General features: G+C 71.2%; 50 protein-coding genes and 3 pseudogenes (1 of these 53 running past the window's edge). 27 read left to right on the top strand and 26 right to left on the bottom strand.

The window, feature by feature from the left end:
* The 5 genes from JYK17_RS31715 to JYK17_RS31695 all read right to left on the bottom strand — a co-directional run.
* Positions 1–1017 carry the 5' portion of an alpha-amylase gene (locus JYK17_RS31715; protein ID WP_181362365.1) on the bottom strand. The gene continues 366 nt to the left of window position 1, outside the view, so only the first 1017 of its 1383 coding nucleotides appear in the window; its start codon is at positions 1015–1017; its stop codon lies off the left edge, out of view.
* A gap of 123 nt (positions 1018–1140) precedes the next feature.
* The gene (locus JYK17_RS31710; RefSeq protein WP_222811711.1) at positions 1141–2820 is read right to left on the bottom strand and encodes a glycoside hydrolase family 13 protein; all 1680 of its coding nucleotides are present in this window, start codon (positions 2818–2820) and stop codon (positions 1141–1143) included.
* 192 nt (positions 2821–3012) lie between these two features.
* Positions 3013–3921: a sugar ABC transporter permease gene (locus JYK17_RS31705; RefSeq protein ID WP_108008041.1), complete on the bottom strand. Its 909-nt coding sequence runs from the start codon at positions 3919–3921 to the stop codon at positions 3013–3015.
* Between the two features lie 13 nt (positions 3922–3934).
* On the bottom strand, positions 3935–4942 hold the full coding sequence (locus JYK17_RS31700; protein ID WP_108008040.1) for a carbohydrate ABC transporter permease: 1008 nt from the start codon (positions 4940–4942) through the stop codon (positions 3935–3937).
* A 104-nt stretch (positions 4943–5046) separates the two neighbouring features.
* Positions 5047–6321, bottom strand: coding sequence for an extracellular solute-binding protein (locus tag JYK17_RS31695; RefSeq protein ID WP_222811710.1), 1275 nt, complete (start codon positions 6319–6321; stop codon positions 5047–5049).
* A 361-nt stretch (positions 6322–6682) separates the two neighbouring features.
* Here JYK17_RS31695 and JYK17_RS31690 point away from each other — a divergent pair, with 361 nt between their 5' ends.
* A complete protein-coding gene (locus JYK17_RS31690; RefSeq protein WP_108008107.1) occupies positions 6683–7717 on the top strand; it encodes a LacI family DNA-binding transcriptional regulator in 1035 nt (344 codons plus the stop codon).
* 131 nt (positions 7718–7848) lie between these two features.
* The gene (locus JYK17_RS31685; protein ID WP_128803260.1) at positions 7849–8712 is read left to right on the top strand and encodes a phosphatase PAP2 family protein; all 864 of its coding nucleotides are present in this window, start codon (positions 7849–7851) and stop codon (positions 8710–8712) included.
* 512 nt (positions 8713–9224) lie between these two features.
* Here the strand turns inward: JYK17_RS31685 and JYK17_RS31680 are convergent.
* Positions 9225–12227: a bifunctional [glutamine synthetase] adenylyltransferase/[glutamine synthetase]-adenylyl-L-tyrosine phosphorylase gene (locus JYK17_RS31680; protein ID WP_108008037.1), complete on the bottom strand. Its 3003-nt coding sequence runs from the start codon at positions 12225–12227 to the stop codon at positions 9225–9227.
* A gap of 194 nt (positions 12228–12421) precedes the next feature.
* Here JYK17_RS31680 and JYK17_RS31675 point away from each other — a divergent pair, with 194 nt between their 5' ends.
* The 4 genes from JYK17_RS31675 (at position 12422) to JYK17_RS31660 (ending at position 14241) form a co-directional block, all read left to right on the top strand.
* Complete coding sequence (locus JYK17_RS31675) at positions 12422–12934, top strand: pyridoxamine 5'-phosphate oxidase family protein (protein WP_108008036.1); 513 nt, start codon at positions 12422–12424, stop codon at positions 12932–12934.
* A 94-nt stretch (positions 12935–13028) separates the two neighbouring features.
* Entirely contained in the window at positions 13029–13469 is a 441-nt protein-coding gene (locus JYK17_RS31670) for a VOC family protein (protein WP_222811709.1), read from the top strand.
* 39 nt (positions 13470–13508) lie between these two features.
* A complete protein-coding gene (locus JYK17_RS31665) occupies positions 13509–13910 on the top strand; it encodes a VOC family protein (protein ID WP_261996353.1) in 402 nt (133 codons plus the stop codon).
* Positions 13911–13980: 70 nt separating this feature from the next.
* Positions 13981–14241, top strand: a complete 261-nt coding sequence (locus JYK17_RS31660) for a hypothetical protein (protein WP_308011721.1) — start codon at positions 13981–13983, stop codon at positions 14239–14241.
* Between the two features lie 50 nt (positions 14242–14291).
* On the opposite strand, the gene glnA2 is transcribed toward JYK17_RS31660, so the two are convergent.
* Entirely contained in the window at positions 14292–15653 is a 1362-nt protein-coding gene (gene glnA2 / locus JYK17_RS31655; protein WP_108008033.1) for a gamma-glutamylpolyamine synthetase GlnA2, read from the bottom strand.
* Positions 15654–15983: 330 nt separating this feature from the next.
* On the opposite strand from glnA2, the gene JYK17_RS31650 reads away from it, so the two are divergent.
* Complete coding sequence (locus tag JYK17_RS31650; RefSeq protein ID WP_222811708.1) at positions 15984–17171, top strand: globin domain-containing protein; 1188 nt, start codon at positions 15984–15986, stop codon at positions 17169–17171.
* Positions 17172–17728: 557 nt separating this feature from the next.
* Here JYK17_RS31650 and JYK17_RS31645 read toward each other — a convergent pair.
* Positions 17729–18166: an RrF2 family transcriptional regulator gene (locus JYK17_RS31645; RefSeq protein ID WP_128803255.1), complete on the bottom strand. Its 438-nt coding sequence runs from the start codon at positions 18164–18166 to the stop codon at positions 17729–17731.
* Between the two features lie 171 nt (positions 18167–18337).
* Here JYK17_RS31645 and JYK17_RS31640 point away from each other — a divergent pair, with 171 nt between their 5' ends.
* The 4 genes from JYK17_RS31640 to JYK17_RS31625 all read left to right on the top strand — a co-directional run bounded on the left by JYK17_RS31640 (position 18338) and on the right by JYK17_RS31625 (position 23975).
* Positions 18338–19003: a thioredoxin-like domain-containing protein gene (locus tag JYK17_RS31640; protein ID WP_222811706.1), complete on the top strand. Its 666-nt coding sequence runs from the start codon at positions 18338–18340 to the stop codon at positions 19001–19003.
* Position 19004: 1 nt separating this feature from the next.
* Positions 19005–19634 (top strand): DUF305 domain-containing protein, encoded by a 630-nt coding sequence (locus JYK17_RS31635; protein ID WP_128803254.1) that lies wholly within the window; start codon positions 19005–19007, stop codon positions 19632–19634.
* A gap of 245 nt (positions 19635–19879) precedes the next feature.
* On the top strand, positions 19880–21787 hold the full coding sequence (locus tag JYK17_RS31630; RefSeq protein WP_234547677.1) for a S53 family peptidase: 1908 nt from the start codon (positions 19880–19882) through the stop codon (positions 21785–21787).
* 139 nt (positions 21788–21926) lie between these two features.
* Positions 21927–23975: an NAD(+) synthase gene (locus JYK17_RS31625; protein ID WP_222811705.1), complete on the top strand. Its 2049-nt coding sequence runs from the start codon at positions 21927–21929 to the stop codon at positions 23973–23975.
* On the opposite strand, the gene JYK17_RS31620 is transcribed toward JYK17_RS31625, so the two are convergent.
* Entirely contained in the window at positions 23965–24600 is a 636-nt protein-coding gene (locus JYK17_RS31620; RefSeq protein WP_108008026.1) for a TetR/AcrR family transcriptional regulator, read from the bottom strand. The genes JYK17_RS31625 and JYK17_RS31620 overlap by 11 nt on opposite strands.
* Before the next feature lie 82 nt (positions 24601–24682).
* Here JYK17_RS31620 and JYK17_RS31615 point away from each other — a divergent pair, with 82 nt between their 5' ends.
* Positions 24683–25816, top strand: coding sequence for an FAD-dependent oxidoreductase (locus JYK17_RS31615; protein WP_222811704.1), 1134 nt, complete (start codon positions 24683–24685; stop codon positions 25814–25816).
* Between the two features lie 34 nt (positions 25817–25850).
* Here the strand turns inward: JYK17_RS31615 and JYK17_RS31610 are convergent, their stop codons facing one another.
* From JYK17_RS31610 to JYK17_RS31600, 3 genes are all read right to left on the bottom strand, one after another.
* The gene (locus JYK17_RS31610) at positions 25851–26819 is read right to left on the bottom strand and encodes an endonuclease/exonuclease/phosphatase family protein (RefSeq protein WP_372465343.1); all 969 of its coding nucleotides are present in this window, start codon (positions 26817–26819) and stop codon (positions 25851–25853) included.
* Positions 26820–27097: 278 nt separating this feature from the next.
* Positions 27098–27718 carry a TetR/AcrR family transcriptional regulator gene (locus tag JYK17_RS31605; RefSeq protein WP_108008024.1) on the bottom strand — a complete coding sequence of 207 codons (621 nt, stop codon included), beginning with the start codon at positions 27716–27718 and terminating at the stop codon, positions 27098–27100.
* A 44-nt stretch (positions 27719–27762) separates the two neighbouring features.
* A complete protein-coding gene (locus JYK17_RS31600; protein ID WP_206660199.1) occupies positions 27763–29352 on the bottom strand; it encodes an MFS transporter in 1590 nt (529 codons plus the stop codon).
* A gap of 181 nt (positions 29353–29533) precedes the next feature.
* Between JYK17_RS31600 and panB the strand changes: the two genes are divergently transcribed.
* The 4 genes and pseudogenes from panB to JYK17_RS40825 all read left to right on the top strand — a co-directional run.
* A complete protein-coding gene (gene panB / locus JYK17_RS31595) occupies positions 29534–30400 on the top strand; it encodes a 3-methyl-2-oxobutanoate hydroxymethyltransferase (RefSeq protein WP_128803252.1) in 867 nt (288 codons plus the stop codon).
* 165 nt (positions 30401–30565) lie between these two features.
* Positions 30566–31591, top strand: a complete 1026-nt coding sequence (locus tag JYK17_RS31590; RefSeq protein WP_108008021.1) for an ATP-binding cassette domain-containing protein — start codon at positions 30566–30568, stop codon at positions 31589–31591.
* Positions 31588–32460 (top strand): ABC transporter permease, encoded by an 873-nt coding sequence (locus tag JYK17_RS31585; protein WP_234547679.1) that lies wholly within the window; start codon positions 31588–31590, stop codon positions 32458–32460. Before JYK17_RS31590 ends, JYK17_RS31585 begins: the two co-directional genes overlap by 4 nt.
* Before the next feature lie 116 nt (positions 32461–32576).
* Positions 32577–32681: pseudogene (locus JYK17_RS40825) on the top strand (ABC transporter permease); the annotation flags it as partial.
* A gap of 19 nt (positions 32682–32700) precedes the next feature.
* Here the strand turns inward: JYK17_RS40825 and JYK17_RS41310 are convergent.
* Positions 32701–32877 (bottom strand): hypothetical protein, encoded by a 177-nt coding sequence (locus JYK17_RS41310; protein WP_181362363.1) that lies wholly within the window; start codon positions 32875–32877, stop codon positions 32701–32703.
* Between the two features lie 141 nt (positions 32878–33018).
* On the opposite strand from JYK17_RS41310, the pseudogene JYK17_RS41395 reads away from it, so the two are divergent.
* Positions 33019–33123, top strand: a pseudogene (locus JYK17_RS41395) (ABC transporter permease); the annotation flags it as partial.
* Positions 33124–33142: 19 nt separating this feature from the next.
* Here JYK17_RS41395 and JYK17_RS41300 read toward each other — a convergent pair.
* Positions 33143–33319: a hypothetical protein gene (locus JYK17_RS41300; protein WP_181362363.1), complete on the bottom strand. Its 177-nt coding sequence runs from the start codon at positions 33317–33319 to the stop codon at positions 33143–33145.
* 44 nt (positions 33320–33363) lie between these two features.
* Complete coding sequence (locus JYK17_RS31560) at positions 33364–36648, bottom strand: AfsR/SARP family transcriptional regulator (RefSeq protein WP_234547681.1); 3285 nt, start codon at positions 36646–36648, stop codon at positions 33364–33366.
* Between the two features lie 145 nt (positions 36649–36793).
* Between JYK17_RS31560 and JYK17_RS31555 the strand changes: the two genes are divergently transcribed.
* On the top strand, positions 36794–37561 hold the full coding sequence (locus JYK17_RS31555) for a site-2 protease family protein (RefSeq protein ID WP_108008019.1): 768 nt from the start codon (positions 36794–36796) through the stop codon (positions 37559–37561).
* Here the strand turns inward: JYK17_RS31555 and JYK17_RS31550 are convergent.
* The 3 genes from JYK17_RS31550 to JYK17_RS31540 all read right to left on the bottom strand — a co-directional run bounded on the left by JYK17_RS31550 (position 37546) and on the right by JYK17_RS31540 (position 39647).
* Positions 37546–37740: a hypothetical protein gene (locus tag JYK17_RS31550; protein ID WP_108008018.1), complete on the bottom strand. Its 195-nt coding sequence runs from the start codon at positions 37738–37740 to the stop codon at positions 37546–37548. The genes JYK17_RS31555 and JYK17_RS31550 overlap by 16 nt on opposite strands.
* A 79-nt stretch (positions 37741–37819) precedes the next feature.
* Positions 37820–38536: an NADPH-dependent F420 reductase gene (gene npdG, locus JYK17_RS31545; RefSeq protein ID WP_108008017.1), complete on the bottom strand. Its 717-nt coding sequence runs from the start codon at positions 38534–38536 to the stop codon at positions 37820–37822.
* Positions 38537–38573: 37 nt separating this feature from the next.
* Complete coding sequence (locus JYK17_RS31540; protein ID WP_222811702.1) at positions 38574–39647, bottom strand: sialidase family protein; 1074 nt, start codon at positions 39645–39647, stop codon at positions 38574–38576.
* 79 nt (positions 39648–39726) lie between these two features.
* On the opposite strand from JYK17_RS31540, the gene JYK17_RS31535 reads away from it, so the two are divergent.
* Entirely contained in the window at positions 39727–40329 is a 603-nt protein-coding gene (locus JYK17_RS31535) for a hypothetical protein (protein ID WP_108008015.1), read from the top strand.
* A gap of 140 nt (positions 40330–40469) precedes the next feature.
* Positions 40470–41742 (top strand): annotated as a pseudogene (locus JYK17_RS31530) (MFS transporter).
* On the opposite strand, the gene JYK17_RS31525 reads toward JYK17_RS31530, so the two are convergent.
* Positions 41743–41973, bottom strand: a complete 231-nt coding sequence (locus JYK17_RS31525) for a hypothetical protein (protein ID WP_108008013.1) — start codon at positions 41971–41973, stop codon at positions 41743–41745. It lies immediately after the preceding pseudogene.
* Between the two features lie 58 nt (positions 41974–42031).
* Here JYK17_RS31525 and map point away from each other — a divergent pair, with 58 nt between their 5' ends.
* Positions 42032–42889: a type I methionyl aminopeptidase gene (gene map, locus JYK17_RS31520; RefSeq protein ID WP_108008012.1), complete on the top strand. Its 858-nt coding sequence runs from the start codon at positions 42032–42034 to the stop codon at positions 42887–42889.
* A gap of 7 nt (positions 42890–42896) precedes the next feature.
* Here the strand turns inward: map and JYK17_RS31515 are convergent, their stop codons facing one another.
* Both JYK17_RS31515 and JYK17_RS31510 read right to left on the bottom strand, forming a co-directional pair.
* Positions 42897–43727: a hypothetical protein gene (locus JYK17_RS31515; RefSeq protein WP_222811701.1), complete on the bottom strand. Its 831-nt coding sequence runs from the start codon at positions 43725–43727 to the stop codon at positions 42897–42899.
* A gap of 70 nt (positions 43728–43797) precedes the next feature.
* Positions 43798–44454 (bottom strand): PhzF family phenazine biosynthesis protein, encoded by a 657-nt coding sequence (locus tag JYK17_RS31510; RefSeq protein WP_108008099.1) that lies wholly within the window; start codon positions 44452–44454, stop codon positions 43798–43800.
* A gap of 284 nt (positions 44455–44738) precedes the next feature.
* Here JYK17_RS31510 and efeO point away from each other — a divergent pair, with 284 nt between their 5' ends.
* Genes efeO through JYK17_RS31490 form a run of 4 tightly spaced genes read left to right on the top strand, consistent with a single transcriptional unit; the run spans position 44739 to position 49021 of the window.
* Complete coding sequence (gene efeO, locus JYK17_RS31505) at positions 44739–45878, top strand: iron uptake system protein EfeO (protein WP_108008010.1); 1140 nt, start codon at positions 44739–44741, stop codon at positions 45876–45878.
* A 19-nt stretch (positions 45879–45897) separates the two neighbouring features.
* Positions 45898–47184 (top strand): iron uptake transporter deferrochelatase/peroxidase subunit, encoded by a 1287-nt coding sequence (efeB, locus tag JYK17_RS31500; RefSeq protein WP_108008009.1) that lies wholly within the window; start codon positions 45898–45900, stop codon positions 47182–47184.
* 3 nt (positions 47185–47187) lie between these two features.
* Entirely contained in the window at positions 47188–48060 is an 873-nt protein-coding gene (gene efeU / locus JYK17_RS31495) for an iron uptake transporter permease EfeU (RefSeq protein ID WP_108008008.1), read from the top strand.
* On the top strand, positions 48020–49021 hold the full coding sequence (locus tag JYK17_RS31490) for an SCO2278 family lipoprotein (protein ID WP_108008007.1): 1002 nt from the start codon (positions 48020–48022) through the stop codon (positions 49019–49021). The genes efeU and JYK17_RS31490 overlap by 41 nt, the downstream gene beginning before the upstream one ends.
* A gap of 27 nt (positions 49022–49048) precedes the next feature.
* On the opposite strand, the gene JYK17_RS31485 is transcribed toward JYK17_RS31490, so the two are convergent.
* The 5 genes from JYK17_RS31485 to JYK17_RS31465 are packed head-to-tail and all read right to left on the bottom strand — an operon-like array spanning position 49049 to position 53963.
* Complete coding sequence (locus JYK17_RS31485) at positions 49049–49789, bottom strand: bifunctional DNA primase/polymerase (RefSeq protein WP_108008006.1); 741 nt, start codon at positions 49787–49789, stop codon at positions 49049–49051.
* Positions 49790–49827: 38 nt separating this feature from the next.
* Positions 49828–50490 carry a TetR/AcrR family transcriptional regulator gene (locus JYK17_RS31480; protein WP_222811700.1) on the bottom strand — a complete coding sequence of 221 codons (663 nt, stop codon included), beginning with the start codon at positions 50488–50490 and terminating at the stop codon, positions 49828–49830.
* 25 nt (positions 50491–50515) lie between these two features.
* Complete coding sequence (locus tag JYK17_RS31475; RefSeq protein ID WP_222811699.1) at positions 50516–51511, bottom strand: small ribosomal subunit Rsm22 family protein; 996 nt, start codon at positions 51509–51511, stop codon at positions 50516–50518.
* A 23-nt stretch (positions 51512–51534) separates the two neighbouring features.
* Complete coding sequence (locus JYK17_RS31470; protein ID WP_108008003.1) at positions 51535–52716, bottom strand: serine hydrolase domain-containing protein; 1182 nt, start codon at positions 52714–52716, stop codon at positions 51535–51537.
* Entirely contained in the window at positions 52668–53963 is a 1296-nt protein-coding gene (locus JYK17_RS31465) for a multidrug effflux MFS transporter (RefSeq protein WP_222811698.1), read from the bottom strand. Before JYK17_RS31465 ends, JYK17_RS31470 begins: the two co-directional genes overlap by 49 nt.
* A gap of 99 nt (positions 53964–54062) precedes the next feature.
* Here JYK17_RS31465 and JYK17_RS31460 point away from each other — a divergent pair, with 99 nt between their 5' ends.
* Both JYK17_RS31460 and JYK17_RS31455 read left to right on the top strand, forming a co-directional pair.
* The gene (locus tag JYK17_RS31460) at positions 54063–55085 is read left to right on the top strand and encodes a Gfo/Idh/MocA family protein (RefSeq protein WP_222811697.1); all 1023 of its coding nucleotides are present in this window, start codon (positions 54063–54065) and stop codon (positions 55083–55085) included.
* Between the two features lie 85 nt (positions 55086–55170).
* A complete protein-coding gene (locus tag JYK17_RS31455; RefSeq protein ID WP_222811696.1) occupies positions 55171–55941 on the top strand; it encodes an SDR family oxidoreductase in 771 nt (256 codons plus the stop codon).
* The last annotated feature ends 350 nt before the right edge of the window (positions 55942–56291 follow it).

Here is a 56291-nt window from a genome sequence, read left to right as displayed (position 1 = left end):
CGCGTCGGACCATTCGTAGCCGGAGTTGATGTCCGGGGCGCCGTAGGGGTAGGCGAGCATGAAGACGTTGGCCAGCGTGTAGTTGGCGCCGTCCTTGTAGTTCAGCGTGGAGCCGTTGCGCTCGGTGTCGTGGTTGTCGACGAAGACGCCTGCCACCGAGTTGCTCATGTAGCCCCAGCCCTCGCCGAAGTTCTTCAGGTAGGCGAGGTTCTCGTCGTTGAAGACGCGCTTGAGGTCGTAGGCGTAGCGGAACTCCTGGACGTCGCCGTTGCCCGTGTACTCGGTGGGCTGGACGGCCTCGCCCGCGCCGTAGATGACCTCCTGCTTCCAGTACGCGTTCGGGTTGGTCAGCCGGGACTTGATGTTCGCCAGGTCGGCGGCGTCGATGTGCTTGGCCGCGTCGATGCGGAAGCCGTCGACGCCGAGGGAGAGCAGGTCGTTCATGTACCCGGCGATGGTCTTGCGGACGTACTCCTCGCCCGTGTCCAGGTCGGCGAGGCCCACCAGTTCGCAGTGCTGGACGTTCCAGCGGTCCTGGTAGTTGCTGACCTGGGCGGTGCAGTCGTCGAAGTCGTAGACCGAGTACAGCCCGGGGTAGTCGTACTTCGTGTACGACGATCCGCCGGTGCCGGTGCCGCTGCCCGCGGACATGTGGTTGATGACGGTGTCGACGACGACCTTCACACCGGCCGCGTGGCAGGTGCTGACCATGTTCTGGAAGGCCGCGCGGTCGCCGAGGCGGCCCGCGATCTTGTAGCTCACGGGTTGGTACGAGGTCCACCACTGCGAGCCCTGTATGTGCTCGGCGGGCGGGGAGACCTGGACGTATCCATAGCCGGCGGGGCCGAGGGTGTTCGTGCACTCCTTGGCGACCGAGGCGAAGTTCCACTCGAAGAGGACGGCGGTGACGTCCTTGGTGCCGGGCGGGGAAGCCTGTGCGGCCGTCGGGGTCATGACAAGGGCGGCGGCCGTGAGGGCGACCGTCGCGGAGAGTGCGGAGAGCGTTCTGCGCGCCATGTGGGGGCTCCTTCACCGTTGAAGGCTCTTGCTGCAAGTTTTCAACCAACTTGCGGTGACGGAGATGTTAAAGGCCCGCCGCCTGAAAAGGCAGCGGGCCGTGTGAAGTTGATGCAAGAAATTTCAGCGACGCGTGGTGAACCAGACCGTCGTGTCCGCCGGCACCTTCGTCCCGCCGTCCGCCTCGGTCACGTCGCCGCTGGTGAGCAGGACGCGGCCGTACGACGGTGTCGTCACCGACTCACCGCCGGTGTTGGCGACGCACACGAACTCCCCGCGCCGGAAGGCGAGTACGCCCTCGGGGGCGCGCAGCCACTCGACCGCGTCGCCCGCGCCCAGGTCGGGCTGCTCGCGGCGGACCGCGAGGGCGCTGCGGTACAGCTCCAGCGTCGAGCCCGGTACGCCCTGCTGCGCCTCCACGCTCAACTCGCCCCAGCCCGCCGGCTGCGGCAGCCAGCTGCCGCCGCTGCCGAAGCCGTACGACGATCCCTCGCGCGTCCACGGGATGGGCACCCGGCAGCCGTCGCGGAAGCCGTCCTGTCCGGCGCCGCGGAAGTACGCCGGATCCTGGCGCACCTCGTCGGGAAGGTCGACGACGTCCGGCAGGCCGAGCTCCTCGCCCTGGTAGACGTAGGCCGAGCCGGGCAGGGCCAGCATGAGCAGGCTCGCGGCGCGGGCGCGCCTGAGCCCCAGCTCGCGGTCGCCGGCCAGCCGGATCTGGGTGCCGAGGCCGGGCGGGTTGGCGAAGCGGGTGGCGTGCCGGGTGACGTCGTGGTTGGAGAGCACCCAGGTCGCGGGGGCGCCGACCGGGCGCATCGACTCCAGGGTGCGGTCGATGACCTCGCGCAGTTCGTGCGCGTCCCAAGCCGTCGACAGGTACTGGAAGTTGAAGGCCTGATGCAGTTCGTCGGGGCGGACGTAGTTGGCGGTGCGCTCGACGGTCGGGGTCCACGCCTCGGCCACGAAGATGCGCTCGCCGGCGTACTCGTCGAGGACCAGCCTCCACTGGCGGTAGATCTCGTGCACGCCGTCCTGGTCGAAGAACGGCATGACATCGTTGCCCAGCAGCTTCAGCTGCTCGTGGGAGCCGAGGTCGGGCAGGCCCGCCGCCTTCACCAGGCCGTGCGCGACGTCGATGCGGAAGCCGTCGACGCCCATGTCCAGCCAGAAGCGCAGGATGGAGCGGAACTCGTCGCCGACCGCAGGGTGTTCCCAGTTGAAGTCGGGCTGCTCGGGGGCGAAGAGGTGCAGGTACCACTCGCCGGGGGTGCCGTCCGGCTCGGTCACCCGCGTCCAGGCCGGGCCGCCGAAGATGGACTCCCAGTCGTTGGGCGGGAGTTCGCCGCGTACGCCCTGGCCGGGCCGGAAGTGGTAGCGCTCGCGCGACGGTGAGCCCGGGCCCTCCCGCAGCGCGCGCTTGAACCACTCGTGCTGGTCGGAGGAGTGGTTGGGCACCAGGTCGACGATGATGCGCAGGCCCAGCTCGCGGGCGTCGCGGATCAGCGCGTCGGCGTCCAGGAGGTTGCCGAACATGGGGTCGACCGCCCGGTAGTCGGCGACGTCGTAGCCGGCGTCGGCCTGCGGGGAGGCGTAGAAGGGGCTGAGCCATACGGCGTCCACGCCCAGGTCCCGCAGGTACGGCAGGCGGGAGCGCACCCCTTCCAGATCCCCCATGCCGTCGCCGTCGCTGTCGGCGAAGCTGCGCGGATAGACCTGGTAGATCACTGCGTCCCGCCACCAGTCGCCGCGCTCGGCTTCGGCGGGGTGCCCTGCCGGGGCAATGGCGGAGTGTTGCTGGCTCATGGCGTCCTTGTGCGTAACAGGGTCATGGGGTCAGGTGTTGGAGCGAGGCGGTCGCGATGACTGCGGGGTCGGATGGACATCGCGACCGCCTCGGGTTTGGTGCGGCGCCGTTGTGGCTGGTCGCGCGCACGCGGCGGAGCCGCATATCGACACAGCCCCGCGCCCCTTTGGGGCGCGCTGCAGGACCGGCGTCTAGCCCTTTGTGCCGCCTGCGGTCAGGCCCGTCACCAGGTTCTTCTGCACCAGGTAGAAGAACGCGGAGACTGGTATCGCGATCAGTACGGCCGTGGCCGCCATCAGGTTGCGCTGGGCGTCGTGTTCGCTGACGAAGGTCTGCAGGCCGACGGCGAGCGTGTACTTCTGGTCGTCCAGCATGAAGGTGGTGGCGAAGGCGACCTCGCCGAACGCGGTGATGAAGCTGTAGAACGCGGCGACCGCCAGACCGGGCTTGGCGAGCGGCAGGATCAGCCGCGCGAACGTCCCGAAGGGGCTCAGCCCGTCGACCCGCCCGGCCTCGTCGATCTCGAACGGAATGGTGTCGAAGTACCCCTTGAGCAGCCAGGCGCAGTAGGGCACCGCCGTCGAGCAGTAGACGAGGATCAGACCGAGGTAGCTGTCGATGAGTCCGAGGTCGGAGAGGATCTGGTACATCGGCACCATGAGCACGGCCACCGGGAACATCTGGGTGACCAGGAGCACCCACATGAACTTGCGGTAGCCCGGGAAGCGCATGCGGGAGACCGCGTAGCCGGTGGTGGCGGCGACCAGGACGCCGAGCACCGTGGTGCCGAGCGAGACGATCAGGGAGCTCTTCAGCCAGTCGAAGAAGCTGGTGTGCTGCAGGACGAACGAGTAGTTGTCGAACGTCATCTTCTTCCAGATGCCGCCCGGGTGGAGGTAGTCGTCCTTGTCCGGGCCGAGGGACAGGAAGACGAGCCAGATGATCGGGAAGAGCGCGATCACGCTTCCGGCGATCAGGATGCCGTGGGAGGTGAGGGACGCCGCGAGGCTGCGCTCGCCGCGGCGCCGCATTCTGCGGGGGCTCTGCGCCGGGCCGTCGTCGGTCACCGCGGCTGAGGTCGCGACAGTGGTCGTACTCATGGGAACTCCTGCCTCAGATCGCGAGCTGCTGCTCATTGCGGTTCAGCCAGCGGCGGTAGAACGAGGTGAAGACGATCAGGATGGCCAGCAGCAGGATGCCGTAGGAGGCCGACTGCGCGAAGTCGCGCGGCTGCTGTCCGAAGCCGAGGTAGTAGGCCCAGGTGACGAGGATCTGGGCGTCCGGGGCCGAGTTCGCGCCGAACAGCAGGAAGATGACGGCGAACTGGTTGAAGGTCCAGATGATGCCGAGAAGGACGACGGTGGAGCTGACGGACCTCAGTCCCGGCAGGGTGACGTACCGGAAGCGCTGCCAGGCGCTCGCACCGTCCATCTCGGCGGCCTCGTACAGCGAGGCGTCGATCGACTGCAGTCCGCCGAGCAGCGAGACCATCATGAACGGCACACCGCACCAGGTGTTGACCATGATGGCCGCGAACCGCTGCCAGAAGGTGTCCTCCAGCCAGGACGGCTGCGGCAGATGCAGCATGTGGAGGAAGGTGTTGATGATCCCGCCGTCGGAGAGCATGATCCGCCAGCCGAAGACGGTGACGAAGGTGGGCACGGCCCAGGGCACGATGAGCAGCAGCCGATAGAGGGTCCGGCCGCGCAGCTTCTGGTTGAGCAGCAGCGCCAGCCCCAGCCCGATCGTGTAGTGGAGGGCGACGCACAGGGCCGTCCAGGCGACGGTCCAGATGAAGTGCGACCAGAAGCGGTCGTACGACAGCGGGCCGAACAAAATGTCCTTGTAGTTGTCGAGCCCGATGAACTTGTAGGTGGCGTCGATGTGGTTGACGCCGATCGTGCGCGCGGTGTTCAGGCTGTTGGCGTCGGTCAACGTCAGATACAGGCCGTACACCAAGGGGTACAGCACGAGGACGCCGAGTACGACGATCACCGGGGCGATCATCACGTAGGCGTACCAGTGCTTCTGGTAGCCGTGCCTGAGGCGTTGCCCCAGGCCGTGGCGTGGCCCGCGGCCACCCCGGACCTTTCCGGTCGCGCGGTCGATGGCGACTGTCATGTTCGACACCTTCTGGAAGTTCTACGGCTCTGAGAGGTGGCTGCGCGCAGGCCGGTGGCCGTCGGGCCCGTCCCCCGGGGGCGGTTCCGACGGCCACCCGGGGCTCACTTGCTGAAGTCGGGCACCAGCTTGGCGATGGCGAGTTCAGCGTTGCTCAGGCCCTTGTCCAGGGACTCCTTGCCGCCGGCGATCTTGGGCAGCTCGGTGTCCAGCGGGCCCCACAGGGAGCTGTACTCGGGCAGCGCGGGGCGCGGCTGGGCGGCGGGCAGGACCGTCTGGAAGCCGGCGATGCCCGGGTCGGACTTGACCTCGGCGGTGTAGGCGTCGGCGCGGGTCGGCAGCGTCGAGTTCTTCAGCGCGATCTGCGTCTGCGACTTCGCGGAGGTCATGAAGTTGACGAACTTCAGCGCGGCCTTCTGGTGCGCGGAGTCGGAACCGGCGTAGACGGACAGGTTGTGGCCGCCGGTCGGGGCGCCCGGCTTGCCGGAGGTGCCGGCCGGGACGGTGGCGATGCCGAGGTTGGACTTGTCCTTGAAGACGGCGCCCTTGTAGAAGTTCGTGATCTCCCAGGGGCCCTGGATGATCGAGGCGACCTTGCCGTTGACGAAGGCGTCCTGGATGTGGGCGTAGGCGTCGGCGGTGGTGTCCGCCTTGTGCAGGCCCTGCCCCTTGAACAGGCTCAGCCAGGTGCCGTAGGCCTTCTTGGCCTCGGGCGAGTTCACGGTGATCTTCTTGGCGGAGGCGTCGACGGTGTCGGTGCCGTCGCCGTAGAGGAAGGACTGGGCGTAGTAGGCCTGCGTGGAGCCCCAGTAGCCGTAGACCTTGGCCTTGGAGTCGATCTTGGCGGAGTCGGCCTTCAGCTCGTCCCAGGTCTTGGGGGCCTCGGTGATGCCGGCCTTCTTGAACAGGGCCTTGTTGTAGACGAGCGCGAGGGTGTCGGTGACCAGCGGGACGCCGTAGGTCTTGCCCTCGTACTGGGCCTGCTTGATCAGGCTGGGCTGGAACTTGCCCTGGTCCTTGAGGGCCTCGGTGCCGTCCAGCGGCAGGAAGTAGCCCTTCTTGGCGAAGGCGGGGGTCCAGCCGACCTCGGAGCGCAGCACGTCCGGGGCGCCCTTGGAGCCTGCGGCGGTGTCGAACTTGTTCTGCGCCTGGTCGAAGGGCACGTTGACGTAGTTGACCTTGATGCCCTTGTTGGCGGCCTCGAACTGCTTGACCAGGGCCTTGTACGTCGGCGCCTCATTGGTGGCGTTGGAGGTGTCCCACCAGGTGAGGGTGACCGGGCCGTCGCTCTTGTCGCTGCCGCTGTCACTTCCGCCGCACGCCGTCGCCGCCAGGGCGAGGGACGCCACCAGCGCGGTGGCCGCTATGCCACGCCGCATGAGTTCTCCTTGAGGGTGAAAGCCCGTGTGGTGCCGGGAGGGCCCCGTCCGCCGCTCCCGTCGTGCCGACTGCGCCGATGGAGCCGCCGGGCGAGTGGGAACGTAACAGCGATGCAAGCCTTGCGAAAGACCTTGCAGAAAAAAAGTGCAAGAGGCTGCAGAAGTTACCCCGCCGTGACCCCCGGTCGACCGCCGCGAGACCCGTGTTCCACGGGCCTGAGCGGGGATTGCCCGGGTTGTGCAAGACTCTGCAAGCTCTTGCCATCCTGCTTCCGCACGGGAATCATCGCCTTGCGGGACGAGGGGCACCGACCAGAACTGAGGGACCGCGATGACGAGACGGCCGGTACAGTCCGGTGCCGTGACCACACGGCTTGCGGACATCGCTGCGCAGGCGGGGGTGAGCGAAGCGACCGTCAGCCGCGTCCTCAACGGGAAGCCGGGCGTTGCCGCCACCACCCGTCAGTCCGTGCTCGCCGCCCTCGACGTCCTGGGGTACGAACGCCCGGTGCGGCTGCGGCAGCGCAGCGAGGGTCTGGTGGGCCTGATCACCCCGGAGCTGGAGAACCCGATATTCCCCGCGCTGGCCCAGGTGATCGGCCAGGCCCTGACCCGGCAGGGCTACACCCCGGTCCTCGCCACCCAGACGCCGGGCGGCTCGACCGAGGACGAGCTCACCGAGATGCTGGTCGACCGGGGCGTGGCCGGCATCATCTACGTCTCCGGACTGCACGCCGACACCACCGCCGACATGGAGCGCTACGACCGCCTGCGCGCACAGGGCGTTCCGTACGTGCTGGTGGACGGCTTCTCGCCGAAGGTGCAGGCGCCCTTCATCTCCCCCGACGACCGGGCCGCGATGACGCTGGCGGTGACCCATCTGGCGTCCCTGGGGCACACCCGGATCGGGCTCGCGCTCGGCCCCAAGCGGTTCGTGCCGGTGCAGCGCAAGATCGAGGGCTTCGTCCGCGCGATGCAGGACCAGTTGGGCCTTGCCGCGCAGGAGGTCGAGACCGACCTCGTCCAGCACTCCCTCTACACGCTGGAGGGCGGTCAGGCCGCCGCGACCGCGCTGATCGGCCGCGACTGCACGGCGGTGGTGTGCGCGAGCGACATGATGGCGCTCGGCGCGATACGCGCGGCCCGGCAGATGGGCCTCGAAGTCCCGCGGGACGTCTCGGTGGTGGGCTTCGACGACTCCCCGCTGATCGCCTTCACCGACCCGCCGCTGACCACGATCCGCAAGCCGGTCCCGGCGATGGGCCAGGCGGCGGTGCGGACGCTGCTGGAGGAGATCGGCGGAACGCCTGCGCCGCACAGTGAGTTCGTGTTCATGCCGGAGCTGGTGGTGCGCGGTTCGACCGCTTCGGCCCCTGGGGACCGAAATCGTCCCTAGGGCGGAGAATCCGCGGCCCCGCGCAGTGCGCTGGTAGGAGGCCGGGACGTCTTGCCGTCGTAGGACATGCGCATCGAACCCGACCGAGGGATGATCGGTGGGCGAAGGCGTTTCTGGCAGACTTTGTGCCTATGGGTGACTCGACCGTGACCAGTCTGGAAGACCGTGGGAATACGGCCGCTCCTGACTCCCTCACGGCCGCGGACCGAGCGGGTCCGCTGACCCGGCTGCGCACCCCGCGCCGACCCCGTCTGTGGTTCGAGATCGTTCTGATCGCGGTGAGTTACTGGACGTACTCACTGATCCGCAACGCGGTCCCGGAGCAGCGCGGCGAGGCGCTGCGCAACGCCGACTGGCTGTGGCGGACGGAGCACCATCTCGGCATCGCCGTCGAGGAGTCGGTCAACCACTCGCTGAACTCGGTGACTTGGTTGATCACCGGCATGAACTACTACTACGCGACACTGCACTTCGTGGTGACGCTGGGCGTGCTGGTGTGGCTGTACCGCCGGCATCCGGGCCGCTACGCGGCGACACGTCTGGTGCTGTTCGTGACCACGGGCGCGGCCCTGATCGGCTACTACCTGTATCCGCTGGCGCCGCCGCGGCTGATGAACGGCAGCACCTTCGTCGACACGGTCCTGGTCCACCACACCTGGGGCTCGATGGCCTCCGGCGACCTGAAGCACATGTCGAACCAGTACGCCGCGATGCCGTCCATGCACATCGGCTGGTCGGTGTGGTGCGGGCTGACGATCTTCTTCCTGGCCAAGGCGCCCTGGGCGCGCGTGCTCGGTGTGCTCTACCCGATGGCGACGCTGACCGTCATCGTGGCCACGGCGAACCACTTCTGGCTGGACGCGGTGGGCGGCCTGCTCTGCCTCGCCCTGGGGTTCGCGGTGGCCCGCATCTGGTACGGCCGCCTGCCGTACGCCCTGCCCCGCATCCCGGAGCCCGCTGGACCCGCTGCGTCACCGAAGGCCTACGCCCCGTAGAACAGCTCCTCCACCACGGCCCGGGCCCGCCGGGCGGAGCGCCGGTGGGCGTCGAGCATGTCGCCGATCCGGGTCCGCGGAGACCCCAACCCGGTACAGGCGCCTGCCCCACGCCCTCCCCCGCCTGCCGGCACCCGCTCGACCCACGCCGTCACCGACCGCCTACGCCCCGTAGAACAGCTCCTCCACCACGGCCCGGGCCCGCCGGGCGGAGCGCCGGTAGGCGTCGAGCATGTCGCCGCTCCGGGTCCGCGGAGACCCCAACCCGGTACCGGCGCCTGCCCCACGCCCTCCCCCGCCTGCCGGCACCCGCCCGACCCACGCCGTCACCGAACGCCTACGCCCCGTAGAACAGCTCCTCCACCACGGCCCGGGCCCGCCGGGCGGAGCGCCGGTGGGCGTCGAGCACGTCGCCGATCCGGGTCCGCGGAGGCCCCAACCCGGTACAGGCGCCTGCCCCACGCCCCGCCCCGCCTGCCGGCACCCGCCCGACCCACGCCGTCACCGACGGCCTACGCGCCGTAGAACAGCTCCTCCACCACGGCCCGGGCCCGCCGGGCGGAGCGCCGGTAGGCGTCGAGCATGTCGCCGACGTGGCCGTCGCCGAAGCCCAAGTACCGGCCGACGGCGGCCAGTTCACGGCCGTCCGACGGGAAGGTGTCGCCGGCCCGGCCGCGCACCAGCATCACGGCGTTGCGCACGCGCGTGGCGAGCACCCAGGCCTCGTCCAGGGTCGCCGCGTCCTCTGCGGAGATCAGCCCGGCCGCGCACGCCGCGGCCAGGGCCTCGCGGGTACGGGTGGTCCGCAGCCCCGGCTCGGCCCAGCCGTGCTGCATCTGCAGCAGCTGCACGGTCCACTCGACGTCGGACAGGCCCCCGGGCCCCAGCTTGGAGTGCAGCTTGGGGTCGGTGCCGCGCGGCAGCCGCTCGGACTCCATCCGGGCCTTCAGCCGCCGGATCTCCCGTACGGCGTCCTCCCCGAGCCCCTCGGCGGGGTAGCGCAGCGGGTCGATCAGCTCGATGAAGCGGCGGCCCAGCTCCTCGTCCCCGGCGACCGGCTCGGCCCGCAGCAGCGCCTGCGACTCCCAGACCAGGGACCAGCGGCGGTAGTACGCCTCGTAGGACTTCAGGGTGCGCACGAGGGGGCCGGACTTGCCCTCCGGGCGCAGGTCGGCGTCGATCAGCAGCGGCGGGTCCGCGCTCGGCAGCTGCAGCAGGCGCCGCATCTCGGAGACGACCTTGTTCGCGGCGTCGGCGGCCGTCCGCTCGTCGGTGCCCTCGGGCGGCTCGTGCACGAAGAGCACGTCGGCGTCGGAGCCGTAGCCCATTTCGTGTCCGCCGAAGCGGCCCATGCCGATGATCGCGAAGCGGGTCGGCAGGGTGTCGCCCCAGTTCTCGCGCACCACGGCGCGCAGCGTGCCCGCGAGCGTCGCCGCCGTCAGGTCGGAGATCGCGCCGCCGACCCGGTCCACCAGGGTGCCCTCGTCGGCCTCGGCGGGCTGGGTCTCGGTGCCGTAGGAGCGGACGATGTCGGACGCGGCCGTGCGGAACAGCTCCCGGCGGCGTACGCCACGGGCCGCGGTGACCGCCTGCTCCGCGTTCTGGGCGCGGCGCACGGCGGCGAGGATTTCCTGCTCCAGATGCTCGCGGCCGCGCGGTTCGAGGCCGCGGCCGTCGCCGCCGCCGTCGCCGAGCAGGGCCACCGCCTCCGGGGCACGCATCAGCAGGTCGGGGGCGAGGCGTCCGGCGGACAGCACGCGCGCCAGGTTCTCGGCGGCGGCGCCCTCGTCCCGCAGCAGCCGCAGGTACCAGGGCGTCTTGCCCAGGGCGTCCGAGACCTTGCGGAAGTTGAGCAGGCCCGCGTCCGGGTCGGCGGAGTCCGCGAACCAGCCCAGCAGGACGGGCAGCAGGGTGCGCTGGATGGCCGCCTTGCGGGTGACGCCGGAGGCCAGCGCCTCCAGGTGGCGCAGGGCGGCGGCCGGGTCGGCGTAGCCCAGCGCGACCATCCGCTCGCGGGCCGCTTCCGCGCTCAACCGGGCCTCGCCGGGGGCGAGTTGGGCGACCGCGTCGAGCAGCGGGCGGTAGAAGAGCTTCTCGTGCAGCCGGCGTACGACGGAGGCGTGGCGGCGCCACTCGCGGTTCAGCTCGGCGACCGGGTCGACGCGCAGGCCGAGCGAGCGGCCGATGCGGCGCTGGTCGGCCTCGTCCTCGGGGACGAGATGGGTGCGGCGCAGCCGGTAGAGCTGGATGCGGTGCTCCATGGAGCGCAGGAAGCGGTAGGCCTGGTCGAGCTGCACGGCGTCGGCGCGGCCCACGTAGCCGCCCGCCGCGAGCGCCTGCAGCGCGTTCAGCGTGGTGCCGCTGCGCAGGCCCGCGTCCGCGCGGCCGTGCACCAACTGCAGCAGCTGTACGGCGAATTCGACGTCCCTGAGGCCTCCGGGGCCGAGTTTCAGCTCGCGGTCGACCTCGGCGACGGGGATGTTCTCCACGACGCGGCGGCGCATCTGCTGGACGTCGGCGACGAAGTTCTCGCGCTCGGCGGCCTTCCAGACGAGGGGTTCGAGGGCGGCGACGTACTCCTCGCCGAGCCCAAGGTCGCCGGCCACCGGGCGGGCCTTGAGCAGGGCCTGGAACTCCCAGGTCTTGGCCCAGCGCTGGTAGTAGGCGACATGGCTGGAGAGCGTGCGCACCAGCGGGCCGTTCCTGCCCTCGGGCCGCAGATTGGCGTCGACGGGCCAGATCGAGCCCTCGACGGTCGTCTCGGAACAGATCCGCATCATGTGCGAGGCCAGCCGGGTGGCGGCCCGCAGCGCCTTGTCCTCGTCGGCGCTGTCGACTGCCTCGCCGACGAAGATCACGTCGACGTCGGAGACGTAGTTGAGCTCGTGGCCGCCGCACTTGCCCATCGCGACGACCGCGAGCCGGCACAGGGCGGCGTCCTCGGGGGCGGCGGCGCTCGCGATCGCGAGGGCCGCGCGCAGGGTGGCGGTGGCGAGGTCGGCGAGTTCGGCGGCGTTCTGGGCGATGTCGGTGGTGCCGCAGACGTCGCGGGCGGCGATGGACAGCAGACAGCGGCGGTAGGCGACGCGCAGGGAGACGGGGTCGGTGGCCTCGGCGAGCCCGCGCTCGAACTCCTCCACGCCCGGGTGCAGGTCGCGCGGCTCGTAGGTGACCAGGGCCTCCCAGTCGCGCGGGTGGCGGTGCAGGTGGTCGCCGAGCGCGGCGGAGGCGCCGAGCACGCCGAGCAGCCGGTCGCGCAGCGGTTTGGCCGCTATCAGCGTGTCCAGCAGCTCGTGGCGCGCGGTGGGGCCGGGCTGCGCCTCCAGGAGGCGTACGAGTCCGAGCAGCGCGAGATCCGGGTCGGCGGTCGCGCCGAGTGCCTCCAGCAGGACCGGGTCGTCGCGCACATGCGTGAGCTCCGGGCTGTCCAGCAGCCGCTCGGCGGCCGAGGGATCGGTGAATCCGTGCCGCAGCAGCCGCGTGAAGGTACTGCTTCTGCGCCCCGGCGCGCTCATCCCCGTCCTCCTGTCGGACCCTCGGACCAAGGTCGTACTGGCCCGAGCCTAGCCGGTGACGGGGGCGGGGGCGCCGGGGCGGAAGGGGCGTCTCAGCGGGTGAGCAGTGCCGTTCCCGGCGGGCGCCCGATGAGTTTCCGGGTCGGCCGCGGTCACCCCTTGGTACGGAGCTTCCGGTACGAGGAGGACGGCCCATGGCGGACAGCACCCCGCAGACACGTCTCGACACCCGTTACAGCGATCCGCGGGCGACAGCGACCGCCTGGCCGGAGGCCGAGGCGCGGATCGCGCGGGCCGAGCTGTTCTGGATCTCGACGGTGCGGCCGGACGGGCGGCCGCATGTGACGCCGCTGCCCGCGGTGTGGGCGGACGGCGCGCTGCACTTCTGCACGGGGCCCGAGGAGCGCAAGGCGCACAACCTCGCGGCGAACCCGCACGTCACGCTCACGACCGGCAACAACACCTGGGACAAGGGCTACGACCTGGTCGTGGAGGGCGAGGCGGTGCGGGTGACGCACGAGGGGCGGCTGCGCGAGCTGGCCGCCGCGTGGGAGGCGAAGTACGGCAGCTTCTGGCACTTCGAGGTGCGGGAGGGGGCGTTCCATCACGGGGGCGGGCAGGCGTTCGTCTTCTCGGTGGCGCCGCGCACCGTTTTCGGCTTCGGTAAGGGGGAGCCGTTCAGCCAGACACGGTGGCGCTTCACCTGACGCACGACCGGTCGCCCGACGCCTGGCGCATGACGCATGACGCATGACGCATGACGCATGACGCATGACCGACGTACGACGAAGGAGTCGTTCCATGGACATGAGCCTCGAAGTGCTGTTGCTGCCCGTCTCCGACGTGGACCGGGCCAAGGAGTTCTACCGGGACAAGGTCGGCTTCCATGTGGACCTGGACGGCGAGGTGATGCCGGGCGTACGGATCGTGCAGCTGACGCCGCCCGGTTCGGGCTGCTCGATCGCGCTCGTCGACGGCCTGGAGGTGCCGACCGGCACGCCGCGGCCGGGGACGTACCACGGCATGCAGCTGTGCGTGACGGACGCCAAGGCCGCCCACGAGGAGCTGACCGCGCGCGGCCTGGACGTCACCGAGCCGCAGCCGTTCGCACCCCAGGACGGCGCCACCTTCATGTACTTCAAGGACCCGGACGGCAACGGCTGGGCGATCCAGGAGTACCGGCGCCGGGAGACGGAGCCACTGCACAGGGTGCTGGCCGAACAGGCGGGGCGGGAGGAGTAGTTGAGCCCGGGGCGGCAACAGCGGGGCCGATCCGCACCGATGGCCGGGGCGCGTGTGATGCCCCGGCTGCCCGCGCAGGACCTGGAGCGGGCGCGGCGGTTCTACTCCGAGAAGCTCGGGCTCGACCCCGTCGACGAGCGGCCCGGCGGGCTGCTCTACCGCACCGCCGGCACGGAGTTCGTGGTGTTCCGCTCCACGGGTGCCTCGCCCGGGACCTTCACGCAGATGGCGTGGGAGGTCGACGACCTGGACTCGGTGGTGGCCGAACTCCGGCGCCGTGGCGTGCGGTTCGAGGACGTCGACGTTCCCGGCCTGCGTACGGTGGACGGCATCACCGAGGTGCAGGGCCACTACCCGAGCAAGGGCGCCCGCGCCGAACGCGCCGCCTGGTTCCGCGACAGCGAGGGCAATCTGATGGGCATCGGGCAGCTACTGCGCTGAGCCGTCCCGGAGGCGCGAGGGGAACGACCTCTTAGACTCCATGCCTGTGGCACACAGCTTTGATGATCTTGTGACGTTGCAGCGCGCCGTCGACCGGGCGAACGCGCACGTCCTGGCCCGCCGTGACGCGTACGGCCGACCGGCCGACGAGACCGGCTGGAGCGACGAGCAGACGGCGGCCTACGACCAGGCATGGCGCGAGTGGCGCGAACTCGCCGCGGACGTCCAGGCCGCGATCACCGCCTACGCGAAGGACGAGGGGGAGCCCCGTTTCACCGTGGAGGCCCAACTGCGCAGAACGGTCCGCCACCCACAGCCGGTCGAGGGCTGACAGCACGGCGGGCTGACGGCACATCACCGTCAGCCTCGCTCAGCAGCCCCTTACAGCACCGGCAGGTTCTTCTTCAGCTCGAAGGCCGTGACCTCGCTGCGGTACTCGTGCCACTCCGCCTGCTTGTTGCGCAGGAAGAAGTCGAAGACGTGTTCGCCGAGGGTTTCGGCGACCAGGTCGCTGCGTTCCATGAGGATCAGGGCCTCGCCGAGGTTCTGCGGGAGGGGCTCGATGCCCAGGGCGCGGCGTTCGGCGTCGGAGAGGGCCCAGACGTCGTCCTCGGCGCCCGGCGGGAGCTCGTAGCCCTCCTCGATGCCCTTGAGGCCGGCGGCCAGCAGGACGGCGTAGGCGAGGTAGGGGTTGGTGCCGGAGTCGATGGAGCGGACCTCCACGCGCGCGGAGCCGGTCTTGCCGGGCTTGTACATCGGCACGCGGACCAGGGCGCTGCGGTTGTTGTGGCCCCAGCAGATGTACGAGGGGGCCTCGCCGCCGGCGCCGGCGGTGCGCTCCGAGCCGCCCCAGATGCGCTTGTAGGAGTTCACCCACTGGTTGGTGACCGCGGAGATCTCCGCCGCGTGGCGCAGCAGGCCCGCGATGAAGGAGCGGCCGACCTTGGAGAGCTGGTACTCCGCGCCGGACTCGTAGAACGCGTTGCGGTCGCCCTCGAAGAGGGAGAGGTGGGTGTGCATTCCGCTGCCCGGGTACTCCGAGAACGGCTTCGGCATGAAGGTCGCCTGGACGCCCTGCTCCAGCGCCACCTGCTTCATGACCAGGCGGAAGGTCATGATGTTGTCTGCCGTCGAGAGCGCGTCGGCGTACCGCAGGTCGATCTCCTGCTGGCCGGGGGCGCCCTCGTGGTGGGAGAACTCGACCGAGATGCCCATCGACTCCAGCATGGTGATCGCCTGGCGGCGGAAGTCCATGCCGATGTTCTGCGGGGTGTGGTCGAAGTAGCCGGAGTTGTCGGCGGGGGTCGGGCGGGAGCCGTCGAGCGGGCGGTCCTTGAGCAGGTAGAACTCGATCTCCGGGTGCGTGTAGAAGGTGAAGCCCAGGTCGGAGCCGCGGGTCAGGGCGCGCTTGAGGACGAAGCGCGGGTCGGCGAAGGAGGGGGAGCCGTCCGGCATCAGGATGTCGCAGAACATGCGGGCGGTGCCGGGGGCCTCGGCGCGCCAGGGCAGGATCTGGAAGGTCGAGGGGTCGGGCTTGGCGATCATGTCGGACTCGTAGACCCGGGCGAAGCCCTCGATGGCCGAGCCGTCGAAGCCGATGCCCTCGTCGAAGGCCTGCTCCAGCTCGGCGGGGGCCACCGCGACGGACTTGAGGAAGCCCAGCACGTCCGTGAACCACAGGCGTACGAACCGGATGTCGCGCTCCTCCAAGGTCCGGAGCACGAACTCCTGCTGCTTGTCCATCTTCCGCTTCCCCATCCTTGCTGGTCAGGCCGCCTTGTCTCCCCTGTCCCAAGGAGGCGGTCGGGCACCTGAGCATCACACCACAACAGCATTTCATGCGCGTTGCAGACCATGATCGACCAAGCGACTCCGGCCTGAATGCCGCACATACGCGGGTGTACGGCTCTGCTGCCCATACTGCCTGCTCGGACTGACATCCGTAATGCCCTGCTCCACCTCGTACCGACCTCGCATCCGCCTCGCACGTGAGGAGCGCCACGCTCTTTTAATTTGCATCTCAGATGCAAGTTTAACTAGCGTGCGGAGCAGCCGAGTTCACAAGGAGCCCCGATGCTGTCCGAGCCTGCTGCTGCCCTCGTCCGTGCCACCCTTCCCGCCGTCGGCGCCTCGCTTCCCGAGATCACGGAGCGGTTCTACGCCGGACTGTTCGCCGCCCGCCCCGATCTGCTGCGCGACCTCTTCAACCGCGGGAACCAGGCCGCCGGCACCCAGCGCCAGGCCCTGGCGGGATCGATCGCCGCGTTCGCGACGCACCTGCTGGAGCATCCGGAGCAGCGGCCGGACGCGATGCTGTCCCGGATCGCCCACAAGCACGCCTCGCTGGGTGTGCGGCCCGAGCAGTACGCGCTCGTCCACGAGCACCTCTTCGCCGCGATCGCCGAGGTCCTCGGCGAGGCCGTCACCCCGGAGGTCGCGGCCGCCTGGGGCGAGGTCTACTGGCTGATGGCGAACGCCCTCTGCGCCATCGAGAAGCGGCTGTACGAGGAGTCCGGGGAGCCAGGGTGGCGGCGGTGGGAGGTCGTCGAGCGGGTCGCGGAGACCGCGGACGTGACCACGTTCCGGCTGCGCCCCGCCGACGGCGGGCCGGTCGCGGACTTCCGCGCGGGGCAGTACGTCTCCGTACGGGCCGAACTCCCGGACGGCGCGCGTCAGATACGGCAGTACAGCCTCTCCGGGGCGGCCGGTTCAAACGTGCGGCAGTTCAGCGTCAAGCGGGTGCCCGGGGACGGTGCCGCTCCCGAGGGCGAGGTCTCGAACCATCTGCACGCGCGCGTGCGCGAGGGCGACGTACTGGAGCTGTCGGCCCCCTACGGCGACCTCGTCCTGGAGGACGCCGCGGACACCCCGCTGCTGCTGGCCTCCGCCGGGATCGGCGTGACCCCGATGGTCGCCATGCTGGCGCAGCTCGCGAACGCCGGCCACGGCGCCCCGGTCACCGTCGTGCACGGCGACCGCTCCCCCGCGGACCACGCCCTGCGCGCCGACCACCTGGCCTTCACGGACAAGCTCCCGGACGCCACCGTCCACTTCTGGTACGAGCGCGACGCCGCACCCGGCACCCGCACCGGCCTCGTCGACCTGGACGACCTCACCATCCCGCACGCCACACGCGCGTACCTGTGCGGCCCGCTCCCCTTCATGCGCGCGGTCCGCACCCAACTCCTCACCAAGGGCCTCTCCCCCGCCGACATCCACTACGAGGTCTTCGGCCCGGACCTCTGGTTGAGCAGGGCCTGAGCACGGGGGGCGCCGGGAGAGCCACTGCACCGGGTGCGACGAAAGGCGGCCACCACCGGGCCCGGACGGTGCGCCGCCCACTCCGGCCCGGCACCGGCACCCGGCGCCTTCAGCACGGGGCGTACTCGTCGAGAAGAGGCCACCCCACCGGGCATCCCCGGCGCCGCCCCCAAACCGCGGCTACGGCCAAGTCAGCCCGGCGCACGCGGCCGGCCTCAGCCTCGCGCAGACCGCCTAGACCCGGCGCAGCCACCAAGGAGAGCCACTGCGCCGAGTGCGACGCAAGCGGCGCACCGCCGCGCCGAGCCCGGCACGGTGCGCCGCCAGATACGGTCTCCGCGCCAGCCCGCCCGCCCGGCCCGGCACCCCGCACCTTCAGAGCGTGGGACTGCCCGTCGAGAAGAGGCCGCACCACCAAACATCCTCGCCGCGGCCCCCCGAACCGCGACTTCGGCCGCCAATTCCGCCCGGCGGCGCGCAGCCGACCCCAACCTCGCGCCGATCTCTCTCCCCCCAGGACCCGGCGCAGTAGCACGCGCCTAGCCCTTCGGGCCGCATCACCGCATACGCGGCATCCCCAGTAGCAGTGCCGCCGTGGGCTCCGAGGCGATGTCGGCGATCGTCACCGGGTCCAGGGAGGCGAAGAAGGCTTCCTGGGCCTGGCGGAGGGCGCCTCGGAGGCGGCAGGCGGGGCTGAGGGGGCAGGGGGTGGTGCCGCCCTCGCAGTCGACCACGTCGCCGTCCCCCTCGAAGGCGCGGACCAGGGCGCCGACGGATGCCGTACGGCCCTTCGTGGTGAGCGTGAGGCCGCCGCCCCGGCCGCGGCGGGCGTCCAGCAGCCCCATGTGCTGGAGTTCGGCCACCACCTTCGCCGCGTGGGTGTAGGGCGCGTCCATGTCGGCCGCGACCTCGCGGGTCGCGGGCGTGGACTCACCGGCGACCGCGAGCCGCATGAGCACGCGCAACGCGAGATCGGTGGATCGGAGCAGCCGCATACCACCAGCCTAGATAATGCGCATCCTGGATTCAAATTTCGACCGGATGACGTCGGCTCGCTGTCGGGTTGCTGTCGATCCGGCCATTCCCGGGACCTGCCAACCGGACGCCCCCTCTTCCCCATTACCATCAGCAAACCCGACCGTCCCTTTTCTTAGAAGGACACCCCCATGGGCTCCGCCAACAAGACCCAGAGCGCGGCACGCAAGGCGCGGATAGAGGAGATGCGTCGTGCCGAGCAGTCCCGGCAGCGGCGCAACCGCATCCTTGTGGTCGCCGCGAGCGCGGTGGTCGTCGCCGCTCTCGTGGTCGGCGGGGTCTTCGTGGTGAAGTCCCAGGGCGACGACAAGGACACCGCGAGCAGCTCCAAGGCGCAGGGCTCGGGGCACTTCGTCACGGGCAAGGACGGGGTGCGGACCTGGACGGGCAAGCTGACCCGCAACCACGTCCAGACGACCGTGAACTACCCCATGCACCCGCCGGTCGGGGGCGACCACAACCCGGTCTGGCTCAACTGCAACGGCAACGTCTACACCAAGCCCGTCAAGGACGAGAACGCCGTGCACGCGCTGGAGCACGGCGCGGTGTGGGTGACGTACACCGACAAGGCGAAGAAGGCGGACGTGGCCACGCTGACCGCGAAGGTCAAGCAGACGCCGTACTCGTTGATCAGCCCCTACCCGAGCCAGAGCGCCCCGATCGAACTGTCCGCGTGGGGGCACCAGTTGAGCGTGACGAGCGCGAACGACCCCAAGGTCGCCGCGTTCTTCGAGACGTATGTGCAGGGCAAGCAGACCCCGGAGCCGGGTGCCTCCTGCACGGGCGGGACGATGTGACGTGAGGAAGTACGCCGGCTGGATCACGGCAGCCACGGTCGCGGTGCTCGTCGCGGCCGGGGGCATCACCTACGCGGTCGCCGAGGACGGCGGCGACACACGCCCGGCCACCCCGTCGGCCGACTCCGCGGACGCCGGCTTCGCGCGGGACATGGCGGTGCATCACCAGCAGGCCGTCGAGATGTCGTACATCGTGCGCGACCGCACGAAGAACACCGAAGTGCGGCGGCTCGCCTACGACATCGCCCAGACGCAGGCCAACCAGCGCGGCATGTTGATGGGCTGGCTGGATCTGTGGGGGCTGCCGAAGGTGTCGTCGAAGCCGCCGATGTCCTGGATGGGCATGGGTGACATGCCCGAGCGCGGGGACGGCTCGCTGATGCCCGGCATGGCGACCGACACCGAGATGAAGAAGCTCGGCACCCTCAACGGCAAGCAGGCGGAGATCTTCTATCTGCAGCTGATGACGGAGCATCACAAGGGCGGTATCCACATGGCCGAGGGCTGTGTGGCGAAGTGCTCGGTCGGCGTGGAGAAGAATCTCGCGCAGGGCATGGTCGACGCCCAGCAGTCGGAGATCAAACTGATGGCGGACATGCTCAAGGAACGGGGGGCGAAGGCCCGTTCTTAACGCCACCGAAGGAACGAAAGCCCCAAATCACCCCAGCTGACGGTTCCTTGGGGTTCTCTTGGCTTACCCATTCCCCTGGCATGAACGGTTCATCGCAAGAGTGACCCCTATCGCTTGATCCATTGCCCGCTCCTCCGCCGCGGAACGGGTCGTCCGTGGACCGGCGACGACCAACCACACGTGCGAAGAACCGCATCGCAGGGGGTTCCATGAGATCCAATCGCGCCAGAATGCGCGCCGCGAGCATGGCAGCAACTCTGCCCATGATCGCCGGCGCGCTGGCGCTCGGCATACCCGCGGCGCACGCCGCGGACAACCCGGGCCGGGACACGCTCGCGGGCACCAGGCCCGCCTGGGCCACGGCCAAGGCGGACAAGGGCGCGACCTCGAACAGCGCCCAGGTCTCCGCCCGGGTCTACCTGGCCGGCAAGGACGCGGCGGGCCTCGCCGCGTACGCGAAGGCAGTGTCCGACCCGAACTCGGCGTCGTACGGCAAGTACCTGAGCGCCAAGCAGACGCAGTCCCGCTTCGGCGCGACCAAGGCCCAGGTGGCCGCGGTCACGTCGTGGCTGAAGTCCGCGGGCCTGAAGGTCACGGGCGTCACGCAGCACTACGTCTCCGTCACCGGTGACGTGGCCGCCGCCGAGAAGGCGTTCGGCACGCAGCTGCACAACTACAGCAAGGGCTCCAAGACGTACCGCGCGCCGTCGAAGACGGCCTCCGCGCCCGACAGCCTCAAGGGCGCCGTCCTGACCGTCACCGGCCTGGACAACGCGCCGCACAAGGCGAGCCACAGCGACCAACTGCCGGGTCCGGGCGCGGCGTTCAAGAACGCCGGCCCGTTCTCCTCGTACTACGGCTCGAACGTCGCGAAGACGCTGCCGGACGCGTACGGCAAGAAGATCCCGTACGCGGTCAAGGGCTACACCGGCAAGCAGCTGCGGGCCGCCTACGGCGCGGGCAAGTACACCGGCAAGAAGGTGCGCGTCGCCATCACGGACGCGTACGCCTCGCCGACCATCGCCTTCGACGCCCAGACGTACGCGAAGAAGCACGGCGACGCGACCTGGAAGACCGGTCAGCTGCACCAGTCGCTGCCCAAGAACTACACGAACACCGGCGCCGACGAGTGCGACGCGTCGGGCTGGTACGGCGAGGAGACCCTGGACGTCGAGGCCGTGCACGCGGTCGCGCCGGCCGCGGACGTCACGTACGTGGGCGCCGCCTCCTGCATGGACGACGACCTGCTCGACTCGCTGAGCAAGATCGTCGACAAGCACCTGGCCGACATCGTCTCCAATTCCTGGGGCGACATCGAGGCCAACCAGACGCCGGACCTGGCCGCCGCGTACGACCAGGTCTTCCAGTTCGGCGCGGTCGAGGGCATCGGCTTCTACTTCTCCTCCGGTGACAACGGCGACGAGGTCGCTCACACCGGTACGAAGCAGGTCGACACCCCGGCCAACTCGGCCTGGGTGACGGCGGTCGGCGGTACCTCGCTGGCGGTCGGCAAGGGCGACAAGTACCTGTGGGAGACCGGCTGGGGCACCGAGAAGGCCAACCTCTCTGCCGACGGCAAGAGCTGGGAGGGCTTCCCCGGGGCCTTCACCTCGGGCGCGGGCGGCGGCACCAGCAAGACGGTGCCGGAGCCGGCGTACCAGAAGGGCGTCGTGCCGAACGCGCTGGCCACGGCCAACAACGCCGCCGGCAACCGCGTCGTCCCGGACATCTCCGCCATCGCCGACCCCAACACCGGTTTCAAGGTCGGTCAGACGCAGACCTTCCCGGACGGGTCCGAGCAGTACGCCGAGTACCGCATCGGCGGCACCTCGCTCGCCGCTCCGGTGATCGCGGCCGTGCAGGCCCTGGCCCAGGAGGCGCGCGGCGGCAAGGCGATCGGCTTCGCCAACCCGTCGATCTACGCCAAGTACGGGTCGAAGGCCTACCACGACGTCACGGACAACCCGACGGGCTCCGGCCTGGCGGTCGCCCGGGTCGACTTCGTGAACGGCGTCGACGCGTCCGACGGCCTGGCCACCTCGGTCCGCTCCCTCGGCAAGGACAGCTCGCTGTCCGCCGTGAAGGGCTACGACGACGTCACCGGCGTGGGCACGCCCGCGAACGGTTACGTGGAGTCGTACCGGAAGCACTGAGGCACCGCCAAAAACGGCACCTTGAGGGGGCGCGGGGTGGCACACACCCCGCGCCCCTTCGCCGTGTGCGGATGCACCGCGGGCGGGCCCGGATCACCCGGGCCCCTCATTGTGTCGCTCTGACGATTACACTGGGCGGGTGGCTGACTCGAAGTTCTGGTCCATCTATCAGCACGGCTTCGCACGGATCGCCGCGTGCACGGGTCACACCGTCATCGCGGACCCGCGGGCCAACGCCGAAGCGGTCCTGCGCCAGGCGCGCCGCTGCGCCGACGAGGGGGTCGCCGTCGCCGTCTTCCCGGAGCTGGGGCTGTGCGGCTACTCGATCGAGGACCTGCTGCTGCAGGACGCCCTGCTCGACGAGGTCGAGGCGGCGCTGGCGCAGGTGGTGGCCGGGTCGGCCGGTCTGCTGCCGGTGCTGGTCGTCGGCGCGCCGCTGCGCCACCGCAACCGGGTCTACAACTGCGCGGTGCTCGTGCACCGCGGCCGCGTGCTCGGGGTCGTGCCGAAGTCGTACCCGCCGAACTACCGGGAGTTCTACGAGCGCCGCCAGATCGGCGACGGCGCCGACGAGCGCGGCGGTTCGATCCGGGTCGGCGGCGAGAGCGTGCCGTTCGGCGTGGATCTGCTGTTCACGGCGGGCGACGTGCCGGGGCTCGTGCTGCACACGGAGATCTGCGAGGACATGTGGGTGCCGGTGCCGCCGAGCGCGGAGGCGGCCCTCGCCGGTGCGACCGTCCTGGTCAACCTCTCCGGCAGCCCGATCACCGTGGGACGGGCCGAGGACCGCAAGCTGCTGTGCCGCTCGGCGTCCTCCCGCTGCCTGGCCGCCTACGTCTACGCGGCGGCCGGCCTCGGCGAGTCGACCACCGACCTGTCCTGGGACGGGCAGGCCATGGTGTACGAGAACGGCGTGCTGCTGGCCGAGACCGAGCGCTTCCCGCTCGGCGACGCGTACGCGGTGGCCGACGTGGACCTCGACCTGCTGCGCCAGGAGCGTCAGCGGATGGGCACCTTCGACGACAACCGCCGTACGCACAAAGCGCGCACCGACGACTTCCGCACGGTGTCCTTCGAACTCGACCCGCCCTCCACCGACCTCGGGCTGCGCCGCCGCCTGGAGCGCTTCCCGTTCGTGCCGGCCGACGCCGAGCGGCTCGCCCAGGACTGCTACGAGGCGTACAACATCCAGGTCGAGGGCCTTCAGCAGCGGCTCGCGGCGATCGGTGGCTCGAAGGTGGTCATCGGGGTGTCCGGCGGCCTCGACTCCACGCACGCGCTGATCGTCGCCGCCCGCGCGATGGACCGCGCGGGCCGCCCGCGCAGCGACATCCTGGCCTGGACGCTGCCCGGCTTCGCCACCAGCGACCACACCAAGGGCAATGCCCACAAGCTGATGAACTCGCTCGGTGTCACCGCGGCCGAGCTGGACATCACGCCGACCGCGCGGCTGATGCTGAAGGAGATGGGCCACCCCTTCGCCTCCGGCGAGCCGGTGTACGACGTCACCTTCGAGAACGTGCAGGCCGGTCTGCGCACCGACTACCTGTTCCGGCTGGCCAACCAGCGCGGCGGCATCGTGCTCGGCACCGGTGACCTCTCCGAGCTGGCGCTCGGCTGGTCCACGTACGGCGTGGGCGACCAGATGAGCCACTACAACGTCAACTCGGGTGTGCCGAAGACGCTGATCCAGCATCTGATCCGCTGGGTCATCAGCAGCGGGCAGTTCGACGAGGAGACCGGCGAGACGCTCGCCGCGATCCTGGACACCGAGATCAGCCCGGAGCTGGTGCCGGGCGAGGAGATGCAGTCGACGGAGTCGAAGATCGGCCCGTACGCCCTGCACGACTTCACGCTCTTCCACGTGCTGCGCTACGGCTTCAGGCCGTCGAAGATCGCCTTCCTGGCCTGGCACGCCTGGCACGATGCGGAGGCGGGCGAGTGGCCGCCGAACTTCCCCGACGCCAAGCGGGTCGCGTACGAACTGGCGGAGATCCGGCGCTGGTTGGAGGTCTTCTGCAAGCGCTTCTTCGCCTTCGCGCAGTTCAAGCGGTCGGCGATGCCCAACGGGCCGAAGGTCTCGGCGGGCGGTTCGCTGTCCCCGCGCGGCGACTGGCGCGCGCCGTCGGACGGCAACGCACGGGCCTGGCTACGGGATCTCGCGCGCTTCGACGACGCTACGGCGTGAGCGCGCTCCAGCCCGACTCCAGCAGTTCGAAGGCGCGGGAGACGGCCCGGCGCGGGTCGTCGTGGTCCTGGGCGGCGCGGGGCGCTTCGAGCGCGAAGTGGGCGAGGGCGGTGCAGGCGGGGTCGTCCGCGGGAAGTCCGCTCTCCTCCGCGATGACGCGGGCCAGGGCGTCGGTGTGGCGCAGCCACATGCCCTGGCGGTAGTCGCGCAGGGCGGGGGTGTCGTTCACCATGCGGAGGAAGGCCGCGAAGCGGGGGTCGCCGTCCGCCGTGAGGAGCCGGGAGCGCAGTGCGTGCTCACGCAGCGCCGCGGGGACGGACTGTCCCTCGGGCCGCTCGCGCACCGCGGCGAGCAGGGCCGCCTCCACGTCGTCCTCCTCGTCGAAGACGAGGGCCTCCTTGACCGGGAAGTGCTTGAACAGCGTCGTGGTGGACACGTCGGCGGCGTCCGCGATCTCCCGGATGCCGACGTCGTCGTAGCCGCGCTCCAGGAACAGGCGCAGCGCGGCGTCCGCGATGGCCTTCCGGGTGGCGGCCTTCTTGCGCTCGCGGCGGCCCTGGGGCGCCGGCGCGGCGGCGGGTGCGGTGTCGGTGGTGGGTGCGGTGTCGGTCGTGGTGTCGGACATGCCGCACAGCGTACCGCCAAGGTTGCCCTGATTCAAAAGTTGAGTCGTTGCACTTATTGCCTCGGTGTGCTTTTCTGTGGCCATGAACACCACCCCTGCTCCCCGCATCGCCATCGTCGGCGCCGGTCCCGGCGGCCTGACCTGCGCCCGTATCCTCCAGCGGCACGGCATCACCGCCACCGTCCACGACCGCGACGCCGGGCCCGACGCCCGCGACCAGGGCGGCACCCTGGACCTGCACGCCGACAACGGCCAGATCGCCCTGCGCGAGGCCGGACTGCTGGACGCCTTCTTCCGGCTGGCCCGCCCGGAGGGCCAGGAGATGCGCCAACTGGACACGGCCGGCACGACGCTCTTCCACCATCTCCCCGACGAGGGCGAGCAGTTCAAGCCCGAGATCGACCGCGGCCACCTGCGCGACCTGCTGCTCGACTCCCTCGCCCCGGACACCGTGCGCTGGGGCCACACCCTCACGAAGGTCTCCGGCCCCGATGAGGGACCGCGCACCCTGCACTTCACCGACGGCAGCACCGTCGAGGCGGATCTCGTCATCGGCGCGGACGGCGCCTGGTCCACGGTCCGCCGGGCCGTCTCCCCCGCCACCCCCCGATACACCGGCGTCACCTTCCTGGAGGCCCGCTTCGACGACGTCGACGAGCGGCACCCCCGCGTCGCCGAACTCGTCGGCCAGGGCAGCGCCGCGGCGGCCGACGGAGAGCGCGCCCTCTTCGCCCAGCGCAACAGCGGCAACCACATCCGCGTCTACGTCATCCAGCAGCTCCCCGCCGACTGGATCACCGCCGTCGGCCTGACGCCCGATGACACCGACGGCATCCGCCGCCTCCTGCTGGAGCGCTACGCCCACTGGTCGCCCCGTATGCGGGAGTTGATCGACGGCAACGACGGCCCCTACGCCGACCGCCCGATCTTCGCCCTGCCGGTGCCGCACACCTGGGAGCAGAACCCCACCGTCACCCTGCTCGGTGACGCCGCCCATCTCATGCCCCCGCTCGGCGTCGGCGTCAACCTCGCCATGCTCGACGCCTGCGAACTCGCCCTGGCCGTCGCGCACTCCGGAACCGTCGGCGAGGCCATCCGTGTCTACGAGCGGACCATGGTGCCCCGCTCCACCGAGACGGCCCGGCTCCTCGACGGCGCCACCACCGGGCTGCTGTCCACGGACCTGCCCGACTTCGCCACCGCGGACCGGGCCTGAACGGCATCAACTGGCAGGCGCCTCGGGGGCGGGACTACGAACCGCTGCCCAGGTTCACGCGCGCCGCGATCGGGAGGTGGTCGCTTCCCGTGGCGGGGAGCGTCCACGAGGTCACCGGGTCGACGCCCTGGACCATGATCTGGTCGATGCGCGCCATCGGGAACGAGGCCGGCCAGCTGAAGCCGAAGCCGTTGCCCGCGGCGCCCTGGGTGGAGCGCATCTGGGAGGTGACCGCGTTCAGGGAGCGGTCGTTCATGGTGCCGTTCAGATCGCCGAGCAACACCTTGCGCTCGAGCGGCTCATGGGCGATGGCCTCGCCGAGCGCGTCGGCGCTGGTGTCGCGCTGCCGGGCCGTGAACCCGGCCTCCAGCTTCACCCGCACCGAGGGCAGGTGGGCGACGTAGAACGCGACCGGGCCCTTGGGGGTGGCGACCGTGGCGCGCATCGCACGGGTCCAGCCGAGCCGGATGTCGACCGCCTTGACGCCGCTCATCGGGTACTTGCTCCACAGCCCGACGGTGCCCTGCACCGAGTGGTACCTGTACGTCGGGGCGAGCGCCTTCTCGTACACCGGAACGACGGATGCCTTCAGCTCCTCCAGGGCCACCACGTCCGCGCCGGAGGCGGCCACGTCGCGGGCGGTGCCGGACGGGTCGGGGTTGTCGGCGTTGACGTTGTGCGTGGCCACGGTGAGGTCACCGCCGGCGCCGGTCCTGTCGGTGAGCAGGCCGCCGAAGAGGTTCAGCCACGCGGCGACCGGCACCACCAGCGCGATCAGCGCCACGGCCGATTTCCGCACCAGCGCGACCAGCAGCAGGAGCGGGATCAGCACGCCGAGCCAGGGCAGGAAGGTCTCGGTGAGACTGCCCAGGTTGCCGATCCTGTTGGGGATGCGCGCGTGCAGCAGCATCACCAGACCGAGGAGCACCGCGATCGCCGCGGTCACCAGGCCGCGGCGCCAGATTCTCGGGTCGCCCCGCCATCCGGACAGCAGACGGACCATCAGGCGCCGGAACCCGTTTCCCCGGCGCTCGGGCCCCGAGCCGCCGTTGTCGGTCTCCGTCATGTACGCCTGCTGCGCCATACCGCGTCGCCTCACTGCCTGCCGTGCACACCGTCCGCCCCTCGTGTCTACGACCCTAGGGGATGATCGGCTCCGATCCTGCCGTCCCATGACGGCCGTACGGGCAGTGGGACGAAGAAGTCGGGGTGAGGAGTTCCGGATGCGCGTGCCGAAAGGTCCTCTGTGACGGAACGCGCATATTCGGGCCGGAGAGACGGTCAGATGACGGGCCGTAGCCCTTCGAGCAGCGTGTCGACGATCTCCTCCGACAGGCCCTCGGGCAGATCGGCGTCCGCGCGCATGACGCTGCGCAGCAGCATCGGGCCGACGAACATGTCGTTCATCAGCTCCACGTCGACGTCCGTGCGCAGTTCGCCGTTGGCCTGTCCGCGGCGCAGGATCTCGACCTGGAGCCTGCGCCGCGGCTCGACGACGTTGGCGTGGTAGGCGGCCCAGATCCGCGGGCTGCTCTTCATCTGGGCGAAGACGTTGTGCAGCAGCGCCGACGTACGGGTCATCACACCGCGTTGGCGCAGCTGTTCGAGAAGGGCCACGAGGTCGTCGCGCATCGAGTTGCCGGGCAGTTCGGGGTCCGGGGGCTCGGCCGTGCGCACGACGTCGACGAAGAGTTCCTCCTTGCCGCTCCAGCGGCGGTAGATGGTGGCCTTGCCGACGCCCGCGGTGCGGGCGATGCGCTCGATGGACAGGTCGGCGAGCGGAACGCCGTCCTCGAGGAGCTTCATCACGCCCTCGATGATGGCCCGTTCCACCGCCTCGCTCCGCGGGCGCCCGCGGGCCGGCGCGGTGCCCTGATCTGCTTGGCTGTCGGCGAGGCTCACTTCACTCCATCCCTTCGCTCAACTGCCCCCGTTGTGCGGCGAGGTCAGTCCGCGGCAGCCACCAACTCCTGCTTCTCCTCGCCCTTCTGCGGGGCGGCCGGCTTGCCGGGCAGGAAGAGGAAGACCACCAGCGCGCCGATCAGTGCGACCCCGGTGCCGCACAGCGCGGTGACGTGCATGGCGTGCAGGAAGGCGTCGTCGGCCGGGGTGATGAGGCCGTTGCCCCGCGGGCCGAGCTTCGCGGCGACACCGAGCGTGGCCTCGATGGACTCGCCGGCCGTGTCGCGCAGGCCGGCCGGCAGCAGGCCGAGCTTGTCCTCGATGCCGGAGCGGTACGCCGTCGAGAGCACCGAGCCGAGGATGGCGATGCCGAGCGCGCCGCCGACCTGGCGGAAGGTGTTGCTGAGCGCGGAGGCGGAGCCCGCCTTCTCGCGCGGCAGGGCCTGCATGATGACCACGCTGGTGGGGGTCATCACGTGCGCCATGCCGGTGCCCATGAGGAAGAAGATGATCTCCAGGAGCCAGATCGGGGTGTCCTTCTCGAAGCCGGCGAAGGCGGCGAGCATGGCCGCGAGCAGCAGCAGGCCGCCGCCGGTGGTCACCTTGTTGCCGAACCGGTCGACCAGCAACCGGGCCCGCGGCGCGAAGATCAGCTGCGCGGCGGCCAGCGGCAGCATCAGCGCACCGGTCTGCAGCGGCGAGTAGCCGCGCACGCTCTGCATGTAGAAGACGGAGAAGAAGGTCACGCCCATCAGCGCGAAGAAGACCAGCGCTATGGCGGCCATCGCGGCCGAGAACACCTTGTTCTTGAAGTAGGTGACGTCCAGCGACGGGTGGTCGCTGCGCTTCTCGTACACGACGAAGGCGGCGAGCACGACGAGCCCGGCGACGATGGTCGCGAGCACCTTGGCGTCGGTGAAGTCGGCGAGTTCGCCGCCCTTGATGATGCCGTAGACGAGCAGGACCAGGCCGATGACGGACAGCACCACGCCGACCGGGTCGAGGCGGCCGGGCCGCGGGTCGCGGGAGTCGGGCACCAGCCAGACCATCAGCACGAGCGCGAGAATGACGATCGGGACGTTGACCAGGAAGACCGAGCCCCACCAGAAGTGGTCGAGAAGGAGTCCGCCGGTGATCGGGCCGATGGCGATGGCGAGGCCGACTCCGCCGGCCCACATGCCGATGGCCTTGGGCTGCTCCTCGCGCTCGAAGACGTTCATGAGGACGGCGAGGGTGGCCGGCATGACGAAGGCGGCACCGAGCGCCATCAGCGCACGGTAGGCGATGAGCTGGGTCGGCGAGCCGGACTCGGCGGCCAGCGCGGAGCCGACGCCGAACACGACGAGCCCGCCGAGCAGCACCTTCTTGCGGCCCACCCGGTCGCCGATCAGGCCCGCGGTGAACAGCAGGCCGGCGAAGACGAGGGTGTAGGCGTTGATCGCCCACTCCAGTTCGCTCTGCGTGGCGCCGAGGCCGACGGGAGCCGGGGTGGAGATCGTCTTGATGGCGACGTTGAGGATCGAGTTGTCGAGCACCACGATCAGCAGGCTCAGCATCAGCACACCGAGGATCGCCCAGCGGCGCCGGTGCACCTCTTCGGGGATCCGCGAGGCGGTGGCAGGTGGAGTGGTCATGCGGTCCAGACTAGAGAATTAAGATACGAGACCGTCCCGTATCGTAAATCTTTTTACTCACCTCTTACGTGATGTCATGCGTGACGCAGGTCCCCTTGGCTCGGGTCGGCACGAGGTGCCACCATGGACGTGATCCGGGGACGCCGTCAGGGCGCCTCGAGATGACTGAAGGAGCGTTGCCATGACGCAGCTTTCGGCTGCCCACGCGAAGCCCTCCGACGGCAGCAAGGCGCTGTACGGGGGCAAGGGCACACGCCGCATCACCGTTCGCGACATCGCCCTCGCCAAGGAACGCGGCGAGAAGTGGCCCATGCTCACCGCCTACGACGCGATGACCGCGTCGGTCTTCGACGAGGCCGGCATCCCGGTGCTCCTCGTCGGCGACTCGGCGGGCAACTGCCACCTCGGCTACGAGACGACCGTGCCCGTCACCATGGACGAGATGACCATGCTGTCGGCCGCCGTGGTGCGCGGTACCCAGCGCGCCCTGATCGTCGGCGACCTGCCCTTCGGCTCCTACCAGGAGGGCCCGGTGCAGGCGCTGCGCTCGGCGACCCGGCTGGTCAAGGACGCCGGTGTGGGCGCGGTCAAGCTGGAGGGCGGCGAGCGCTCGCACGAACAGATCCGCCTCCTGGTGGAGTCCGGCATCCCGGTCATGGCCCACATCGGCCTGACCCCGCAGTCCGTCAACGCCATGGGCTACCGCGTCCAGGGCCGCGGCGAGGAGGCCGCCCAGCAGCTGCTGCGCGACGCCAAGGCCGTCCAGGACGCGGGCGCGTTCGCGGTCGTGCTGGAGCTGGTGCCGGCGGAGCTGGCCGCCGAGGTGACCCGGGTGCTGCACATCCCGACCGTCGGCATCGGCGCCGGGCCCGAGACCGACGCCCAGGTCCTGGTGTGGACCGACATGCTCGGGCTGACCACGGGCCGGGTCCCGAAGTTCGTCAAGAAGTACGCCGCCCTGCGCGAGGTCATGGGCGACGCGGTGAAGGCGTACGCCGAGGACGTCGTCGGCGGCACGTTCCCCACCGAGGAGCACAGCGTCCACTAGCGCATCCGGCTCCCCCGGTTCACCTGGACCACCGCGGTACAGAGGCAGCCCGCCGATCGTCCCCCGTCGGCGGGCTGCCGTCCTGTCGGCGGCCTGTCGGCGCGGGCCCGGCGCTGTCGGCGACGTGTCGGTGGTTTGTCGGTGGGAGCTGGCACTGTCTGTTCCATGACGCGAATCGACAACAACGCCAGTGACGACGGCATCGCCGTCACCGTGCGGGGGATGGTCAAGCACTACGGCGAGACCAAGGCGCTGGACGGCGTCGACCTGGACGTGCGCGAGGGCACCGTGATGGGTGTGCTCGGGCCGAACGGGGCCGGCAAGACCACCCTCGTGCGGATTCTGTCCACCCTGCTCAGCCCGACCGCGGGCGAGGCGACCGTCGCCGGGTACGACGTGCTGCGGCAGCCGCGACAGCTGCGCCGGGTGATAGGACTGACCGGGCAGTACGCCTCGGTCGACGAGAAGCTCCCCGGCTGGGAGAACCTCTACATGATCGGGCGGCTGCTCGACCTGCCGCGCAAGGACGCCCGCGCGCGTGCCGACGAGCTGCTGGAGCGGTTCTCGCTCACGGACGCCGCCAAGCGGCCCGCGAGCACCTACTCCGGCGGTATGCGGCGCCGCCTCGACCTCGCCGCCTCGATGATCGGCCGGCCCCAGGTGCTCTTCCTCGACGAGCCGACCACGGGCCTCGACCCCCGTACCCGCAACGAGGTGTGGGGCGAGGTGAAGAGGATGGTCGGCGACGGCGTGACCGTGCTGCTCACCACCCAGTACATGGAGGAGGCCGAGCAGCTCGCCTCCGAGCTGACCGTGGTGGACCGCGGAAAGGTCATCGCGGGCGGTGCCATCGACGAGCTGAAGGCCAAGGTCGGCGGGCGGACGCTGCGGGTGCGGCCCGCGGACCGGCTGCAGCTGGAGCCGCTCGCCGGCGCCCTCGACGAGCTCGGCATCACCGGGCTCGCCACCACCACCGTCGACGCCGAGAGCGGCTCCGTGCTCGTGCCGATCCTCAGCGACGAGCAGCTGACCGCCGTGGTCGGCGTGATCATGTCGCGCGGCATCACCCTCGGCTCCATCACCACCGAACTGCCCAGCCTGGACGAGGTGTTCCTCTCGCTCACCGGCCACCGCGCCAGTGCCCCGCAGGACACCGTCCCCACCGAGACCCGCGAGGAGGTCGCCGTATGAGTTCCCGCCCGTCACCCACCGCCACCCTGAACGAGGCGCTCCGCGCCGCCCCCTCGAACACCGCCACCGCCCCGGCCGCCGTTGCCGACGCCCGTATCCCGCTGCGCGGCCATCTGCGCCACACCGGGGCCCTGGTCCGCCGCAACCTGCTGTGGATCAAGCAGGACCCGGAGTCGATGTTCGACGCGCTGCTGATGCCGGTCGTCTTCACCCTGCTGTTCGTCTACGTCTTCGGCGGCTCGATCGGCCAGGCCCTGGGCGGCGGTCAGGACGGGTACGTCCAGTACGTCATCCCGGGCATGATCGCGATGATGAGCATGACGCTCTCCCAGGGCGTCGGCACCGGCTTCAGCCAGGACTTCAACTCCGGTGTCATGGACCGCTTCCGGTCCTTGCCGATCGGGCGCGGCTCGGTGCTGTTCGCGAAGATCTCGGTGGAACTGGTGCGGATGCTGTTCGCGACCACCGTGCTGATGATCGTCGCCGTGCTGGTCGGGTTCGACATCCACCACTGGGCCGGCCTGTTCGCCGCCGTCGGCCTGTCCGCGGTGTTCGCCTCCTCCATCATGTGGGTGTTCCTCACCCTGGGCGTGGTCCTGAAGAACGCTCAGTCCGTGCAGGCGATGGGGTTCCTTGTGCTCTTCCCGCTGCAGTTCGGCTCGTCGATCTTCGCGCCGACGAAGTCGATGCCGGGCTGGCTGCAGGCCTTCACCGACTACAACCCGCTGTCCACGCTCGCCGACGCGGCGCGCGGGCTCATGGTGGGCGGCCCGGTCGCGCACGACCTGTGGGTGACGCTGGGCTGGTCCCTCGCCATCACGGCGGTGGCGGCGCCGTACGCCATCCACAAGTTCCGCACCAAGAGCTGACGTTCGCCATGGGCGCGCGTCAGACCAGGGCGGTGGCCTCCTCCGGGGAGAGGCCGCCGCCCTGCGCGTACGCGGCCTCGTACGCCTCCTCGCCGAGCAGGGCGCGGGCTGAGGGTGGCGGCCCGGTCGCACACCACCCGTGGGTCACGCTGGGCCGGTCGCCGGCGATCACCGCGGTGGCGGCGCCGTACGCCATCCACAAGTTCCGCACCAAAAGCTGACGTTCGCCTCGATCGCGCGTCAGACCAGGGCGGTGGCCTCCTCCGGGGAGAGGCCGCCGCCCTGCGCGTACGCGGCCTCGTACGCCTCCTCGCCGAGCAGGGCGCGGGCTGAGGGTGGCGGCCCGGTCGCACACCACCCGTGGGTCACGCTGGGCCGGTCGCCGGCGATCACCGCGGTGGCGGCGCCGTACGCCATCCACAAGTTCCGCACCAAAAGCTGACGTTCGCCTCGATCGCGCGTCAGACCAGGGCGGTGGCCTCCTCCGGGGAGAGGCCGCCGCCCTGCGCGTACGCGGCCTCGTACGCCTCCTCGCCGAGCAGGGCGCGGGCTGAGGGTGGCGGCCCGGTCGCACACCACCCGTGGGTCACGCTGGGCCGGTCGCCGGCGATCACCGCGGTGGCGGCGCCGTACGCCATCCACAAGTTCCGCACCAAAAGCTGACGTTCGCCTCGATCGCGCGTCAGACCAGGGCGGTGGCCTCCTCCGGGGAGAGGCCGCCGCCCTGCGCGTACGCGGCCTCGTACGCCTCCTCGCCGAGCAGGGCGCGGGCTGAGGGTGGCGGCCCGGTCGCACACCACCCGTGGGTCACGCTGGGCCGGTCGCCGGCGATCACCGCGGTGGCGGCGCCGTACGCCATCCACAAGTTCCGCACCAAAAGCTGACGTTCGCCTCGATCGCGCGTCAGACCAGGGCGGTGGCCTCCTCCGGGGAGAGGCCGCCGCCCTGCGCGTACGCGGCCTCGTACGCCTCCTCGCCGAGCGCGGCGCGGGTGCCTGCCTCCGCCCGCTCGCGGGTCTCGCGCTCCAGGCAGGAGGGGACGTGGCCGGGCGGCAGGAAGCGGGCCGCGGCGCCGAGGGCTCGGGCGGCGTCCCGGGCGCGGCGGCCGCCGTCGGCCCCGGTGAGGGCGATGGCCGCGACGGTCAGATAGGTGGAGCGCATCGAGGGCGCTATGGCCTCCGAGAGCGGATCGCCGGCCCGCTCCAGCGCCTGGCGGACCTTGGCCAGGGACTCCTCGTAGCGGCCGTCGGCGGCGTCCAGCCAGGCCTCCATGCCGAGCAGGAACGCGTCGAAGACGACGAAGTGCGCGATCTTGAACTGCTCGCGCAGCAGCCGCAGTTCCTCGCGTGCCTCGGGGATGCGGCCGGTCAGGCCGTAGCGGCCCGCCAGGAACATCCTCGCTGCGGGCATCGCCTCGTTGGCGTAGCCCTCCTGCTGGTCGATCACCTCGTGCAGCAGCCGCTCGCCGCGCTCGGTCTCGCCCGCCTCCAGCAGCGCGGCGCCGAGCCGGGCGTTGAGCACGGCCACCTGGGCGCGGGCGCCGAGGCGCTCGGCGTGCTCGATCGCCCGCTCGTAGTCGTCGGCGGCGGCACGCCAGCGGCCCTGCTTCTCGTTGGACTCGCCGCGCGCGGAGAGCGCCTCCGCCGTGCCCCACAGATCCCCGATCCGGCGGTAGATCTCCAGCGACTCGTCGGCGTCCCGGGTCGCGTCGCCCGCCCAGTCGCTGCGGTTGGCGAGCAGGTTGGCCCGCATCTGCAGACTCGCGGCGAGCTCCCACTCGTACCCGGGCGTGGCCCGGCAGGTGCGCACGGTGGCCTCGATGAGCTCACGCAGCCGGGGCATGTCGGCGGTGAGCATGACGGCGTAGAACCACAGGGAGCCGGGACTGCGGCAGGTCTGCGGAAGTCCCGGGGTGTAGGTGTCGGCGATGGTGCGCAGCTTCGCCTGTGCCTGCGGGGTCTGCCAGGCCTCCAACTCGGTGTCCATGCAGGCGAGATGGACCAGGTGCAGGCCGCGCCGGGCCTCTTCGAGCAGTTCACCGGTCCACGGCGGCGGGGTGTCCGTGCAGCGCTCCCAGACGGGCACGGCGGGGCGTGCGGGCTCGGTGAACGGGTCGGGGCCGAGGGCCTGCACCTCGCGCGACCAGTTGCGGGCCTCGATGCGCAGATCGCGCATCTGCCAGTACCAGGCCAGCGACAGCACCAGGCAGATCCCCTCCTGCTCGTCGCCCTCGGCGACGGCGTGCCGCAGGGCGGTGCGCAGGTTCTCGTACTCGCGCTCCAGGGTCCGGATGGCGGCGAGTTGGTCGGAGCCGCGCAGCAACGGGTCGGTGCGGCGGGCGAGTTCGCGGAAGTACGTGCGGTGGGCCCGGCCCGCCTCGCGCTGCCCGTCCGCCTCGGCCAGGCGTTCGCCCGCGTACTCGCCGACGGTCTCCAGCAGCCGGTAGCGCATCTCCCCGTCGCCCGAAGGGGCGGCCACCACCAGGGACTTGTCGACCAGGGAGCCCAGCGCGTCGAGGGCCGCGGGTCCGCAGACGGCCTCGGCGGCGGCCAGGTCGCAGCCGCCGGCGAACACCGACAGGCGGCGCAGTACCTCCCGTTCGTCCTCGTCGAGCAGGTCCCAGGACCAGTCGACGACCGCGCGCAGGGTCTGCTGGCGGGGCCGGACCGTACGGCTGCCGGAGGTGAGCAGCCGGAAGCGGTCGTCGAGCCGGTCGGCGATCTGCCGTGGGGTGAGCATCCGCAGCCGGGCGGCGGCGAGTTCGATGGCGAGCGGGAGCCCGTCGAGCCGTCGGCAGATCTCGGCGCACGCCTCGGGGTCCTCCTCGACCCGGAAGCCGGGGCGCGCGGCTGCTCCCCGGTCGGCAAGCAGCCGCAGCGCCACCGGCTCCGGCAGCGGCTCCACCGGGCGCACCAACTCCCCCGGTACGCCCAGCGGTTCACGACTGGTGGCGAGCACCGTCAGCCCCGGGCAGCGCTCCAGCAGTTCCTCGACGAGGTGGGCAGCGGCGTCGACGACATGCTCGCAGTTGTCGAGGACGATCAGCATGCGGCGCCTGCCGCAGTGCTCGGCGAGCCGCTCCAGGGGATCGTCGTGCCGGTCGCTGCCGGCGCGCATGGCCTCGGCCCCGGCGCCGTAGAGCACGGTCTCGCGGGCGCCGAGGGCGGTCAGGACGGCTTCCGGTACGGCCTTCGGGTCGTCGACGGGGGCGAGTTCGGCGAGCCACACCCCGTCGCGGGAGGCGTGGCGCACGGTCTCGGCGGCCTCCTGCGACAGCCGGGTCTTGCCCGCCCCGCCGGGTCCGAGCAGCGTCACCAGACGGGCCGCTGCGAGGTCCTGGCGGATGGCATCGATGTCGGCCTCGCGGCCGACGAAGGAGGTCAGCCGGGCCCGGAGGTTGCCGGGGGGCGCGGCGGCGGCCGTGGCGGCCGGTGCGGCGGCGGGCGGCTCCACCGGGGCGGTCCTGGCGCTCCCGTTCAGCAACTCGCCGTGCAGCGCGGTCAGTTCGGGCCCGGGGTCGGAGCCCAGCCGGTCCGCGAGGAGCAGCCGTACGTCCTCGAACGCGGCCAGTGCCTGAGCCGTGCGGCCCGCGTCGCGCAGCGCGCGCAGCCGCAGCGCCTGCAGGGGCTCGTCGAGGGGGTGGGTGTCGCACAGGGCGGTCAGCTCGGGCAGGGACTGCTCGGCGTGGCCCAGGGCGAGCGCGGCGGTGTGGCGGGCGCGCAGGGCGTCGAGCCGGCGGGCGTCCCAACGGGCCGCCTCGGCAGTGCGGTCGGGCAGGTCGGCGAGGGCGGGGCCGCGCCACAGGGCGAGCGCGTCGTCCAGCACGACGGCCGCCTTGGCGGGGTCGCCGTCGGCGAGCGCGCGCACCCCCTCACCGGTCCGCCGCTCGAAACGGTGCAGGTCGACGTCGTCGGGCCGGGCGGCGAGCCGGTAGCCGCCCTCGCCGGAGGCGACGGCGTCCGCGCCCAGGGTCCGGCGCAGCCGGCCGACCAGGGCCTGCAGCGCGCCCGCCGCGTCCGCGGGCGGATCGCCGTCCCACACGTCGTCGACCAGCACACTCACCGGTACGGTGCGGCCCGCCCGCAGGGCGAGCACGGTCAGCAGGGCACGCAGCCGCGCCCCGCCGACCTGGAGGGGGGTGCCGTCGGGGTGGAGCGCCTGAGTGGTGCCGAGGATGCGATAGCGCACGGGCCCATTGTCCCCGCTCGTGTCGCGGACGGTCACGGGGTTCGGTCGGCGGGGCGGAACCGTCGCACCCTCGCGAGACGTTTTCCCTCTGCGCCCGGTACCGTCGGGCAGTCCCACCGTGGACCCGTACTGTTCAGGGAGCCCCATGACCACCGCCACCACCAGCCGCAGCGACCGGAGGGTCAGTCCCGTCTTCCTCGGGATACTGGCCGTCACGGCGGTGACGGGCTGGGCCACCTGGACCGGGTTCGCCGAGCAGCCGGGCGTGGCCGTGTTCCTGTTCGTGACGGCGGCCTGGGTCGTCTCGCTGTGCCTGCACGAGTACGCGCACGCGCGAACGGCCCTGCACAGCGGCGACATCACGATCGGCGCGAAGGGCTATCTCACCCTGAACCCGATGAAGTACACGCACGCGCTGCTGAGCATCGTGCTCCCGGTGATCTTCGTGATCATGGGCGGCATCGGGCTGCCCGGCGGTGCCGTCTTCATCGAGCGTGACCGCATCCGGGGCAAGTGGCGGCACAGCCTGATCTCGGCCGCGGGCCCGCTGACGAACGTCCTGTTCGCGGCCGTGTGCACGGCGCCGTTCTGGCTGCACGCCCTGGACGGCGTGCCGGGCGACTTCCGCTACGCCCTCGCGTTCCTCGCCCTGCTCCAGGTCAGCGCGGCGATCCTGAACTTCCTGCCCGTGCCGGGCCTGGACGGCTACGGCATCGTCGAGCCCTGGCTGTCGTACAACGTCAAGCGGCAGGTGGAGCCCTTCGCGCAGTTCGGCCTGCTGTTCGTGTTCGCGCTGCTGTGGGTGCCGTCGATCAACTCGGTCTTCTTCGACCTGGTCGACGCGATCCTGCGCGGACTCGGCGTCAGCGACTGGGACACCTCGTTCGGCTACAGCCTCTACCGCTTCTGGTAGGCGGCCCCGGTGCGCTGCTCGGCCCGGCCGCGCTTGAGGTAGTACCAGCACATGTTGCTGGACAGTCCCGCCAGCAGGATCCAGACGATCCCCAGCCAGCTGCCCTGCGCGAAGGAGACGACGGCCGCGGCCACGGCGAGGACGAAGACGATCAAGGCATAGATGCCAAGGCGGGGCATGACGGTCGGCTCCTGTCGGCGGCCCGGCTGTCGGCGGGCTGGGGGGACACTGCTACGCCCTCCAGTGTCCCCCACGCGCTCACACGTCGGTCACACGGAGTCCGGCGTGCGCCTTGTACCGCCGGTTGACCGAGATCAGGTTCGCGACCAGCGACTCCACCTGGTGGGCGTTGCGCAGCCGGCCGGCGAAGACGCCGCGCATGCCGGGGATGCGCCCGGCGAGCGCCTGCACGGTCTCGACGTCGGCGCGCACCTCGCCGAGGACCATCACATCGGTGTCGATCTCGTCGATCTCCGGGTCCTGCAGCAGGACCGCCGACAGGTGGTGGAAGGCGGCGGTGACCCGGGAGTCGGGCAGCAGGGCGGCGGCCTGCTCGGCGGCGCTGCCCTCGTCCGGCTTGATGGCGTAGGCGCCCTTCTTGTCGAAGCCGAGCGGGTTGACGCAGTCGACGACCAGCTTGCCCGCCAGCTCCTCGCGCAGCCCTTCGAGCGTCTTGCCGTGGCCGTCCCACGGCACGGCCACGATCACGACGTCGCTGCGGCGCGCGCACTCGGCGTTGTCGGCGCCCTCGATGCCGTGCCCGAGTTCACCGGCGGCGGCCTGCGCGCGCTCGGCGGCCCGCGAACCGATGATCACCTTCTGGCCTGCCTTGGCCAGCCGGTAGGCCAGCCCCTTGCCCTGCGGCCCGGTCCCGCCGAGCACGCCGACGACGAGCCCGGAGACGTCGGGGAGGTCCCAGGGGTCCTTGGCGGGGGCCTTCGCGGGGGTCTGTGCGGCACTGTCGGTAGAGGTCATGGGCCGACTTTACGTCCGGCCGCAGCACCCCGGCGGATCAGGTGAGCCGCGTCACGGGCAGCCTCCGGAAGACGATCCGTTCGTACGCCCCGAAGTCCCCCGTCTCGTAGAGAAGTCCGACGGTGGAGGCGTCGAGGCGGACGAGGTCCGAGTAGGCGGCGGGCAGGCCGTCCGCGGTGAGCGCCGGGCGCCAGGTGACGCCGTCGTCGGTCGAGGCGCGCACGGTCATCAGGGCGCGGGCGGAGGGGCAGGCGGGTCCGGAGAACAGCAGGATGTCGGGGTCGCGCAGTTGCAGCAGGCTGCCCTGGCAGACGGGGCCCTCCAGGCCGGCCTGCGGGCGGAAGCGGGTGCTGAGGGTCCGGCCGCCGTCGGTGGAGCGGGCGTCGGCGCGGTTGCCGGGGGGCGCGGAGTCGCTGCGGGTGTTGAAGTAGACGTCGCCGCCCGGGAGTTCGGCGGCGGTGGTCTCGTTGACGTTGATGTATCCGTCGGTGTCGTCGTCGACGTAGCCGAGCGACCAGGTCTCGCCCCGGTCGTCGCTGAGCAGGCAGTGGCCGCCGTTGTACTTGCCCTCGTTGCCTACGTCGGTGCCGGTCGGCGGCAGGGTGTGGTTGCCGGGGACGACGACCCGGCCGGTGCTCAGCTGGATCCCGTGGCCGGGCGTGGTGGCGTACCAGCGCCAGCCGGCCTTCTTCACCTGCCGGGTGATCTCCTTCGGGGCCGACCAGGTGACGCCCTCGTCGTCGCTGTGCCGCACCCACACCCGGCGCCCGTCGGCGTCCGTCACCCTGCCGCGCACGATCAGGTCCTCCGAGGCGGCGGCCGCCGAGCGGACGTGGACGAGGAGGACGCGGCCGGTGTCGAGGGCGACGGGCGCGGGGTTGCCCGCGAGAGCGGTGCCGTTGCTCGCGGCGACCGTCAGCGGGCCCCAGGTGCGGCCGCCGTCCGTCGAACGCCTGAGCACGATGTCGATGCGACCGTGATCGCTCGCGGAGGCGACGCGGCCCTCGCAGAAGGCGAGGAGCGTGCCCTCGGCGGTCGTGACCACCGCGGGGATCCGGTAACTGGCGTATCCCGCACGGCCCGCGCGGAAGGGGACGGTGACTTCGGTCATGGGCCGTCCGTCCCCCGGCCAGGCGAATTCACGGTGAACTCCCGGTCACGACTGCCCGATTGGTGCAGGATGCCTGCGCATGGACGCCGTACGGGTCGCGCTTCTGCGCGAAGTGCTCGCCGGGACCGAGTGGTTGGAGGCCACCCGGCGGTTCGCGGGGGCGCTGCGCGGATCGGTGGTGTCGCACGGCGGCGGGCTGCTGCTGGTGGGCACGCAGGAGTACGAGCCCTGGCATCTGGCGGCCCATCTGGTGGACGAGGCCGCGTGGTCGGGGACCCCGGAGCTGGCCCCGACCCTCGTACGGCACGACGCGCGCCCCTCGGACCCCGCGCATCTGGCGGTCGGCCTCGGACGGCTGGCGGCGGCCCGGCGGGGCGAGACGCTGCTCGTGGTGTCGCAGGGCGTGCCGGGCGCCCCGCTCCTCGAACGGGTCCACGACGCACGCCGGGCGGGAACCACGGTGCTGGCCCTCGGTCCGCACGAGGACGACCTCGTCTCGATGGCCCACGAGTCCCTGCCCGTCCCGGACGGCTCCGAACTCGACCTGGACACCGTCCAGCACCTGGTCAGCGCGGCAGCCGGCGAGAACGCCCTGCCGACGACGCGGGGGCATCGCCGCCTGCGGGACCGCCTGGCCCGGCTCGCGGACCACCTGACGGCACCGCCGCCGGCGGGCTGGTAGGACACGGCGGCAGGCGGGCAGGACTCCTGCTCCGCCGAAAAGCACGACACCCGCTCCACCCAAAAAACAGTTGCCGTGCCGGTCCCCCCGACCGAGCATGGCCGCTCGTGACGTCCGACCCCGCCCCGCACCCCTCCCGCCTGCGCGCCCTCCTGCCCGATCTCGCGCCCTGGCGGACCTCCGTCGACTTCCGGCGGCTGTGGGTGTCGGGCACGATCTCGAACTTCGGGAGCTTTCTGACCCTCGTCGCGCTGCCGGTGCAGCTGAAGCAGCTCACGGGTTCTGCGGCCGCGGTCGGCGCGATCGGCGCGGTGGAGCTGCTGCCGCTGCTGGTGTTCGGGCTGTACGGGGGCGCGCTCGCCGACGCCCTGGACAAGCGGAAGCTGATCGTGTGGACGGAGGGGGCAGGGCCTGCTGTCGGCCGCGCTGCTGCTCAACGCCCTGCTGCCGCACCCCGCAGCCTGGCCGCTCTACCTGGTGGCCGCCCTGTCCTCCGCGCTGGGCGCGGTGCAGCGTCCGGCCCTCGACTCCCTCTTCCCACGGATCGTGGCGCACGAGCACCTGCCGGCCGCGGCCTCCCTCAACTCCCTGCGCTGGACGGTCGGCGGCGTCGCGGGCCCCGCGGTCGCGGGCGTCGTCGTGGCGTACGCGGGGCTCGGCTGGGCGTACGGCGCGGACGCGCTGACCTTCGTGGCCTCCGTCGTCCTGATCGTCCGTATCGCCGCGTCCCCCGCCGCGCACGAGGCCGCGAAGCCGTCGCTCAGGGCGATCGCGGAGGGCGCCCGGTACGCCTGGGCCCGCAAGGAGCTCCTCGGCACCTACGCGGTGGACCTCGCCGCGATGTTCCTGGCGATGCCGCTCGCCGTGCTGCCGTTCCTCGCGGACGAGTTGGACGCGAACTGGTCCCTGGGACTGATGTACGCGGCCCTTCCCCTCGGCTCGCTGCTGGTGAGCCTGACCAGTGGCTGGACCTCGCGCGTGCACCGGCACGGACGCATGGTCGTGCTGGCGGCCGCGCTGTGGGGGCTGGCGATCACGGGCGCCGGTGTCGTCGGGAACGTATGGCTGGTGCTGCTGTTCCTGACCGTGGCCGGCGGCTGCGACATGGTCAGCGGGATCTTCCGCGGCGCCATGTGGAACCAGACGATCCCCGACGAGCTGCGCGGGCGGCTCGCCGGGATCGAGTTGCTGTCGTACTCGGTCGGACCGACCGTCGGCCAGGTCCGCTCGGGCGGCTCCGCCGCGTGGTGGGGCGTACGGGCCTCCGTCTGGTCCGGCGGCCTGCTGTGCGCGGGCGCGGTGGGCCTGCTCGCGCTGTGTCTGCCGAAGCTGATGACGTACGACGTCCGCACGAACGAGCACGCGGCACGGCTGCGCGCCCGCCGCGCGGCAGCCGTACCGGCGCGGACCTGATCAGTCGTCGTCAGGGGTCGCGGCCGGGGCGTCGTTCCACTTCGGGTCGTTGTCCCACTGCAGGTTGCGCTCCTGGGCGGTCTGCATCGCGTGCGCGGCCTCCTCACGGGAGGCGTAGGGCCCGAAACGGTCCTTCGCGGGGCACTCCGGCCCCTCCTCGACCTTCTTGTGCTTCAGGCAGTAGAACCATTCGCCCGGTTTGCCGACCGTGCGCTTCTTGAACAACGCCATGACCTGCTCCTCTCGCCTCACACATGTTCCCCCACCTCGGCTCGTTAGACTCGCTGGCATGTCTGGCCAGTCGCTGCTCGTCCCAGGGGAGCTCTCCCCCACCCGTTCCGTGCCCGGAAACATCCGCCGGCCCGAGTACGTCGGCAAGCCCGCGCCGACGCCGTACACCGGTCCGGAGGTGCAGACGCCCGAGACGATCGAGGCGATGCGGATCGCCGGGCGGATCGCCGCGCAGGCGATGGAGGAGGCCGCGAAGCTGATCGCGCCGGGGGTCACCACCGACGAACTGGACAAGGTCGCGCACGCGTACATGTGCGACCACGGCGCCTATCCCTCCACGCTCGGCTACCGCGGCTTCCCCAAGTCCCTGTGCACCTCGGTCAACGAGGTGATCTGCCACGGCATTCCGGACTCGACGGTGCTGCGCGACGGCGACATCGTCAACCTCGACGTGACGGCGTACATCGGCGGGGTGCACGGCGACAACAACGCGACGTACCTGGTCGGGGACGTCGACGAGGAGAGCCGGCTGCTCGTGGAGCGCACCCGCGAGTCCCTGACCCGCGCGATCAAGGCGGTCAAGCCGGGCCGGCAGATCAACATCATCGGCCGGGTGATCGAGTCGTACGCCAAGCGCTTCGGCTACGGCGTGGTCCGTGACTTCACCGGCCACGGCATCAACTCGTCCTTCCACTCGGGCCTGATCATCCCGCACTACGACAGCCCGCACGCGACGACGGTGATCCGGCCCGGGATGACCTTCACGATCGAGCCGATGCTGACGCTCGGGACGCACGAGTACGACATGTGGGACGACGGGTGGACGGTCGTCACCAAGGACCGCAAGCGCACAGCGCAGTTCGAGCACACGCTGGTGGTGACGGAGACGGGGGCGGAGATCCTCACCCTCCCCTGACTCCGGGTCAGCGCCAGGGACGCAGCCCGCCGCCCTGCGACACCCAGGTGTCCTTGGCGTTCCGCAGCAGGGCGTCCGCGCGCTCCCGCTCGGCATGGGCCCGCTTCGTGGCCGCGGCGACCTCCGTGCGGCCGCGCTCCTCGGCCTCCGCGCGCTCGGCCTCGACGCGCTTGACCTCGGCGGCGATCGCGTCGGCCCGGACCTGCCGGTCGGCCCTGAACTCGGTGTCCTTGACGGCCTGGTTGTGGATCGCCTCGGCGAGGGCGTCGACGGCGACCTCGTCGTACGTGCCGAGGGAGAACACGGCGCTGCGCCTGCTGTGGTCCTGCCGGGTGATCCGGATGAAGGCGTGCGAACGGGTGGAGTCGAAGGTGGCGGTCAGGCCACCGAGCGGCAGTTCCTCGTCGACCGCCGTCCGGGCCGCCCCTTCGCCCTGCGACTGCTCCTGCCTGGTGTCCTCTCTCGTGTCCTTCTTGGTGAACACGAGGGCGTGCTCGTACAACTCCAGCTCGCCGAGCCACAGTTCGCGCCTCACGGCCGCGCCCCGCCCCGGCCGGAGCAGCACCTGCCGCGCCGACTGCAGCTCCTGGACGCGCAGTTGGAGGGGCTGGACGATCTCCACCACCCGGCGCCGCGCGTCCGACACCCTGCGGTCGGCGTCACGGCGGGCCGCGGCCCGCTGCGACCGCGCGGCGGACAGGGCCTGCCGGGCGGCGCGTTGCTCCGCGCCGGGACCGAGGGTGTACCGCCACCGACTCGGCACCGACGGATAGCCGACCAGCCACCGCCCGGCGAGGAAACACCCCGCCAACACGAGCAGTACGACCAGGAATCGCACCGGCTGCCCTCCTGAGCCCGCCCCGACAACGGGCTCAAGTGTGGCGACAACCGGGGCCGCGCACCAGGCTTCAGCGCTCCGGCTGGCGTTCCAGATGGACCCGGCCGCCGATCTCGACCCAGCCGTACGGCTGCGGGGCGGTCAGGATCTGCGAGCCCGCGCCCTGCGTGATGTTGAGCGCCCGGCCGAGCTGTTCGGTCAGCTGCAGCGCGGCGGCGCCGGTCGCCTCGTCCTCGTCGATGCCGTCGTCACGCCCCGGGAAGCCCCGCGCCCGGACCCGCCCCGCGGGCTCGTCCTCCCAGGCCCAGGCGTAGATCCACTCCCCCTTCGGCGGCACGGCCAGCTCGTCCACCTCGGCGGCCGTGGCGTACCGGCGCAGGGTGCGCGGCGGCGCCCACTCCGCCCGCGCCTCGATCCAGCAGAACTCCCCGTCCTGCCGCGCCCCGACCACCCCGGCGGGCGTCACCAGCTCGGGCACGTCGAGCAGCCAGGCCGTACCGACGCACGGGTGCCCGGCGAAGGGCAGCCGCAGGGTCGGCGTGTAGATGTCGATGACACCCCGCTCCGGATCGTCCACGAACACGGTCTCGCTGAACCCCAGCTTCGCCGCGAACGCCTGCCGCTCCGCCCGCTCGGGCATGACGGACCCCTTGCGCACCACACCGAGCTCATTGCCGTACCCGCCGTTCGCCGCGCAGAAGACCCGCAGCACGTCGTACTCAGTCACGTGGGCATTGAAACACTGCACGGGGAGGGCATGGTGCGCTCGTTCGCCGATCACCCCGAACCGCAACCTTTGAATCTCCTTTGACTTTCCCTTGACGCTTGATTTAGGCCAACGTGATCGCCCCGTGCCCATACAGCGCCGATGAGAGCTGAATCACCGCATAGAGAGGCATCAAGCAGGCAAGCCTTAGATAAGTTAGGCGAGCCTCACCAACCTTGTGAGGGTCACGACACGCGATTTTTCGCCAGTACTGAACCCGGTACTTGAAGCCTCTTGGAGCCCGGATGCGAGCCGCCAGACTCTCCGTCGTCACCGCCGTCGCCACCGCGGCGGCCCTGACCGCCGTCACGGGATGCACCGAGAAGAGCAAGGCCGACGGGGACGCCGCGATCAAGGTGACCGCCGCCGACGCCAAGTGCGACACCTCCGCGAAGTCGGTGCCGGCCGGGCAGGTCTCGCTGAGCATCGAGAACAAGGGCTCCAAGGCGACCGAGGTCGAGATCCTCTTCCCGGACGACCGGATCGTCTCGGAGAAGGAGAACATCGGCCCGGGCACCAAGTACCAGCTGACCGCCGAGGTCAAGGCCGGCTCGTACGAGATCGCCTGCCGGCCCGGCATGAAGGGCCACGGCGTCCGGCAGAAGCTCACGGTCACCGGCTCCGGCGCGGTCGCCAAGCGCGACCCCCAGCTGGACAAGGCCGTCGCCGCCTACCGCGCGTACGCGCAGGACCAGGCCGACCGGACCATCCCGAAGGTGGAGACCTTCACGAACGCGATCAAGGCCGGGAACCTGAAGGCCGCCCAGGACGCCTACGCCCCCTCCCGCGTCGGCTGGGAGCGCACCGAGCCGATCGCCGAGTCCTTCGGCGACATCGACCCCAAGACCGACACCCGCGCCGACGGCCTGGAGAAGGGCCAGAAGTGGACCGGCTGGCACGCGCTGGAGAAGGCGCTGTGGCAGGACAAGAAGATCGGCGCCGCGCAGAAGACGCTCGCCGACCAGCTGGTGACCGACCTGAAGGACTGGCAGAAGCGGGTCGGCAAGGCCGAGATCACCCCGACCTCCATGGCCAACGGTGCCAAGGAACTGCTGGACGAGGTCGCCACCGGCAAGGTCACCGGCGAGGAGGACCGCTACTCGCACACCGACCTGAGCGACTTCAAGGCCAACGTCGAGGGCGCGCAGCAGGCGTACGAGCTGCTCAAGCCGGTCGCGCAGAAGAACGACAAGGCACTGACCACCGAGCTGGACAAGCAGTTCGCGGCGATCACCACGCAGCTCGACAAGTACCGCTCGGACAAGACGTCGGACGGTTTCGTCTCGTACGCCACGGTCACCAAGGCCCAGCGCAAGGAGCTGTCGGACGCGGTGAACGCGCTCGCGGAGCCGCTGTCCAAGCTCGCCGCCGCCGTCGTGAAGTAGAAGCAGGGGACGACTGACCATGACGGACACCCAGGACGCCACCACCGCCAAGTCCGGTGACGCGAAGGCTCCCTCGCGGCGCTCGCTGATCGGTTGGGGCGGTGCCGGGCTCGCGCTCGGCGCCGCCGCGGCGGGCGGCGGGGTCGCGATGAGCCGCGTCGGCAATTCCATCGACGGGGCAGCCCCGGCTGCCGCCGACACCGGCGCCGCGGTCGCCTTCCACGGCGCCAGCCAGGCGGGCATCGCCACGCCGGTGCAGGACAGGCTGCACTTCGCCGCGTTCGACGTGCAGACCGACGACCGCGCTGAGTTCGTGCAGATGCTCAAGGACTGGACGGCCGCCGCGCGCCGGATGACCGCCGGGAAGGCGGTCGGCGACGGCGCGTACGGCGGTCTCGCCGAGGCCCCGCCGGACGACACCGGTGAGGCGCTGGGGCTCAAGCCCTCGCGGCTGACGCTGACCATCGGCTTCGGTCCGTCGCTGTTCGAGAAGTTCGGGCTGAAGGGGCAGCGGCCGGCGGCCCTGGTCGACCTGCCGCAGTTCCCCGGCGACAACCTGGACAAGACCCGCACCGGCGGCGATCTGTGCATCCAGGCCTGCGCGGACGACCCGCAGGTGGCGGTGCACGCGATCCGCAATCTGGCCCGCATCGGCTTCGGCACGGTCAACATCCGCTGGTCGCAGCTCGGTTTCGGCAAGACCTCGTCGACGACGCCGGGCGCGCAGACCCCGCGCAACCTGATGGGGTTCAAGGACGGCACCCGCAATATCGCGGGCACCGAGACGGACCGGCTGAAGAAGTTCGTGTGGGTCGGCGAGGGCGACGGACCGGACTGGATGACCGGCGGCTCGTATCTGGTCGCCCGGCGCATCCGGATGCACATCGAGACCTGGGACCGGACCTCGCTGCAGGAGCAGGAGGACGTCTTCGGCCGGGACAAGGGCGAGGGCGCACCGGTCGGCAAGGCCAAGGAGCACGACAAGCCGTTTTTGAAGGCCATGAAGCCCGACGCGCACGTACGGCTCGCGCACCCCGACTCCAACGGCGGGGTGACGATCCTGCGCCGCGGCTACTCCTTCACGGACGGCACCGACGGCCTCGGCCGGCTCGACGCGGGCCTGTTCTTCCTGGCCTATCAGCGCGACATCCGCAAGGGGTTCCTCCCGCTGCAGCGCAAGCTGTCGGCGCACGACGCCCTCAACGAGTACATCCAGCACGTGGGTTCGGCGGTCTTCGCCGTCCCGCCGGGCGTCCGCGACAAGGACGACTGGTGGGGCAGCACGCTGTTCTCCAAGGAGGCGTAGCCCGTGTTCTCCAACTATCTGATCGGTCTGCGCGAGGGCCTGGAAGCCAGCCTGGTCGTCTGCATCCTGATCGCCTACCTGGTCAAGACCGACCGCAGGGACGCCATCCGGCCCATCTGGATCGGCATCGCCATCGCCGTCCTGATCGCGATGGGCTTCGGCTGCGTCCTCGAATTCGGCTCCCAGGAACTGACGTTCCAGGCGCAGGAGGCGCTCGGCGGCTCCCTGTCGATCGTCGCGGTCGGCCTGGTGACCTGGATGGTCTTCTGGATGCGGCGCACCGCCCGGCATCTGAAGGCCGAGCTGCACGGCAAGCTGGACGCGGCCCTGGCGATGGGCACGGGCGCGCTGGTGGCCACCGCGTTCCTCGCCGTGGGCCGTGAGGGCCTGGAGACCGCGCTGTTCGTGTGGGCGTCTGTGCACGCGGCCAGCGACGGCACCCCGCGCCCGCTGGTCGGTGTGGCGCTGGGCCTGGCGACCGCGGTCCTGCTGGGCTGGCTGTTCTACCGCGGCGCCCTGAAGATCAACCTGTCGAAGTTCTTCACCTGGACCGGCGGGATGCTGGTCGTGGTCGCCGCGGGTGTGCTGGCGTACGGCTTCCACGACCTGCAGGAGGCCGACTGGATCCCCGGCCTGACGCATCTGGCCTTCGACATCAGCGGGACGATCCCGCCGGACAGCTGGTACGGGACCCTGCTGAAGGGCGTGTTCAACTTCCAGCCCGACCCGACGGTGCTCCAGGTCACGGTGTGGCTGCTGTACCTCATCCCGACACTCGCGGTGTTCTTCGCCCCGGTAGGGTTCGCCTCCGGGAAGGGGAAGGTGAAGGCACCTGATGAGCAGGGATCGCGGCCCTCGAAGGCTCCGCAGGCTTGACCGGAGGGCGTTGATTGCGGCCTCGGTGACCGCTTTGTCGATGACGGCGAGCGGTTGTGTGGTGGTCCACGGGGAGCGCGAGGTGCTTCCCTCCTCCACCCGCGCCGAGGCCGCGAAGGCAATGGAGCAGTTCCTCACCGCGTACAACAAGGCGGACAAGGCGTACGACAGTTCACTCGACGCCGACCATGTCACCGGCGCCCTGGGCGACATCGACGCGGCCCGGCTCAAGGCCGGCCATGTCAACAGCCCGGACGGCAATGCGGCGCACACGCCGCTGAAGCTGACCGACGCGACGTACACGATCCCCAAGAAGGCCGGCTGGCCGCGCTGGTTCGTCGCGGAGGCGAAGGGCAACAAGGGCGGCAATCTGCACTGGCTGCTGGTGTTCACCCGCGACGGTCTGGGCCGGCCCTGGCAGGTGGCGTATCTGACCCTCGTCACCCCCGGCACGCTGCCCAAGGTCGAGAAGGACGCGGACGGCTGGGCCGAGACCGTACCCGCCAACTCCACCGAATTCGCCGCCGCGCCCCAGGACCTGAGCAAGGACTACGCGACGTATCTGAAGAGCGGCGGGAAGACCTTCAGCACGGGCCCGTACACCGACCAGTGGCGGGCCCAGCGCAAGAAGCAGGCCAAGCGGCCCGGGCTCGCCACCCAGTACATCGACGAGCCGCTGACCAGCGGTGACTATGCCCCGCTTGCGCTGCGCACCACGGACGGCGGTGCGCTGGTGTTCTTCACCACCCGCCGTTACGAGAAGCAGACCGCGTACGCGGGCACCACGATCCCGCAGCCGAACGCGAGCGTGAAGGCGCTGACGACCGGCGAGATCAAGCAGTCGCTGACGATGGAGTTCATCTCCAACGGGGTGGCGCTGGACCCCAAGCAGGGTGCGGGGGACGGCAAGGTGACGATGCTGTCCCGGCTGGAGGGACTGACCTCGGCCGAGGGGTCGTAGGCCAGAGCCCTCGGTGGCGCGGGGCGCTCAGCCGCGCAGGGGCCAGGCCGCGCTCGCGTGGTCGGGCTCCTCGCCTGCGTAGCGGGCGCAGGCGTCGGTGAGGATCTCGAGCAGGCTCAGCGGGTCCGGCAGCGGGTGTTCGGGGCCGCGCACCCAGTGCACGCTGCGGCCGTCGTCGCCGGGCAGCCGGGCGGGCGGTACGAGGACGTAGGACCCGCGGCAGTGCCAGCGCAGTCCGGGGTGCTCGTCCGCGGTCTCGGGGTGGCAGTCCAGCTCGCAGGGCCACCACTCGTCCTCGTCCTCGGGGGTGCCGCGGGTGAGGGTGAAGAAGAGCAGCCGGCCGTCGTCGCTCTCGGCGACCGGGCCGACCTCGATGCCGGAGTCGAGCAGCCGCTGCAGAGCCTCCGTGCCCGCTTCCAGGGGTACGTCGAGGACGTCGTGCACCATGCCGGTCGCGGTGATGAAGTTGGCCTGCGGCTGGTGCCGGGCCCAGCGCTCGATCTGCGCGCGGTCGGTGGTCGACTGGGTCTGCCAGGCGAACGACACCGGGTGCCGGGCCGGGGTGGGACATCCGACGCGGTCGCAGGAGCAGCGGTAGCCGGGGGCGGGGTGGGCGGCGGGGGCGAGCGGCAGGCCCGCTCCGGCGGCGGCCAGCAGCAGGGCCTCGCGGCCGTCGCCGTCGGCGGCGGCGTCCTTCGGGCGGCGTCCACGCAGCCACTGGGAGAGTCTGCCCTGCCGGCCGGTGCGGCCGCCGAACTCCGCGCTCATCAGTCCCCTTGCCTCGCCCTCGTGCAAAACAGCATGCCCTATCGTCCCACCGAGTCGCGCCTCGGGGTGCCGGAAGGGACATCCGGGGTACGGGGTGCCAGACCGTGCAGGGCGTAGTCGACGAGGGTGTCGGTGTACTCGTAGGAGATGGGGCCCGTGTACTGGAGCCAGCGCTGGGCGAGCGGGGAGACGAACAGTTCCAGGGCGATGCGCGGGTCGATCTCCGGGCCGACCTGGCCGGCGCGCTGTGCGGAGCGCAGCCGGTCGACGTAGAGCTGGAGCGAGGGTTCCAGGAGCTTGGCCACGGACTCCCGGCCGAGCTGCTCGTTGACCAGGCCCTCGGCGGCCAGGGCCCGGGAGGGCACCTCGAACCGGGGGTCCTTCAGCTGGTCGACGGTGATCCGCAGTACGGCCTTGAGGTCGGCGGCGAGGTCGCCGGTGTCCGGGATGACGTACGGTGCCCGGCCCGCCTCGCGTGCGGCCTGTGTGCTGAGGTCGAGGAACGCCTCCAGCAGGACGTCCGCCTTCGATCCCCACCAGCGGTAGATCGTCTGCTTGCCGACGCCGGCCCGGGCGGCGATGCCCTCGATGGTCGTCCTCGGGTAGCCGATCTCACCGACCAGCGCGAGGGCGGCGTCGTAGATCGCGCGACGGGACCTCTCGCTGCGGCGGGTGGCGTCGGGGGCGGGCTTCTTGACCATGGTCCGACGGTACCGTTTCGCGGCTCTACGGCTCCTGCGCGTGCGGGGGCCAGGCGTCGCCCCACTCGGTGTCGCGGGCCGCCCGGTACAGGTCGCCGTGGCGCTTGGTGACGGTGGTGCGGCGCAGCTGTTCGTCCGGCTCGCACAGGTCGAGGAGGACCTGGCCCTTGCGGATCTGCGGGCGGCGGACCACTCGGGAGGGCGCGGGTGCGGCGGGCAGCCGGGTGGCGGCGACATAGCTGAACTTCTCGTCCTCGTACGGCAGGGAGCCGCCCTTGACCTGGCGGTGCAGGGAGGAGCGGCTGACCCGGGCCGAGAAGTGGCACCAGTCCGCGCCGGGGACGATCGGACAGCGCGCGCTGTGCGGGCAGGGCGCGGCGATGCGGAACCCGGCCGCGATCAGCCGGTCGCGGGCCTCGATGACGCGGGCGTATCCGGCCGGGGTGCCGGCCTCGACGATCACGACGGACCCGGCGGCGGCCGCCGCGGCGTCGACGAGCGCGGCGCGGTCGGCGGCGGTCAGCTCGTTGAGGACGTAGGAGACGGTGACCAGGTCGGTGTCGTCCAGGGTGAGCGCCCGGCCGACCCGCTCGCGCCGCCAACTCGCCTGCCGCAGCGCCGGGTTGGCGGTGGCCAGCTCACGGCCGAGGGCGAGCGCGGGCTCGGCCCAGTCCAGCACGGTGACGCCGCGCCCGCCGGGCCAGGTGGCGGCGACGGCCCAGGTCGCCGCTCCGGTGCCGCCGCCGATGTCGGTGTGACTGCCGGGGGTGAGGTCCGGCACGGCCCGGGCGAACTGAGCCAGCGCCGCCCGCATCGCCTCGAAGGTCGCCGGCATCCGGTACGCGGCGTAGGCGGCGACGTCGGCCCGGTCCCGCAGGATCGGCGCGTCGGTGGGGGTGGCCCCGCGGTAGTGGCCGATGAGCCGCTCGACGGCCTGCGCGGCCTGCTTGGGCGGGAGGCCGTCCAGGAGGGCGGCGAGGGCGGTGCGCAGGGTGTCGCGCGGGGATACGGGGGCGTTCACCGGGTGATTCTATGGCCCCTGTCTCAGCGCTGGACCGGGCGTACGGCCCTGGCCATCCTGGTCGCCGCCGCTGCCCGCGGGCGGCTGTCCGGGCGCCTGCGCCGGGGATGCACGGTGTTGCCCAGCAGGACCAGGAAGGTGTCCGTCTCCGGGTCCAGCACCAGCGACGTCCCCGTGAACCCCGTGTGCCCGGCCGCTCCCCGCCCCGCCAGTTCGCCCATGAACCACGGCTGGTCCACGGCGAAGCCGAGCCCCGGCGGGGTCAGCAGCAGTTCCACGAAGTCGGCGCCGAGGATGCGGGCGGGGCCGTAGGAGCCGCCGGCCAGGAGGGTGCGGCAGAACACCGCGAGGTCGCGGCCGGTGGAGAACATGCCCGCGTGGCCGGCGATCCCGCCGAGCGCCCAGGCGTTCTCGTCGTGCACCACACCGCGCACCATCCCCCGCTCCGCCTTGGCCCACGGGCGGCGCTGGTCCTCGGTCGCCGCGGCGCCGGGGCAGGGCCCGAAGTCGGTCGAGAGCATGCCCAGCGGGCGGGTGATGCCGTCGTGGATCAGGACGTCCAGGGTGCGGCCGGTGATCCGTTCCAGGACGAACTGCAGCAGCAGGAAGTTGAGGTCGGAGTAGGTGTAGGTGCCGGGCACGCCCACCGGCGTCTCCGCGCGTAGCCTGGCGAGCCGTTCCGTGTCGTCCGCGCAGTCGTACAGCGGGAGTTCGGGGCGCAGCCCGGAGGTGTGGGTGAGCAGTTCGCGCACGGTGATGCCGTGCCGGGCGGCCGCGGTGAACTCCGGCAGATACGCGCCGACCCGGGCGTCGATGCCGAGCGTGCCGCGTTCGATCTGCTGCACGGCGGCCACCGCGGTGAACAGCTTGGTCAGGGAGGCCAGGTCGAAGGGGGTGTGCACGGTCATGGCGACGCGTGCCTCGGGGGGCAGTTCTATCCCGCGGTCCGTCCGGGCGTCGTAGGCGGTGTAGCGCACGGCCCAGCCCGCCGCCTCCTCGACGGCGATCACCGGGCCGCGTCCGGCGACCACGACGGTGCCCGCGGCCCAGGGCTGCTCCCCGGTGGTGAGGTCGTGCACCTCCTGGACGAGGTGGCGGAGTTCTTCGGCGTCGAGTCCGGCCCGTTCGGGACTGTCTCTGCGCAGTCGCGGTGCGCTCAGCTCTCTGCTCCCTCCGCGTTCGCACGCCCGTTCCAAGGACGGCACATTCCCACGAAGCAGGCCAGCGCCACCAGTGCTGCCGCCAGTTGGACGACGGCCATCGGGACGGCGGTGTGCTCACCGGCGATCCCGACGAGCGGGGAGGCGACGGCGCCGATGAGGAAGGAGGAGGTGCCGAGCAGCGCGGACGCGGAGCCGGCGGAGTGCCTGGTGCGCATCAGGGCGAGGGCCTGGGCGTTGGGCAGGGTGATCCCCATCGCGGACATCAGGACGAACAGGGCGGCGGCGACCGGCACCAGGCCGACCGTGCCGAAGACGCCGGTGGACATCAGCAACAGGGCGGTCGCGGCGGCGATGACGACGGCCAGTCCGAGGCCGAGGACCCGGTCCAGGCGGACCCTGCCGACCAGGATCTTGCCGTTGATCTGGCCGACGGCGACGAGCCCGACGGAGTTGACGCCGAACAGCAGGCTGAACGTCTGCGGCGAGGCGCCGTAGATCTCCTGCATCACGAAGGGCGAGGCGGACACGTAGGCGAACAGGGCCGCGAAGGCGAAGCCGCCCGCGAGCATGAAGCCGGTGAAGGGCAGGTCGGCGATCAGCCGGCGCATGGTGTGCAGGGCCTCGCCCACTCCCCCGCCGTGCCTCCCGCGCGCGGGCAGCGTCTCGGGCAGCTTGACCCACACGAGCGCGGTCAGCGCCGTACCGACGACGGTGAGGACCACGAACACGCCCCGCCAGTCCGTCACCCGCAGGATCTGACCGCCGATCAGCGGCGCGACGATCGGGGCGACCCCGCCGATGAGCATCAGGGTGGAGAAGAAGCGGGCCATCGCCACACCGTCGTACAGGTCGCGGACCACGGCCCGCGCGATGACGATCCCCGCCGCGCCCGCGAGTCCCTGCGCCAGCCGGAGGACGACCAGGGTCTCGACGGTCGGCGCGAACGCGCACAGGACGGTGGAGACGACGAAGGCGAGCAGTCCGGTCAGCAGGGGGCGCCTGCGTCCCCACCGGTCGCTCATGGGCCCGGCCACCAGTTGTCCGAGCGCCATCCCGAGCAGACAGGCGGTGAGGGTGAGCTGCACGGTGGCGGCGGACGCGTGCAGCGAGCCGGTGACCTCCGGCAGCGAGGGGAGGTACATGTCCATCGCCAGCGGAGGGATGGCGGTCAGCCCGCCGAGGATCAGGGTCACCAGCAACCCGGTACGGGGCACAACGACGGCGGCCGGTTGCTCCGTGGCTCCGGCCGCCCGCCGTATGTCAGATGTCGAGGCCGCCTGCTCGGCCATGCGCCCCTCCCTTTCTGTTCGATACGCCACCTATGCTCTCAGCTCGAACACAGTGCGCAGGCCACGCCCCGCGCACACGCGAGCGAGGGCGGGTCCCGGATGGCGGAAATCGTGCGGTGGGGGATTCTGGCGACCGGCGGGATCGCCGCCGCTTTCACGGCCGACCTGGTCGACCTGCCGGAGGCGGAGGTCGTCGCGGTGGCCTCGCGCACCGAGGCGTCGGCGAAGGCGTTCGCGGAGCGGTTCGGGATCGAGCGGGCGTACGGCGACTGGGCCGCGCTCGCCGAGGACGCGGACATCGATGTCGTGTACGTCGCCACCCCGCACTCGGCACACCGGGCGGCCGCGGGCCTGTGTCTTGAGGCCGGGCGCAACGTGCTGTGCGAGAAGGCGTTCACGCTCAACGCGCGCGAGGCGCAGGAGCTGGTGGCGCTCGCCCGGGGCCGCGGGAGCTTCCTGATGGAGGCGATGTGGATGTACTGCAATCCCCTCGTACGGCGTCTGAAGGAGCTCGTCGACGACGGCGCGATCGGTGAAGTGCGCACCGTGCAGGCCGACTTCGGGCTGGCCGGCCCCTTCCCTCCGAGCCACCGGCTGCGCGACCCCGAGCAGGGCGGGGGCGCGCTGCTCGACCTCGGGGTCTACCCGGTGTCGTTCGCACACCTGCTGCTCGGGGAGCCGTCGGACGTGACGGCGCGGGCGGTGCTCTCCGAGGAGGGCGTCGACCTCCAGACCGGCGCCCTGCTCGGCCACGACAGCGGCGCCCTCGCCTCGGTGCACTGCTCGATCGTCGGCGGTACGGCGACCTCGGCGTCGGTCACCGGCTCCGCGGGCCGTATCGACATCCCCGGCGGCTTCTTCTTCCCGGACCGTTTTGTGCTGCACCGGGACGGCCGCGACTCCGAGGAGTTCGCGGCCGCCGCGTCCGACGGTCCCCGCAACAGCCTCAAGCACGAGGCGCGGGAGGTGATGCGGGCGCTGCGGGCCGGTGAGAGCGAGTCCCCGCTGGTGCCGCTGGACGGCACCCTCGCGGTGATGCGGACCCTGGACGCGATCCGGGACCGGATCGGCGTCCGCTACCCGGGCGAGGATGCGCGCGAGGCCGTCACGCCCGTCTCGTGACCGACGTGGCCACGATCTCCGTGCCGGGACTCGGACGGCGGACGGCCCCGTCCCGCATGTCGGACCCTCGCCTACCCTGCGACGCATGGATGCCAAGCAGACGGAACAGCAATCGAGGACCGCCGTCGTGACCGGCGCCGGCTCCGGCATCGGACGGGCCGTCGCCGTGGAGCTGCTGCGCGCGGGCTGGTCGGTGGCGCTGGCGGGGCGGCGCCCCGGGACGCTGGACGAGACGGCGGCCCTGGTGCCGGACGGCGCGAGTCTCGCCGTACGGACGGACGTCTCGCGGCCGGAGGACGTCGACGCCCTCTTCGCGGCCGCGGTCGGCCGGTTCGGGCGGGTGGACCTGCTGTTCAACAACGCCGGGACGTTCGGCCCCGGCGGGGTGCCGGTCGAGGAGTTGCCGTACGACGCCTGGCGGCACGTGGTGGACACCAACCTCAACGGGGCGTTCCTGTGCGCGCAGGCGGCCTTCCGGCAGATGAAGGAGCAGGACCCGCGGGGCGGGCGGATCATCAACAACGGCTCGATCTCCGCCCATACGCCCCGCCCGCTCTCCGTGGCCTACACAGCGACCAAGCACGCCCTGACCGGGCTGACCAAGTCGCTGTCGCTGGACGGGCGGCCGTACGGCATCGCGGTCGGGCAGATCGACATCGGCAACGCGGCGACCGACATGACCGCCCGGATGCAGACCGGAGCGCTGCAGGCCAACGGCGAGACGGCGCCCGAGCCCGTGATGGACGTGGCCGATGTGGCGCGCACGGTGCGGCACATGGCCGAGCTGCCGCTGGAGGCGAACGTCCAGTTCGCGACGGTGCTGGCCACGACCATGCCGTTCGTGGGGCGCGGCTGACCGCACCTGCAGACCCTCGACTTTTCAATTTGCACAAACGGAATTTGAACTTCCGTACCGTTGCGGCCGGTCGGAGGCCTATGCTCAAATCACCTCCACAAGAGCTTCACACTTGGAGGAGTGCGGTTCCGTAGACCGAACCGAGGGGGGAGACGGCAGCCGTTCCACCGCACCGGGTGGGGGTGGATCTCGCGTGGGACCGCGAGAGAAGCACCGGTGGATGGAACGGCTGCCGCGCGTCAGCCCGCGTGCCGGCCGCCGTTGCCGCGCAGCCGCCTGCGCAGCGCCCACACCCCGCCCGCCAGCAGGACGACGGTGCCGCCCGCGCCCTCCAGCAGCCGCCAGGCCGT

The organism is Streptomyces plumbidurans (assembly GCF_019857225.1).
Classification (GTDB): Bacteria; Actinomycetota; Actinomycetes; order Streptomycetales; family Streptomycetaceae; genus Streptomyces; species Streptomyces plumbidurans.
This window is presented reverse-complemented; position numbering and strand designations above follow the sequence as displayed.

Excerpts from the sequence above, each read along its gene's own strand:
- npdG (WP_108008017.1), bottom strand. The coding sequence starts at position 38,536 with ATGACCTCTACCGACAGTGCCGCACAGACCCCCGCGAAGGCCCCCGCC.
- JYK17_RS31630 (WP_234547677.1), top strand. The coding sequence starts at position 19,880 with ATGGCAGCAACTCTGCCCATGATCGCCGGCGCGCTGGCGCTCGGCATA.
- JYK17_RS31585 (WP_234547679.1), top strand. The coding sequence starts at position 31,588 with ATGAGTTCCCGCCCGTCACCCACCGCCACCCTGAACGAGGCGCTCCGC.
- JYK17_RS31615 (WP_222811704.1), top strand. The coding sequence starts at position 24,683 with ATGAACACCACCCCTGCTCCCCGCATCGCCATCGTCGGCGCCGGTCCC.
- efeB (WP_108008009.1), top strand. The coding sequence starts at position 45,898 with ATGACGGACACCCAGGACGCCACCACCGCCAAGTCCGGTGACGCGAAG.
- JYK17_RS31685 (WP_128803260.1), top strand. The coding sequence starts at position 7,849 with ATGGGTGACTCGACCGTGACCAGTCTGGAAGACCGTGGGAATACGGCC.
- JYK17_RS31680 (WP_108008037.1), bottom strand. The coding sequence starts at position 12,227 with ATGAGCGCGCCGGGGCGCAGAAGCAGTACCTTCACGCGGCTGCTGCGG.
- JYK17_RS31695 (WP_222811710.1), bottom strand. The coding sequence starts at position 6,321 with ATGCGGCGTGGCATAGCGGCCACCGCGCTGGTGGCGTCCCTCGCCCTG.
- JYK17_RS31460 (WP_222811697.1), top strand. The coding sequence starts at position 54,063 with ATGGCGGAAATCGTGCGGTGGGGGATTCTGGCGACCGGCGGGATCGCC.
- JYK17_RS31465 (WP_222811698.1), bottom strand. The coding sequence starts at position 53,963 with ATGGCCGAGCAGGCGGCCTCGACATCTGACATACGGCGGGCGGCCGGA.
- JYK17_RS31665 (WP_261996353.1), top strand. The coding sequence starts at position 13,509 with ATGGCCGGGGCGCGTGTGATGCCCCGGCTGCCCGCGCAGGACCTGGAG.
- JYK17_RS31705 (WP_108008041.1), bottom strand. The coding sequence starts at position 3,921 with ATGAGTACGACCACTGTCGCGACCTCAGCCGCGGTGACCGACGACGGC.
- JYK17_RS31480 (WP_222811700.1), bottom strand. The coding sequence starts at position 50,490 with ATGGTCAAGAAGCCCGCCCCCGACGCCACCCGCCGCAGCGAGAGGTCC.
- JYK17_RS31640 (WP_222811706.1), top strand. The coding sequence starts at position 18,338 with ATGGGCTCCGCCAACAAGACCCAGAGCGCGGCACGCAAGGCGCGGATA.
- JYK17_RS41310 (WP_181362363.1), bottom strand. The coding sequence starts at position 32,877 with ATGGCGTACGGCGCCGCCACCGCGGTGATCGCCGGCGACCGGCCCAGC.
- JYK17_RS31700 (WP_108008040.1), bottom strand. The coding sequence starts at position 4,942 with ATGACAGTCGCCATCGACCGCGCGACCGGAAAGGTCCGGGGTGGCCGC.
- JYK17_RS31590 (WP_108008021.1), top strand. The coding sequence starts at position 30,566 with ATGACGCGAATCGACAACAACGCCAGTGACGACGGCATCGCCGTCACC.
- JYK17_RS31550 (WP_108008018.1), bottom strand. The coding sequence starts at position 37,740 with ATGCCCCGCCTTGGCATCTATGCCTTGATCGTCTTCGTCCTCGCCGTG.
- JYK17_RS31525 (WP_108008013.1), bottom strand. The coding sequence starts at position 41,973 with ATGGCGTTGTTCAAGAAGCGCACGGTCGGCAAACCGGGCGAATGGTTC.
- JYK17_RS31555 (WP_108008019.1), top strand. The coding sequence starts at position 36,794 with ATGACCACCGCCACCACCAGCCGCAGCGACCGGAGGGTCAGTCCCGTC.
- efeO (WP_108008010.1), top strand. The coding sequence starts at position 44,739 with ATGCGAGCCGCCAGACTCTCCGTCGTCACCGCCGTCGCCACCGCGGCG.
- JYK17_RS31675 (WP_108008036.1), top strand. The coding sequence starts at position 12,422 with ATGGCGGACAGCACCCCGCAGACACGTCTCGACACCCGTTACAGCGAT.
- JYK17_RS31485 (WP_108008006.1), bottom strand. The coding sequence starts at position 49,789 with ATGAGCGCGGAGTTCGGCGGCCGCACCGGCCGGCAGGGCAGACTCTCC.
- JYK17_RS31455 (WP_222811696.1), top strand. The coding sequence starts at position 55,171 with ATGGATGCCAAGCAGACGGAACAGCAATCGAGGACCGCCGTCGTGACC.
- JYK17_RS41300 (WP_181362363.1), bottom strand. The coding sequence starts at position 33,319 with ATGGCGTACGGCGCCGCCACCGCGGTGATCGCCGGCGACCGGCCCAGC.
- JYK17_RS31540 (WP_222811702.1), bottom strand. The coding sequence starts at position 39,647 with ATGACCGAAGTCACCGTCCCCTTCCGCGCGGGCCGTGCGGGATACGCC.
- JYK17_RS31610 (WP_372465343.1), bottom strand. The coding sequence starts at position 26,819 with ATGGTCCGTCTGCTGTCCGGATGGCGGGGCGACCCGAGAATCTGGCGC.
- JYK17_RS31490 (WP_108008007.1), top strand. The coding sequence starts at position 48,020 with ATGAGCAGGGATCGCGGCCCTCGAAGGCTCCGCAGGCTTGACCGGAGG.
- JYK17_RS31535 (WP_108008015.1), top strand. The coding sequence starts at position 39,727 with ATGGACGCCGTACGGGTCGCGCTTCTGCGCGAAGTGCTCGCCGGGACC.
- JYK17_RS31620 (WP_108008026.1), bottom strand. The coding sequence starts at position 24,600 with ATGTCCGACACCACGACCGACACCGCACCCACCACCGACACCGCACCC.
- JYK17_RS31650 (WP_222811708.1), top strand. The coding sequence starts at position 15,984 with ATGCTGTCCGAGCCTGCTGCTGCCCTCGTCCGTGCCACCCTTCCCGCC.
- JYK17_RS31670 (WP_222811709.1), top strand. The coding sequence starts at position 13,029 with ATGGACATGAGCCTCGAAGTGCTGTTGCTGCCCGTCTCCGACGTGGAC.
- JYK17_RS31710 (WP_222811711.1), bottom strand. The coding sequence starts at position 2,820 with ATGAGCCAGCAACACTCCGCCATTGCCCCGGCAGGGCACCCCGCCGAA.
- JYK17_RS31600 (WP_206660199.1), bottom strand. The coding sequence starts at position 29,352 with ATGACCACTCCACCTGCCACCGCCTCGCGGATCCCCGAAGAGGTGCAC.
- map (WP_108008012.1), top strand. The coding sequence starts at position 42,032 with ATGTCTGGCCAGTCGCTGCTCGTCCCAGGGGAGCTCTCCCCCACCCGT.
- panB (WP_128803252.1), top strand. The coding sequence starts at position 29,534 with ATGACGCAGCTTTCGGCTGCCCACGCGAAGCCCTCCGACGGCAGCAAG.
- JYK17_RS31645 (WP_128803255.1), bottom strand. The coding sequence starts at position 18,166 with ATGCGGCTGCTCCGATCCACCGATCTCGCGTTGCGCGTGCTCATGCGG.
- glnA2 (WP_108008033.1), bottom strand. The coding sequence starts at position 15,653 with ATGGACAAGCAGCAGGAGTTCGTGCTCCGGACCTTGGAGGAGCGCGAC.